This is a genomic window from Psychrobacillus sp. PGGUH221 (assembly GCF_042055255.1).
In the GTDB taxonomy this organism is placed as follows: Bacteria; Bacillota; Bacilli; order Bacillales_A; family Planococcaceae; genus Psychrobacillus.
In genome coordinates, this window is sequence record NZ_JAQMHQ010000001.1 from 749,727 (window position 1) to 807,397 (window position 57,671).

Sequence of the window (57,671 nt, forward strand, 5' to 3'; positions counted from 1 at the left end):
TTATTAAACGTACTGCCTGCAAATTCTCTTGGATTTTACTAGTCACACGGTCTACACTTCTTTGCACTTTTCCAAAAAGCTTTAATCCCCTTCTACTCATCCAATATAAGAACACGACTAGAAAAGGAGCACCAATTACTAAATATAGCGCTAAATAAGGATGAACTACAAAGGACATAATAATACTTCCAATAACAAGTAAGGGAGCTCTTAACATGATGCGAAGTCCCATAAAGATTAAGTTTTGCGTAATGGTCACATCTGTTGTTAATCGTGTAATTAAACTGGAAGTAGGAAATTTTAAAAAGGTTGCCATCGTAAACGATTGAATCTTTTTAAATAGCGCTTGCCGGATGTCATATCCATAGCTTTGCACTGCATGAGAAGCGATGTATGTATTAATAATCCCTGCCAAAAATGCAATGAAAGACAGAGCAAGCATAATGCTTCCCCAAAAAATGATTGTTTGTTGATCTCTTGCTAATATTCCATCATCAATAATAGTTGCTATTAATAATGGTTGAATTAGCTCTACGGATAGTTCAGTCAGCATAAAGAACAAAGCAGTAGCTACAAGCCACTTATATGGAGATAAATAAGATAAAACTGTCTTCATGTTTCATACACCCCTAGATTCTTCGTTACACGAATTAATTATCGGTATGACCTATTATGCCATAATCAATCAAGAACAGATAGAAAAAGATGACTTAAAATTCAAGTCATCTCAGATTATTCTCATTATTTTAATAATTGACCGGTAGGTTAGTAGAAATGTTTAACTTTCAATCCCTTCCGTTACTTTCTTTTTCCACTTAATTTCTCCTGCAACCGAGAGCCATGTAACAAAAACAAGCATCACTACTACTCCAAAGTATTGCCACGCTCCTAGTATTTGTCCAAACCATATGACAGAAATAATCATGGCCGTCAAAGGCTCTAAGCTAGAAAGAATACTTGTTTCTACTGCAGTTATGTATTTCATACTGGATAGAAATAGAACAAATGCAACTGTACCGATTAAGATAATAAAAACAATCATCCAATTGAATGGAGATTCCGCTAGAAAAACCCATTCATCTGAACGCCATAATTGAGTGATTGTCCCTAGCAATACACCCCCGATTAACATTCCCCATCCGACAACAATCAGTACTCCCCATTCCTTCATGAGTCTTGCTGGATACACCGTATAAAACGCAAAAGTAAGACCTACACTTAACCCCCAAAGTAAAGCTTCGGTACTTATTAATAAATTGTTCACTTCAGCATTGGTCAACAAATAGAAAAGTCCAATGAGTGTGCCGATTATACCGACTACCTGATATTTTGGTGGGAACATTTTACTTTTCCAAGAAACAAATAGAATAATATAAATAGGTCCTAAAAATTGCAGTAATGTTGCTATAGATGCATTACTAGCATCAATTGCTGCTACGAACGTGTACTGGACACCTAGCATTCCAAAAATACCGAATATAATTAATTGCCTCCACCAGCTAGGCTCTTTCCAAATGGCAAAAATTTGTTTACCACTCAATCGCATAAATAATAGAAGAAAAAAACCTGCTACAGTTAATCTTATAGTTAGGAAAAAAGGAACAGACAACCTGCTATTGTTGAATACCCACTCCATCATCGGACCTGTTGCGCCCCAAAGCATAGAACCACTAACTATTAATAGTATACCTTTCCAGCGATTCACTTTCTTCTCACCTCATTTTTAACGTTGTTGTTTTATGTACCAAATATTTCGAAAGGACTATTTAACTAGTATTTTTTACAATATGATTATTTTGTTCTAGAGTAATGACTAATTTACCTATATTCTATATAATTATAAATAAACAAAATAGATTACTATGAAAGGGGTTGAAAAGATGTATTCGATTGAAGCAACATTAGATTCAAGCAGCTCTATTTTCAATAATATACCTTACCCAGCCTTTCTTACAGATAAAGAAGGTAACATAATTTGGTGGAGCAGAGAAGCTGAAAGACATTTTGGTTTTAGTCATGATGATGTAAAGGTAGAAAACCCACCTTTACTTGACAGTAGTGTAAAAGAATCTTTTTCTGATATGTATCATACTTATTCACACAATGAAGATCCTGTTCGCTTTGATTCTATTCTGCTATATCATGAAAACGGTGAAAATTCTATTGCTTCTATTGTGGCAAAATCCTTTACTATAGACCATCATTCGTTTGTTATATTTTTAATAGATCTTGATCATTTACCTAAATCCGAAGAAGCTTCTTTTTTAGAATTACAAGCAATTAAAAAAAGCTTATCCGATTCCTATATGGTTGTTTACTTAGACAAAGAAGGTTTAATTACTAATGCAAATTCTCAATTTTTAAAGAAAAGTAATTGGACGCCAAAACGTATTTTAGGAAAATCATTTTGGCAAATGTTTCCTGACACTTCCGAACATCAATTGGTTGCCACTAACATTATGAAATTACTCCGAAAAGGAGAGAGTTTCCAAGGCACCATCGAAAAAATAACAAAAGATGGAATTAATTATTGGGTTGAATTGCTTGCTATCCCAGTAAGAGATACCCAAAATAATACCCTCTACTATTTATTATTGGAAGAGGAAATTACTGAAAAAAAATTATTCCAGTCTCGTTTAGAGAAAATTGCATATGTAGATACAGAAACTGGACTTATGAGTAGACACCGCTTAGAGGATATTGTAACAGAATATATAGAAGAGAAGAGACATTTTTCATTTGTTTTTATTACAATTGATCAATTTTATACATTAAGAGAAATTTTCAATGATCAAACCGAATCCAAACTATTAATTGAGTTTGCGAAAAGATTAAAAGTATATTTTGAAGACACTACGATCGCTCGTGTCGGAAGAGATGAATTTGCACTGATTACTCCTTTAAGTGATTGGTATATCCAAGGATTTACGAATTATCTTAGACAAAACCCTATTTATTTAAATAATAAAGTCATTCCTATTACAATAAGTGGGGCAATTACAAAATACCCAGAAGCCCAGCATTCTTACTTACATTTAATAAAAGCTTCCAATACAACAATCCAAAAAGTTAAGCAAGAAGGCGGTGGAATGATAGCCAGTCTTTCTCAATCTGAACATAATAAACTAAGTCGAACAATACAAATTGAGAAACGTCTTCTAGAAGCATTAAATCATCGAGATTTGCATGTAATGTACCTCCCACAAAAAGATTTGGAGTCAGGAAAAATAACCGCTGTCGAAGCTCTTGTTCGATGGGAAGATGAAGTACTTGGAGTAATTTCGCCTGAGGAACTTATTCCAATTGCTGAAGAAACTGGTCTAATAAATGAAATTGGTACCTTTATGCTTGAAAAATGTTGCGAACAAGCAGCGATTTGGCACAATAAAGGATTTCCAATAAAGGTTAGCTTCAATTCTTCTATAAGAGAATTCCGAGACAAAAATATGGTGAAAACCATCCGAAAAGTGTTGGAGAAGTATGATTGCCCACCTGAAGCATTACAAATAGAATTTACTGAGAAATTTGCATTAGAAGCAGAAGCAGAAAAATCTATTATCCAACAAATGCAAACGCTCCAGCAAGATGGTGTGACATTCGTACTGGATGATTTCGGAACTGGCTATGCATCGCTGCGATACTTGCAACTTCTGCCAATCAGCCAACTGAAAATCGATAAATCATTTATCGGTTCACTTTTACAACAAGAAAAGCTCCAACAGCTTGTGCAAGGACTAATTCAATTTGGACACTCCTTGAGTCTACGAGTAGTCGCAGAAGGAGTAGAATCAGCAGAACAATATAGCCAATTAGAACAAATAGGCTGTGATGCTTTACAAGGGTATTATATAAGTCGTCCGATTTCTACTAAAGAAGTGGAAAATTTGTTAAACAAAGAAGCAAAAACCGTGAAAAACATATAAGTTTTTCACGGTTTTAATTTTGGTTGTTTTTTCGTTTTTAATAGCAGCTTTGTAATTATCTCTGCAAATACTAAACCTACTGCAATCGCTCCTGAAATCATTAAAGCATGTGATGCATACTCAATAGCAACAGCGTAATCCTGCTCCACAATATGTCGCATTGCGTTATACGCAACTCCCCCTGGAACCAATGGGATGATTCCTGCAACACTAAAAATAATCATTGGCATTTTAAAGTGTTTGGCCATTAGATGTGCGACAAAAGCTATTGTAAATGCACCAGCAAATGAGGATTTGACTGGATCATTACTTAATTCATTTATATACGAGTAAATTAGCCATCCTGTCATTCCAACTAAGCCACAATAAAAAAGTGAATTTTTGGGAGCATTAAAAACTATTCCAAATGCTGTTGCTGCAATAAAGCTTAGTATTCCCTGCAATAAATAAGACATGGCCTTCCTCCTTAGAATGACAATACAATTGCAACTCCTGCCCCTATTGCAAATGCAGTAAGAAATGCTTCCGCTCCTTTTGATAATCCAGACATAAAATGTCCTGCCATTAAATCACGAATAGCATTTGTAATGAGCAGTCCAGGAACAAGCGGCATTACAGAACCTATAATAATTTTATCTATATCCCTTCCAAGACCATATTCAACTGAAGCAATAGCTATTATGCTAATTATTAATGCAGCTAATAATTCTGCAAAAAACTTAACCTTTGTTTTTACCTGTAGCGTTTCAGATACGGTGTATCCTATTCCTCCTGCTAACATGGCTAACGGTATATCAGTAGGATTTGCACCGAAGAGTAAGAGAAAAGCCCCCGATGCTATGGACGCCGCGATTATTTGTATCCAAAAGGGATACTTTTTATGTTCTTCTTCTATTTTTTTTAATTCTAAATACGCTTCATCCAAAGTAATTACTTTATTGGCTAAATTTCTGGAGACAGCATTAACGAGTGCAATTTTTTCTAAATCTGTTGTTCTATTACTAATTCTTGCTAATCGAGTTGGAATAGCTCTGTTTCCGCTGAAAAGAATGCCTGTTGGCGTCACAAAGCTTTGCGATTCGGTTAATTGTTGCGACTGAGCCATGCGATCCATGGTATCCTCTGCACGGTAAGTTTCCGCTCCACTTTCCATCATTAATCGACCTGCAAGAATACAACACTCTACTGCTAAATCATAATCAGGTCTCAATCGAAACACCGTCCTTCCTCTATTTACGATAATCTTATCGAACGATGAACATAAAAACAATCCAGTTTATTACTTTATCATATATTCATCGATAAATTCTAATATAATATTTATGCAATAATAATCCTTCATATAATACTTCAAGCTTCCTCAAAATAAGCCGTTCATATACCCTCGTTTATCGCTTTGCGGGTATTTCGACCGATTCCCCGAATTATATTTTTATCCGTAGTAGGAAGCTTTTCCTTAAGTGCTGTTGCAGACATTTGTTCGTACTAAAAGGATAGCGGAAATTCATTTATTCTCAAAATCTTTAGGGCTTTGTACAATGTCGTGAACAGACCGAAAAAAAGGATGAAGTCAACCTTAGCGGTTGCCTTCATCCTTTATGCTAGTATTTCAATTTTCCTATTTTCTCAAATTTATTTAAGTTATAGCTTGTGATTTCCCTTACTGCTATCGTGTACAAAGAATTCTCAGCATACAACATTCGTTGAATACTACTTTCCCAATTTTCATAGAGCTGAGAAGGATTGTGGGGATTTAATAAATTTCCTTTCATTACAATCCCTTTTTCTGGAGTTATTTCATAAATTAAAGCTCCGTCTTGCTTAAACTGAGCATACTCTTGACCAACGCCTTGCTCATAAATAGTAATTGGAAAACCATATAGATTTTTTTCACGATGTTGGAACAAAGCATGATGATCGTATTGAATAGGTGAGAAAGTTCCTTGCCCTCCAATAACTTCGGTATCCACTTCTTTAGGATTTGATAAATTACTTACATCAAACAAAGACACTTTCATGCCCTCTGTCATAATAAGAGGTTCTTTAGAGCCCTGTTGTGGGACAATCTTTGTTTCATATCCAAATCCTATTAGGTGATTTTCGTCTAATGGATGCAAATAATTACTAAAGCCAGGAATTTTTAATTCTCCTAAAACTTTCGGTGCAGTTGGTGTTGCAACATCGATGACAAATAGCGGATCTGTTTGCTTGAAAGTCACCATATATGCTTTATCACCCATGAACCTTGCAGAATAAATACGCTCATCTTTTGCTAGACCCGTTAAGGACCCAACTATTTTCATCCCTTTATCTAAAATGAAAAGATTGTTTTCGGAAGGTTCATTTTCATCCCAGCTACTCCCTTTCGTTGTTACAGCTCTGAAATATCCATCATGTTCATCCATGGAAAACTGATTCAATATCGTACCCGTCAAACGACTTGATGCAATAAATTGAGCGGATGTTTCGTGAAGAGCAAATTTAAATACTTCCGTATCCATTTTACCTGGATTCCATATAAATTTTTTAGAATTGGAATTTGTTGATTCAAAAATTGTTGAAGTTAAATATAAATTTTCCTTGGACATATATAACTGTTCACTTCCTCCAAGGTACCCCTTTGTCATAACGGTATTATCTTGTAAGTTTTCTACATTGATTGCTGATATAATACTATAATTTGCTTGCATGGAACTAGGAAGAATCGCAATGTCATCATAGTTCATAGGTTTCGGTTCTTTATCTGTCTTGGAATCATATACGCTTGGACGTAGCTCTATATCCTCATTCTCTTCCATCATCCAAAACTTTGGATAGACAGTTGTTACATAATACAGGGTATTATTTGTTAAACGTGCGCCATTCATATATCCTTCTGTGGCAATCTCCCTAGACAGTTTAGGTGATGCAGGGTTTGTAATATCATAGAAATACACACTCGTCATGGAATCCATTGGCATTCCAATTCTATCAATATTTTGTTTACTGTCTGATTCTAGTGTGCGAAACACATTCTTTTGCCCAATGATTATTAACGTATCATTAGACAATAATAGTTGAGAAGGATAAAAATCATTCGTAAAGCGGATTTTCGTTTCTTCTCTCATTTTCTTGGGATCTTTTACATTTACTATGATTACATTATTTTCACTAATCGAAAAAACATGGGAACCATTTGTTTTTACCATATCAGCTTCATCTACACCATCTACCTGGTTATTTGTAGTAGAATAATCTCCTCCTTGAGCACTGGAAGATTCTTTCGATTCTGTCTCCATAGTGTCTTCCATAATTGTGACTTCTTCATACCCTTGAGTTTTTTTCGCTAGCTCAAAATAAGCTTTTAGTTCTTCCTTTGATTTTACGGATTGAAGTTCTTTGTACACCGTGAAAGGAAATTTCGTTTTCATAAACTTATTTTTTACATATAAGCTATAGGTACCTTCTTTTAAGCCGGTTATTACAACTACCTTCCCATTATTAGATACACTATGCTTTGCATTTACTTTTTTCCCTTGTTGGTCAGTTACATACATTTCCCCTTTTTTGAATGCATCCTCACTAACTGCCGAAGACAAAGTAACGATAAATGGCTGGTTGGATAATACAACATCCTGAGCACTCACGGACGTTCTAGCTGAAAAAAATACTATGACCAATCCAACAATTAATGCCGTACCAATTATCGACATAATCCACTTCTTCATATGATCTCCCTCTCTTTTCCTTTGTTAAACCATTAGACTTCCTTTTATGTAATTCGTTTCACTTTTTCCGTTATATTTTTTGAATGTAGAGAATTTACTGTTATTAGTCTATTATTATATTTGCAACATAATATTTTACAAAGGAGGGAATGTTGTGAAAACACTTACTAGGTTTTCAAATGCATTAATGGAGAGGTATTTACCCGATCCATACATTTTTGTAGCAATATTAACTTTATTAGTATTTTTATTGGGGATAACTTTAACAGATACTACCCCATTAGAGATGGTATCTTATTGGGGTGATGGTTTTTGGGGATTACTATCTTTTACTATGCAAATGGTTGTCGTTTTATTAGCTGGACATGTTCTAGCTAGTAGTCCAGTGTTCAAAAAGTTACTAAGTACCATGGCGAGCAGCGCTAAAACACCTGGTTCCGCAATAATTCTAGTATCTGTAGTTTCCTTAATAGGTTGTTGGATTAATTGGGGTTTTGGATTAGTTATTGGGGCTTTATTCGCAAAAGAGATTGCACGTAAAGTAAAAAATGTGGACTATCGTTTACTTATCGCGAGTGCTTACTCTGGATTTATCATTTGGCATGGTGGGTTAGCAGGATCAATCCCTCTGTCTATAGCAACAGAAGGTCATCCGTTTGCAGAGAAAATGGGTGTTATTCCTACAACTGAAACTTTATTTACAACCTATAACTTAGTTATTGTAGTAGTACTGTTAATTTCAGTTCCATTATTAAATAGATGGATGATGCCTAGCAAAGAAGAGACCTTTTCAATTGATCCAACTCTTCTCGAGGAGGAAGTAATAGAGAATAAAGAGCCATTAACAAAAACTCCTGCTTCCCGATTAGAAAGTAGTTATATTATATCGATTTTAATTGGCTTACTTGGGCTTGTATATTTAGTACAACATTTCATTACTAAAGGCTTTGATTTAAACTTAAACATCGTCAACCTAATATTCGTAACACTAGGTATTATTTGTCACGGTACACCTAAGCGGTTTTTAATTGCCGTGAAAAACGCGGCTAAGACAGTTGGAGATATCGTCATTCAATTCCCTTTTTATGCAGGGATTATGGGTATGATGGTAGCCTCCGGGTTAGCAGGGGTTGTATCCAATGCTTTTATCAATATTTCAAATGAACATACTTTCTATCTTTTTACTTTTTACGCCGCTGGTATTGTTAACTTTTTTATCCCTTCAGGTGGTGGTCAATGGGCTGTTCAAGCACCTATTATGTTAGATGCTGCCTCAGCATTGGATTTAAGCTACGCTAAAACAGCTATGGCAATTGCTTGGGGTGATGCTTGGACTAATATGATCCAACCATTCTGGGCATTACCTGCATTAGCAATTGCTGGATTAAAAGCGAAGGATATAATGGGCTATTGTGTCTTTGTCCTGTTATTAAGCGGAATAGTTATTAGTGTTGGACTTTACTTTTTTTAAAGACCATTTTTAGCAATAACGACCCCTATCAAAGTTCAGAAAGGGGTCTTTTTGTTTTATTCTTCTATTTTATTTCCTCTAGTCAATTTTTCGAATTCTTCCATATCTCTGTCCCTTTTTGGGAGGTAATTAAAAGGATTTCTTTCCTGTGCAAATTCCTCTCTTGCATTAACTTGGATACCGATTTTCGTTCCAGCAGTTGCTGTCGGATCATTATATATATTTTCCTTTTCTCCATCGAAATGTGGAGTTGCTTCGACATGTTTGTTATCACTTTTTCGAGTCATCAAATCATCTCTCCTTTAAAGATAATATGATGTTGATGAAGTTGAACTATTCCTTTTACTTTTAAGACTATAATAAAAATGCTGATTGATCCTTTTTATTTAATAAGATGCAAAAGGATATAGCACTAACCAGCTAAGAGAAATGAAGAACATTTTATTTATTCATAATGAATAATTATTGAAACACTTAATAGAGCAACTTAGAGAGTAGAACACAGATGTTCGCTTGCCGCATGCTACGCATGAGCCTACGTAGGATGAGTCGCTCCTTTGTCGCTCGCACATCCTGGTACATCCGCAATACAGCCTCATTTATAAAAAAAGGTTTTCTTGATCAAGTCAAGAAAACCTTTTTTTATAGTATCTAGTTTTACAGTAGTTTCCATCTCACTCTTCGAAGGCACTGAAAAGTCCTCAATGAGATTTCATAACAGTATGTGAACGACAAGTTTATAGAAAATCGTTGAAAAAGGCGACACTCCTACGGGACTAGCGTTAGCCGAAGACCCCGCAGCGCAGCGAGGAGGCTAAGGCAACGCCCGAGGAAAGGGAGCCGTTTCAACGATTTTCTTATTTATCGGGCAACTTTATTTAGTAAAGTCAAATTCTATAGACTTTTTCAGTGTCCTATCACTCTTCTTCGAATGGCCATTTTGGTAGCATATGAGAGAGTGTTTTATCTTCTCGGTAGCCAAGTACATATTCCGCTTGCATAATGGTATGGATTTCACGTGTTCCTTCATAAATTACAGGTGCTTTGGAATTACGTAAATATCTCGCTACTGGATATTCATCTGAATACCCATAAGCACCATGAATTTGGACAGCATCATCTGCAGCTTTATTTGCAAAGTCGCATGCTTGCCATTTTGCAAGTGACGTTTCACGTGTATTACGAACACCTTTGTTTTTTAACTCTCCTACACGGTAAACGAGTAATCGGCTCATTTGAAGTCCTGCTTCCATCTTCGCCACCATTTGTTGCACGAGCTGATGTCTTCCAATTTCCTTACCAAAAGTTTCTCTTTCATGACAGTACTTAACACTTGCTTCTAAACAAGCTAAAGAAAGTCCTACTGCTCCTGCTGCTACCGTAAACCTTCCATTATCGAGAGCAGACATAGCAATTTTAAACCCTTCTCCTTCTTTTCCTAAAAGATTCTCTTTCGGCACTCGCATATTTTCAAAAAACAGTTCACCGGTATTTCCGGATTTAATACCGTATTTCCCCTTAATTGCTTTGGAGGAGAAGCCTTCCATTGTTCGTTCTACGATGAAAGCACTTATACCGTGGTGCTTTTTAGATTTATCCGTATAGGCAAAGACGATAAAATGATCAGCCGCATCACATAATGATATCCATGTTTTTTGCCCATTAATGACATAGTGATCCCCATCGAGCACTGCAACAGTCGACATGGCCGCTACATCTGAACCTGCACCTGGTTCTGTTAATCCAAAAGCTCCTATTTTTTCTCCCTTTGCTTGGGGAACTAAATATTTTTGTTTTTGGTTTTCCGTTGCCCACTGCATAAGCGTCATAGAATTTAGTCCTATATGCACCGACACGGCAGTTCGAAAAGCCGTGTCACCACGTTCTAGTTCTTCGCAAACAATCGCAAGTGAATTATAATCCATTCCACTTCCGCCGTATTTCTCCGGAACACAAACTCCCATTAAACCAAGATCCGCTAGACGTTTCCAGATTCCTTTATCAAATGCACCTTCTATTTCCCATTTGGCTATATGAGGAATGATTTCACTATCTACAAATTGACGAACTGTTTTTCGTAAAAGGACTTGTTCCTCCGTTAATTCGAAATTCATTATTCTTCACCTCTCACAACGGTCTCTACAATATCAACCCCACGAGTTGCCATTTCTCTAATATATAATTCTCCTGGGACGATCAATTCAGGTGGGTATACGCCTCGTTTAGAAATAACATTATTCCCAATCATTTGTGCTACTACAGAAATTGTATTGGCAGTTGCTCTTGCCATTGCAGTTGTCCCAGAAAGTTTATCTTTTTTCGTAGACAATTCATATGAAAAAGTTGTGTTTTCCCCTTCTTTTATACCTTTAACGATTACACGTAATAAAACAGCATCTTCTTTATCACCAAGTAATAATTGTGGTGTTAATACTTCTTTTAAGACATCGCGAGCCTTCACCATATTTCCGTTTACATTCACAATGGTTTTTTTATTTGTTAATCCTAAATCTACAAGCAATTTAAACTTATCTGCATGCCCTTTGTAACGTATCGTTTTATATTCCAATGTGTCGATGTTCGGAAATGATTTAGGTAATGTTGAAGTTCCACCTGCAGTATGGAATGCCTCTAACTCACCATACTCATCAAAGAATATCGGCTCTATCTCTGATAGAGATTCCACTTCTTGCAGTTTACCATCCCGGATTACATGGGAAGGGTCAGTATAATGGTCAAATACACCTTCTAATGAAAAGACGATATTATACTCGAAAATCCCTTCTGGTTTTACTGGTATTCCACCCACGTATAAATGGATTCCTGAAACTTCATCTAGTTTACTAGCTCCATACCCAGCAAGAATATTAATCATACCCGGTGCTACACCTAAATCTGGGATTAGTGTGATCCCTTTCTGCTTTGCCTTTTCATGAAGTGATAGAACTGTATCTGTTGCTCCTCCAATATGGCCACCTAGATCGATTGAATGAACACCAGCATCTACTGCTAGTCTAGCTACTTTTTCATTGAACGAATAAAACAATGCATTAATGACTACATCTACCTTTTCCATGATCTGCAGTATATTCGCATCATCATTTGCATCTAATCTTAAAACATCTATTTTCGAGTTTTGTAGTCTTTCTTTAAACATCGTTGCTTGTCCCACATCTAAATCACATAATAGTACCTTTTCCACATTAGGGCTCTTCACTAAATCCCGAGCTGCTTCTTTTCCCATTAATCCTGCTCCCAATACAGCAACCTTCATGTAATCATCCCCCTATTATTCTGTATCTATTTGTGCTCTTTGCAATTTCCCACTAAAGTCTACATAAATGCTCTTCCATTCCGTATATACATCTAATGCCGCCACACCTGAGTCTCGGTGTCCATTTCCGGTACCTTTTGTCCCACCAAACGGCAAATGAATCTCAGCTCCTGTAGTTCCAGCATTAACATAAACAATTCCCGTATCTAAGTCCCGCTGAGCACGGAAGACTTTATTTACATCTCTAGAAAAGATAGAACTTGAGAGCCCAAATTTCACTCCGTTATTTACTTCTATTGCTTCTTCCAAAGAACCTACTTCAATAAGTGAAACAACTGGACCAAAAATTTCTTCTTGCGCTATTCTCATATTCGGTTTAACGTCCGTGAAAAGGGTTGGAGCATAATAATTTCCGTTTGCTAAGTCCCCTTCTTCTAATACATTTCCACCGACTAGAAGATTAGCCCCTTCCTCTTGTCCAATTTTGATGTAGGAATGAATTTTATCTAACGCTTTCTTGTTAATAACTGGCCCAATTTTGACTGATTCATCTAAGCCGTCTCCAATTGTCAACTTTTCCATTTGCTCTAGTAATTTAACTTCTAATTCTTTCTTTACATCTTTATGCACGATTACTCGACTACATGCAGTGCAACGTTGACCTGCTGTTCCGAATGCACTCCATAAAATCCCTTCTACAGCAAGAGACAAGTCTGCATCTTCCATCACAATAACAGCATTTTTTCCACCCATTTCAAGAGACACTTTCTTTAAATGCCTTCCTCCAAGCTCTGCTACTTTACTACCTGTTTCAGTAGAACCTGTAAAGGAAATCACTTTTACATCCGGGTGCTCAATCATTGCGGTTCCAACTTCCGAACCAGAACCAAAAACTATATTTGCTACCCCATCAGGTAAACCAGCCTCTTCAAATATTTTTGCCATTTCATAAGCCATCATTGGTGTTTCAGTTGCAGGCTTCCAAATGAAAGTATTTCCTGCTACTATCGCTGGAAATGACTTCCACGTAGCTATGGCTACAGGAAAATTCCAAGGTGTAATCAGTCCAACTACTCCAATTGGTGCGCGCACGCTCATCGCAAATTTATCTGCTAGCTCAGATGGTGTCGTTTCTCCAAATAACCGGCGACCTTCCCCTGCCATATAAAACGCCATGTCTATTCCTTCTTGTACTTCCCCACGGCCTTCTTCAATTACTTTTCCCATCTCTTTCGTTAGAACCTGTGCCAGATGTTCTTTCTTTTCTTTCATTAGCCTACCAATTTCATATAAATAATCTGCACGTTTTGGCGCTGGTACAAGTGCCCATTTTTTTTGTGCTTTCGTAGCAGCCGCAATAGCTAAATCTACATCCTCTTTTGTTGACATCCTTACTTCCGCCAACTGTTCTCCACTCGCTGGGTTTAAAACAGCTGTATATTTTTCCTCGCCAATATCTTGCCATTTCCCATCAAAAAAGTTTGTGAGCTTCATAATCCTATTACCTCTTTTCCTTTTTTATGAAAACGCTAACATAAAGAATACATTCTCTATTACTTGTAGAATCCCTTTAATTTTTTCTAAAAATAAGAATTTTCAGAGTGAAACTTTTCATAACATGATTCGTATTAATAAATATTGAATATGAGGAGGAAATAAACATGAACAATCACGAAATAGATTACAAATTATACGGAGACGATATGCAATTTGTAGAAATTGAACTAGACCCTCAAGAAACAGTAGTTGCAGAAGCCGGCAGTTTAATGATGATGGAAGACGGCGTTTCTATGGAGACGATCTTTGGTGACGGCTCCAGCTCTGGTGGCGGCGGTGGTCTAATGGGCAAATTAATGGGTGCAGGTAAACGTATGCTTACAGGTGAAAGTTTATTCATGACAACCTTTACGAATACAGGCAGCGGAAAGAAACATGTTTACTTTGCTTCTCCATACCCAGGTAAGATCATTCCAATGGATTTAAGCGAACATAGAGGAAAAATAATTTGTCAAAAAGATGCTTTTCTTGCAGCAGCAAAAGGTGTTTCTGTAGGGATTGAGTTTCAACGAAAATTAGGAACTGGATTCTTCGGTGGTGAAGGTTTCATCATGCAAAAGCTTGAAGGTGATGGGCTTGCATTCATTCATGCTGGCGGAACAATCCATAAAAAAGTTTTACAGCCAGGAGAGGTTTTACGAGTAGATACTGGATGCCTAGTAGCTATGACTGCTGAAGTGGATTACAATATCGAAATGGTTAAAGGTGTAAAAACAGCTCTATTTGGTGGCGAAGGGCTATTTTTTGCAACACTTCGTGGACCAGGTACAGTGTGGATTCAATCCTTACCATTTAGCCGTTTAGCAAGCCGAGTGTTTGCAGCTGCTCCTCAAACTCCAGGTGGAGGCTCACCAGGTGAAGGAAGTATTGCTGGAGGACTGTTCGATCTTTTAGGCGGAAAATAATAAATAGTGGCCTTTCTAGTAACGGGTTCGGTTGATGGGTAGAAAAATACAGGTAATTTTCATACTAATGGAATATAAATATTTAAAGGTTTAATGGAGCTACAGGGGAAAAAATAAAAAGAAGTTTAGACTCAGATGTTATTCTGAGTCTTTTTGATTTACTTCCCACAAATAAATTATTATCTAATAGGAGTTTACAAATATCTAAAGGAATTGCAAAAAAGGAGGTATAGGTAAATCTAATTTAACTAACCTTTGGTTGGTTTAGTTAAAGAAATTTATTATCTATTATTTTAGAGTGTCCTCGTCACTTCTGTATTCTAAAAGATCTCCCGGCTGACAGTCTAAAGCCTTACAAATTGCTTCTAACGTGGATAGTCGAATCGCTTTTGCCTTTCCATTTTTCAATATAGAAAGGTTAGCCATTGTTATTCCAACCCTCTCCGAAAGTTCTGTTACGCTCATTTTCCTTTTAGCCAGCATCACATCAATATTGATTATTATTGTCATGTTATTCACCTCAGACTATTAAGTCGTTCTCTGATTTTATATCGATGGCTTCTTGTAAAAGTATTTGAAGAACGGCCGCAAAAACAGCAATCACCATTGGAGCAAAAATCATCACCATTCCGATTAGTACGAGACCTGGTGCGTCATCTATCTCCGCTAGGATAAAGACGAATGGTAGGGCTACCGCATACAAGCCACTGATTGTGATAGCACAGTTTTTGATTTTCTTTAGAGCTCTTACAGATAATTTCGAGAAAGCTTTGTTCTTGTCAATATAGCTTAAAAGGTTAAAAGATTGATATAAAGCAATGTAAAACGGGATCGCCGAAACATACATAACCATTAAAATGCCATATACTACATAAGCTAAATCTGAACCTCGTTCTGCTGCTTCATTTGCTTCATTCGCTATCTGAGGCAACAAAAATAGACACAAAGCAAGAACCGGAATGCCAATAAAAATAACAGCTACCTTTAAAAAGAGTGTTGAACTTCGTTTCATAAAACGCACCTCATTTATTTATTGTTAAATTGAATTTAACACATTATTTATTGTTTTACAACAAAAAAATATTAATTATAATTACATTATTATTGTTTATAAAAATTATCAGTTTGTTTTAAACGAAATAAAAAGCACTTCTCATTACAGCTAAATGCTCTATAATTCATTTTAAAACCATGGTGCCATAGAGCCTATCCTTTAGTCTAACTCCAACGACCACGATTATAAATCCTGCCATTGTTAAAACGCCATCAATTTATATTCGTATTGATGTGCTAATTAATTTGTAAAATCTACTAAAGCATTGATATAACCACAAAAAGGAAGACACCAACTCATATGTATTGCTTCCCTTATTAGGTTGTTATTAATATTTTCTCCCCAATAACCGAACCGTTACCATTCTAGGATCCTCTTTTTCGTGTAATAAATAATGCCTGTCCGTCTACATTTTTCGGCAAATTGTTTATTTTTTATCGAACACCCCTTCATATACTATGAGTAAGATCAATAATGTGGATATTACGTTTCTATTAATTTATTGATCTTTAGTATAAAAAAGGAGGTGTTCGACATGAAAGCTTCTTTTGGTATGTGGATTGGCTGGGTGGCTATTATTCTTGCTGTAATAGGGTTCTTTTACTCACCTATTTGGTTCGGTGGAGCTGCAATAATTTTAGGCCTAATCAGCTTAGCTTCCCCTCAAAAGTTCCTAGCTTGGAGTGCAATTGTACTCGGAGCAATTGCGTTCTTTCTTCCGATGCTCTTTTAGATAAATGGTAATTATGTATTTACGGCATGTCCGGGTCAAGTTACCGCACATGCCTTTTTATATAAGAGAAGCACTAATCACGAACTTCTTTTTATATGACCGGATAAAAATAAATGTGTCCAGATACCGGATAATAATTTATCTGTCCACATAAAAAGATTTTTGACTGTATGGCATCTTTTCAATTATTTAAAAAAGCTCAGTAAGTGTTTTACCACTTACCGAGCTTTTCTCTACCTATTTGCTTGCTTTATATGCATCTAAGAATTCTTTTGCTTTTGCTGGATCTGCTACTAGCTCATTTCCAGTATCAACAAGTGGACTTACAGTGGAAACTGCTTTCTTTTTGTTTCCTTGGTAGTAATTTAAAATTTCATCTTGGTTAATTGAATAAAGAATAGCTTTTCGTAGGTCTTCGCTATCGGATACTTCACGATTTTTTGTATTAAATAACAAATAAGATACGGCATTACTATCACTTTTTTGAAGGGTTAATTTACTATCTCCTTCTACTAAATCATACTTTGTTTCTGGAACACCATTGAAAATATGAATTTCTCCATTACGTAATGCGGAAAGTGCGCTGTCAGGATCTTGAATGAAACAACAGTTACATTTGAAATTTTAGCTTCATTTTCAGTACCTGCCATATAAGCTGGGTTTTTCAAGAATATTGCCTCGTAGTCATTTTTATGAGATAAGATGTACGGACCGCTTGCATATAACGTATTGTTATATTTGTCGCCTTCTGTAACTGTGTTTTGATCTCCGTAAGGAATATCTTTATTTACATCAAATGATGCCACATCATAAGTATTAATGCTTTCTACTTGTTTTTTAGAAACAATTCCTGCAGATTGGTGAGCTAAATAATTTAGTACTTGTGGGAATGGATTTACTGTTGTAATTTTCACCACTTGATATTTGCCTGCCGCATTATCTGCATTAGTTTTGTCTTCTACCAATTCGGTAATTTTAGCGTCTAAGCCTTCTTCAAGCGCTTCTCTTACAGTAACATCGCTTCCAGATTGTTTAACATCAAGCTCTGATAAGTCAGTTACTACTTGAATGTCTTTCATACTTTCATGCAAGCTATATGTGCGGTGATCTGGAACTGAGTTTTTATCCTTTGCACGGTTTAAAGAGAATACAACATCATCTGCTCCTACGCGTTCCCCAGTGTCAACTGCTTTTTTATCTGTAACGGCAGCAAAGTTTATATCATCACGAAGAAGGAAGTAATATGATTCATTACCTTCAGCGATTGCGTGATTAAGTGATAAAGAACCATCTGAAACCACTTTATCGTCATCAGTTAAATTAACAAGTCTTACATACATATTTGTATTTAGTGTATTGATAGATCCATCATTACCTTTAATCGGATCTAAAGAAGTTAAAGTTCCGATTGCTTGTTGCATAATTAATGGTTGTGTTGCTCTTTTTGAAGTGTCTGTAAAATCAATCGTTTCCCATGCAATTGCACGTGAAGTTGCAAGTCTTACTGTATCTGCATTTAAGATTTCTTTATTTACACCTTGAGCTTTGAAAGAATTATAAAGCGGTGCAATATATGCTTTATCCAAAACAAGACGTTGCTCTAATTGTTTATATGTTTCGGTAAATTCCTCTTCTGTTTCTGTACTTGCTTGATCAATTAATTTATCCACTTCTTCATCAGACATAATACTGTTATCTCCATCTGATTTGAACAGCGAACGAACTGCGTAGTCAGGGTTTCCTGTAACCGTTGTCCAGCTAGATAAAGCTAAGTCATAGTTTCCTGCATCTTTTTGTGCAGTAAAGCTACCGTAATCAGGTTGAATATTTAACTTCACATCAAAACCATTTTTAATCAGTTGGTCACGGACGATGTTCATATCCGCTTCACCTGTACTCATGCCTAAAAGTTCAATTTCTACCTTACTTTGATCCGTGTTAGCGTCTTTATTATCATTTGCTTTATCGGCAACATCCGATTTCGTATTTACACATCCTGCTAAAACCAAAACAAAAGCAATCAGGATAGCTAATATACTTTTCTTCATACTATTTCCTCCTAAAATATAATTCTTTTTAATCCATTCTTGGATCAAAAGCATCTCGTAATCCATCACCTAAAAAGTTGAAGGATAATACTAGGCCAATAATAGCAAGCCCTGGTATTACAGCAAGATACGAATGTGATTCAAGATAGGTACTTCCTATTTTTAAAATATTTCCCCACTCTGGAATATGTGGTTCCACTCCAAGACCTAGGAAACTCAAGCTACTAGTAGCGATGACGGCTCCTCCAATTGTCAAGGTTGCCTTGACAATCATTGGGGCTAGCGAGTTCGGCACGATTTGCTTAAAAATAATAGACAAATCAGACGAACCAAGTGCACGCGCAGAATCGACAAATTCATAGTTTGAAACCATTAGTACGTTAGCTCTCATCGTTCGAGCATAGGTCGGAATTGATCCGACACTTAATGCCAAAATTAGATTCATAGTGTTTGCCCCAAATGCAGCAATAATAGCTATGGCAAGTAAAATTCCAGGAACAGCGTACAAAATATCTAGAAGACGCATAATCACATTATCTGCACGTTTCGTATAATATCCTGCTAAAGCTCCTAAAAATCCACCAATAATCGTTGGAATTATCGTGGAAGCAAATCCAACAATAAGTGAAATTCTCGCTCCAAAGACAATTCTTGAAAACAAATCTCGTCCAAAATTATCTGTACCAAATGGATGTTCCAGACTAGGATTTTGAAGTAATTCTCCGTAATTATTCTCAACAGCCATATCATAATCAAACGTGAATTTACTGCAAACCGACAATGAAAACATTAGAATGATAAAAAACATTCCTAATATTGCCGTTGAGTTGCGAGTAATTTTGCTCCACATGGTATTCCACTTCAGAATTCTAGATTGATCATGACTACGTACTTTTACAATTAAACTAATACCTAATAATAAGTTAAATATATTTCCCGTTAGGGAAGTAATTATTAACAGAATGGCAATAGCCATCATCCATGACGGTGCTAAGTTATCTTCCACATGTTTGGACACGAGAACTAGCGTTATGACTTGGAATATTAATATTCCTATCAAAATGCCCATTGCCGGTAAAAAGGTATCTGTCACATATGGTTTAAACAAATTGAGGGCCGAAATAGCTAGGATAAATATTTGTGTTAACAACATATACACAGCAAATGTGTACTCTGGTGTTTTTTTCTTTTTTATTATGTTAAATGCAAATGAAGCTATAAATATATTTGCACTCAATATGCTAAGAAGTTGAATATAGCCGAGTTTTCTCGTTTTGCTTTGTATCTCACCTGTACTCAAAAGGTCCCTCTTCATTTTCCATGTAAGGAAAAGTTGAAAAACTGTAAATACAAAATAAACAAGAAATACAGTAAAAACAGCACCCTTCAACGTCCCCTCTTTAAAGTTGAAACTGTTTACTAATAAAAGAAGGGTCACGATAAGAGAAAGAATCCATGCAAAGTTTGCTTGTGTATAATCTCGGGATAACTTCAACGCATGTTTTTGATTTGAAATCACCTTTACACCTACTTCTCTTTACAGTTGCTTCATCTTAGAACGAATGCGAGGATCAAAAAACGCATACAAAATATCGATAAGCACGTTTACTAAAGAAATTGTTATGGCAATATAAATTACCCCACCCATAATCGCTGGTATGTCTGGAACGAATTGTTTATCAACAATATAACTCCCTATACCACTAATATTGAAGACTTTCTCGGTTACTGCTGCTCCTCCGAGCATATCTCCAAACAGTAAACCAATTACTGTAATAATAGGAATCATCGCATTTCCAACTGCATGTTTCCAAAGTACCTGTTTTTCATTTAACCCCTTGGCTTTTGCTGTAATAATATAATCCTCATTAATGATTTCTAACATGGAGGATCGTGTCATCCTTGCAACAGATGCCGTCAGTCCAGTTCCAAGAACAATGACCGGCATTATGATCGACAACAAATTTTGAGGATTATAAGTTGCAGGTAACCACTGCAGTTTAATCGAGAAATTTAAAATAAATACTAAACCTTGCCAAAAGTTAGGAATAGATAATCCAATTAAAGCAACAAACATAAAAGAATAATCTAAAAACGTATTTTGCCTAGTAGCTGAAATTATTCCAACTGGTATTGCAATGACAATCGCCATTAACAATGAAAAAATTGCAATAGTTAAAGTAATTGGGAATTTATTCGCAATACTTGTGGCTACTTCTTCATTTCCAGTAAAAGAAGCTCCTAAATCAAACATAGCTATTCCTTTTATTGCATCCCATAATTGAGCCAAGTAAGACTGATCCAAACCATGCATCTGATTGAAAGCTGCAATTTGCTCTTTCGTCGCTGCTTCTCCCAAGATATTGGCTGCAGGATCAAAAGGAGATAAATATAGAATAGTAAATACTAGAATGGATACACCTGCTATAACAAATATACTCATAATTAGTCGTTCAAAAATAAACTTAACAAAAGCATTACTATACAAAATAAGTAATAGATACATAAGTATTCCGGGAATACATGAAACAACTAAAAATGCCTTTTTATTAAGTAAACTTTGAAAAAAGGAAACATAGGTTAGCTTTTTTAATCCATTTTGCTCATATTGTTCCTCTATCTTTTCAGAGAGCACTTTTGTGTATCTTTCCTCTGCAAGCTTTTCTACTTCTCTCTCCATTTCCTGTTCACTTACTTTTTCACGAAAGAAAGCATGCTTGCGCACATATTGGTTTGCAAATTCTCTCTTCAGCTCTTCTTTAAGACCCAAATTTTTCAAGGAAGCATTCATTTTTTCATAAATAATAGAATATGTATCGTTCTTCTTTTTCAATTGATAATAGAAAAAAGTGATAAAATGCAACGGAAATCCTAAAATTATCAACAAGAATTTAAACGGCGCTCTCTGCATCAATTTCCCGAAAATGAATGCAAGATGATGGGATATATCAAAATTGACAGATGGCTCTTTATTTAACCCCAACGACTATTTACCTCCTTTCCTATATTGTATAAATCCAAGTGGTATAGTATAGTATAGATTCGAACTTTTATTAAGTCAATGGATTTTAATTAATTACATATAGAATTAGGAAGGTGTTTATGTTGGAGACGGTTTTAAAAGTAAAAGATCTACATATCTCGTTTCTAACCAGCGACAAAGAATTTGAAGCTGTACGAGGTGTCAGTTTTGACGTGAAGAAAGGAGAAACTTTAGGTATTGTTGGAGAATCTGGTAGCGGAAAAAGTGTTACTGCCCGTTCCATTATGAGACTTCTTCCCTCACCTCCCTCCTTGTTGAAAAACGGAGAAATTGAGTTCCTCGGTGAAAATCTGGTAAATAAATCAGAAAAAGAAATGGAAAGTATTCGTGGAAGAGATATTAGTATGATTTTCCAAGATCCTATGACCTCTCTAAACCCTACTATCCGAATTGGAAAGCAAATCGCTGAAAGCTTAATTAAACATCAAAAGTTATCTAAAAAGGAAGCATACAAGCAAGCAGTTGAACTACTTAAACTTGTAGGCATTAAAAATAGTGAAGAACGTTTTAATCAATATCCACATGAATTTTCTGGGGGAATGCGTCAACGTGTCATGATTGCAATTGCACTTGCATGTCGACCTACTTTACTAATTGCAGATGAACCGACTACAGCACTAGATGTAACGATTCAAGCACAAATATTAAATCTGATGAAAGATATGCAGACACGTTTTGGAACATCCATTATTTTGATCACCCATGATTTAGGAGTTGTCGCAGGTATGTGTGACAGGGTTGCAGTGATGAAGGATGGGGAAATTGTTGAAACTGGAACAACAGAAGAGATCTTTGAAAACCCTCAACATGCTTATACCAAAAGATTGCTCAATGCCCTTCCTCGTCTGGATCAAAAGAAAAAACCTAAACGTCCCCCTCTTCGCTCTATTGGAATAGAAGAAGGAAAACCATTACTCGATGTTAGGTCTCTAAAACAACATTTCCATACCGGAAAAGGCAATGTATTAAAAGCAGTCGATGATATCAGCTTTTTCATAAAACCGGGAGAAACGTTAGGTTTAGTTGGAGAATCTGGATCAGGAAAGTCTACAACCGGTAGAGCTGTTTTACGACTTCACGAGCCGACAGATGGAGACATATTATATCAAGGTATAGCCATTAACAGATTAAACAAAAATGAATTGAAAACAATGCGACGTCATATGCAAATGATCTTTCAAGATCCCTATTCGTCTTTAAACCCACGCTTTAAAGTCCTTGATATTATAGGGCAAGCATTAGATATTCATCAGTTGAGTAAAAACAATGAGGAAAGAAAAAATAGAGTAGAAGAATTGCTTGTAATGGTTGGATTAAAACCAGAGCATGCAATGCGGTATCCACATGAGTTTTCAGGTGGGCAGCGACAAAGAATAGGAATTGCTCGAGCACTTGCAGTAGAACCTGACTTTATTGTTTGTGATGAACCATTGTCCGCATTAGATGTTTCTATCCAAGCACAAATAGTTGAATTACTTGAGGACCTTCAACATCGGTTGGGACTTACCTATCTCTTTATCGCCCACGATTTATCGATGGTCAAGCATATTAGTGATAGAGTGGCAGTTATGTATGCTGGAAAAATTGTCGAGCTTGCAGAAAGTGAAGAATTGTACTCTAACCCATTGCACCCATACACAAAATCATTATTAGCAGCAATTCCAATTCCAGATCCTAAAATTGAAGCAAAGAAAAAACGATCACTAATGGAAGAAAATCGGGAAAAAGATCGATATCAATTATCACAATCAGAATTAGTAGAAGTCTCCAAAGGACATTGGGTTGCTATACCGAAAAATTAAGCACCTCCTATTGTACTATTTAGAAATACACATAAAAAAAGACCTTGTATAAAAATTCATCCCGTGATAAACTTACCTAAATTAATTTTTTGAAAATTTTATATTTTATTTCTTATCAAGAGAGACGGAGGGATTGGCCCGAAGATGTCTCAGCAACCAGCCGAATAAAGGTGTGGTGCTAATTCCAATAGACGTTCTACGTCTTGAAGATAAGAAGACTAACTTCAGTATTTTATTGAGGATTCTCTTCTTATTAGAGAATCCTCTTTTTTTATTTTTGGCAGACTCCAGCGCACTGCCCCTCGAGGTTATATGTGAAATAGCTGCTCCAGCGCAAAGCTCGTCACAAACACAGACGACAATAACTTTTGCGGTGGCTGAAAAGCTGCCTCCTAGGTCTTCTGGGCTCGGAGATGAGGGTCATGCATCCTTTACTACAGGATGAGGTGAACTTAAGATGCATTCTTTTCACATTTGCTTGTTGGGGCAAACATAGGCGCTTGCGCATTTATAATTTAATAGTAAAGGATGAATAATGATGTCTAAAAAGAGTATAGAAACTCAGCTAGTACAATTAGGGAACCATAGTGATTCGAAGACAGGAGCTGTAAATCCACCAATCTATTTATCTACCGCTTACAAGCATGCCGGACTTGGTCAATCAACTGGTTATGACTATACACGTACAAAAAACCCGACAAGAGCTATATTAGAAGAAGGCATCGCGAAGCTAGAAGCTGGAGAAGCGGGATTTGCCTGTAGTTCCGGTATGGCTGCAATTCAATTGGTATTATCTCTATTTAAATCAGGAGATGAACTGATTGCCCCAGAGGATCTTTATGGCGGGACTTATCGCTTATTTAATCAGTACGCAGATTCCTACAATATACGCACATCCTATTCAAAGTTTGAAACTGTTCAAGAAGTAGAAGCCCTCATTACTAAAAACACAAAAGCAATCTTTATAGAAACGCCTACTAACCCGTTAATGCAAGAAATCGACATAGAGCAATATGCGACATTAGCTAAAAAGCATCATTTATTATTAATCGTGGATAATACATTCTTAACCCCTTACTTACAGCGCCCAATTGAACTTGGTGCCGATATTGTTATTCACAGCGGCACAAAATACATTGGCGGCCATAACGATGTTCTTGCTGGTCTCGTTGTTTCTAAAGGCACCGATATAGGTGAAAAATTACTAATAAATCATAATGCAGCAGGTGCAGTGCTTTCTCCATTTGATTCATGGTTATTAATAAGGGGGTTAAAAACACTTCACTTACGTATGAAACAGCATGATGCAAATGCAAAAAAGATTGCTGAATTCTTACAAAATGAATCAGCAGTAAAGGATGTTTTATATTCTGGAAAAGGCGGAATGCTTTCTTTCCGCTTACAAAAAAGTGAATGGATTAATCCCTTTCTTGAAAACCTCCAATTAATCGTTTTTGCAGAAAGCCTTGGAGGAGTGGAAAGTTTTATCACCTATCCCGCAACTCAAACACACGCGGAAATTCCAGAAGAAGAACGTATAGCACGTGGTGTAGATAACAGCCTATTACGCTTCTCTGTTGGTGTTGAAGAGGCAGAGGACTTAATACACGACTTGAAACAAGTTTTTGCATTATTGGAAAGTGAGGTGTCCGTAAAATGAGTGGATATAAAGAGTCATTAGAAACGAGTATTGTCGTGGCATCAACTCGTGGGCATGGAGAGAGAAAAACTGGTGCTGTCAATGTCCCGATTTATCTGTCCTCTACCTTCCATCAAGAAAGCTTTGATGAATTTGGTCCATATGATTATAGCCGTTCTGGAAATCCAACGAGAGATGCTTTAGAAAAAACGATTGCAGAACTAGAAGGTGGTACTCGAGGTTTAGCATTCGCCTCCGGACTTGCTGCAATCTCTTCCGCATTCATGCTCCTATCCGCAGGTGATCATATTGTTATTACAGAAGATGTCTATGGAGGTACATTTCGTTTTGTAACCGAGGTATTGCCTCGTATTGGAATTAAGCATACTTTCGTTGATTTTACGGATTTAGAATCCGTTGCTTCAGCGATTCGCTCCAATACAAAATTGATTTATATTGAAACACCATCCAATCCATGTCTAGGTATAACGGATATTAATCGAATCGTGGAGCTCGCTAAAGCAAACAATTGCCTAACCTTTTTAGATAATACATTTATGACACCACTTTACCAACGTCCACTCGACCTTGGAGTAGATGTAGTTTTACATAGCGCTACTAAATTTTTATCAGGACACAGTGACATAATTGCAGGTCTAGCTGTTACAAAAGATGAGGAACTTGGAAAACGATTAGCATTCCTTCAAAATTCATTCGGTGCGATTTTAGGTGCCCAAGATTCATTTTCACTTATTCAAGGAATTAAAACGTTGAGCGTTCGATTTGAAAAATCAGCAGATTCAGCCCAACAGATTGCTGCCTATTTAAACAATCATACTTTAGTCGAAGAAGTTTATTATCCAGGGTTAACATCCCATCCAGGATATGAAATTCATGCACAGCAAGCAACAAACCCTGGGGCAGTCCTCTCCTTCCGTTTACCTACGCAAGCAATAGCAAAAGCATTTGTTGAAAGTGTTCAGATTCCTGTTTTCGCTGTAAGTCTTGGCGGAGTGGAATCTATTCTTTCCCACCCTGCCCAGATGTCCCATGCCGCTATGCCAAAATCGGAACGGGAAAAACGAGGAATCACTGATGGATTACTTCGATTCTCAGTTGGTTTAGAAAATGTAGATGATTTAATAGCAGACTTCGATCAAGCACTTCTAGTAGCTGCAAAACTAATAGAGAAAGTTGGAATTTAACATGACAAATCAATTAGTACTTAAAGCGCCTTTTAAAGCAGATCACGTTGGAAGTTTTTTACGTCCAGAACGTTTAAAACAAGCTCGTTTACAATATGAAAATAAAGAAATTACTGCAGATCAATTAAAACAGATCGAAAACGAAGAGATTATAAAACTAGTAGAAAAACAAAAAAAGACAGGGTTAGTATCCGTTACAGATGGGGAATTTCGTCGTAAATGGTGGCACTTTGACTTTCTAGGAGGCCTTGATGGAGTAGAGTTCTATGAAACAGATAAAGGACTCTCCTTTAAAGGAGTACAAACTAGAGCACACGGTATTAAAGTAACAGGTAAGCTCGGTTTTAGCACTCATTATATGATTGATCACTTCAAGTTTCTAAAAAGTATCGCTGGAGACTCCGTTGTTAAGTTTACTATCCCGAGCCCAAATATGCTTTACTATAGAGCAACAATTGAAGAAGGCGTATATAGCAGTGACGAAGATTTATTTAATGATTTAATCGCTGCATATCAAGACGTAATTCAGGCATTATATGATGAGGGCTGTCGATATCTACAAATCGATGATACATCTTGGGCAACCTCTTTTTCTGAGGAAGGCATTGCTTCTTTAAAAGAACGCGGTTTAGATTTGGAGCATGCTCTTCAACTTTCTGCACGCGCCATCAACGAATCCATCGCAAAAAGACCTGATGATATGCTCGTAACTATGCATATTTGTCGTGGTAATTTCCGTTCTACATATATTACGAGCGGAAGCTATGAGTTGGTTTCGGAAACGATTTTTGGTGGACTAAATGTAGACGGTCTTTTCTTAGAATTTGACGATGAGCGCTCTGGAAGCTTTGAACCACTTCGTCATGTGAACCGTTCTGATTTATATATCGTACTTGGTTTAATAACTTCCAAACATGGTGCTTTAGAAGACGCGGACCAAATAAAAGCAAGAATTGCAGAAGCAACAAAATATGTGCCTCTAGAACAGTTATGCTTAAGTCCACAATGCGGCTTCTCTTCTACGGAGGAAGGAAACATTCTTACAGAAGAAGAACAATGGGAAAAAATCCGCCATGTCGTTCAAATCGCAGAAGACGTTTGGAAATAAAATATGTTGGTAAAGTGTGGATCAGAGCAACCAAATAAGATATAAAGCGACTAGTTTATTCAATAGACCGACCATTTCCCCCCAAAAAAGAGTTAACTTCATAAATTAACATAAAAAGTGTGTGATTTTATTTTGATCACACACTTTTCTCTTGCTCCAAGTTGTGGAGAACTTGTTGATATCTTTAATCGTACTGTATGATTTTGTTTTCCTAATGTTTTATTAATTACTTCATGGGTAAATAAATTATACGTTATTAATTGAAGGAGGAATATTCTATGACCAATCATCTATATGAACACTCAACAGACGACATCGTAAAAGAAACAGGAGAATACACTTGCGAAGCTGGTATTACGAAAACATTATATAAGGGCGATAAATTTCCTTCTTGCCCAGAATCGGAAATTTCGACCTATTGGAAGCATTCGGAAAGTCATTATCATAATTCTGGAGATAAGGTAACGGAATCCGGTAAATATGTAGATGAAGACGGAGATGAATTAGAATTAGAAGCAGGAGCAGGAGCAACATTCCCAAATTGCCCTAAATCTGGAACACCTACTAAATGGAAACACGCAGGAAATTTATAAAATTGTGGCTGGCTCTTTGCCAGCCTTTCTAATTAGAGCAATCCTTTGACAAAATCAATCGTAAAGTCTTGTACAAATAAAAACAAAAGCCATCCACAAATCCCTAATCCGATAGACACGAATAAATGGAGAGAATTTTGTAAGGAGATATAAACAATTAACAACATCACTGCGGTAGCAGGAAATCCCCAAAGAACTCCTAATGCAAACTTACTTAACACAGTAGTTTGTTCACCTTGTACATATAACCATATAATACTTAAAAGGCTAACTAAAGGAAGCGCAGCAATTATTCCGCCATAGGTCGGAAACCTTCTCGAAACTTCTGTTACAATCCCTATTAAAATAGCAGAAATCATTATTTTCACAATTACATACATTTATTCGCACCCTTACTTAATATTTCTAATGCTTTCTCAATCATCATTCTTTCTTGGTTCGATAGCTGCTCTAGTACTATTTTTAATTTTTCCTCATCCAAATTCGTATTTCGATGTAACACGCTTTTGCCTAGCTCAGTTAAAGTTAAACTTACTTTCCTTTGATCCTCGGCGCTCTTTTCTTTTTTAATATATTTTTTCTCCAATAATCTCTTTACATGTTCTGATGCTGTATTAGGCGAAATTTGTAAAAAAATAGCTACATCATTCACGCCAACAAATTGTTTTTTTCTATAAGCTGAAGTATACGTACTGCCTGATGGGAGATTTTATCCTCATGTGGATAATGTAAATAAAAATAAATATCTGTCCAATATTGATTTAGCCTCGTTATTTGCTCGGTCACCTTTGTATCCTCCCTTAAATAATACTTATTTATATCGTAACATACGATATAAATAAAGAGCAAAAAAACCTCCGAATACCGACATTCGGTCTTCGAAGGTAATCTTATCTATCTTATTTTGGTCTTTCTATCGAAAATACTTCACCAATTTTAGCGTAGTTAGAACCTGCTAAACGGCTAACCGCTCCAAGTGTTTGATGATTGATTCTCCCGTCTTCGTAAATAGATTCATCTATATGAAAATGAACTATTTTTCCTATAATGAGATCCGTTCCAATAGAATGACCATCACCCAACTCAATAATTTGCTCTAAAGTGCATTCAAACCTAACTTTCGCTTCTTTGATTCCTGGAGTACCGATTATTTCACTTGATGCCAAGGTTAACCCAGCTTTTTTGATTTCACTTTCATTCGGAGGCAGCGAGACAGCAGTTATATTAATCTTTTCTACATTTTCTTCATCCACAATGTGGACAACAAACTCATTTCTTTCTAAAATGTTTCGTGCGGTATCTTTTCGTTCTCCATTTTTCCGCTGAATCGCAAGGGAAATCATTGGCGGATTAGACGAAACAATATTGAAAAAACTAAAGGGTGCACCGTTTATCGTTCCATCTTTCGCCAAACTGGTTACAAATGCAATCGGTCTAGGAATTATACTACCGATTACCAATTTATAATTTTCTCTTTCTGTACTTTTTTTCGGATCAAAGGAAAGCAAAGGGATTCCTCCTCAAATTAGTCAAAGTTTCTTATTTTGATTGGAATTAACTCATTGTTCAATCGTTCTCGATACTTTTCATATTGATAAGGTAGCATTAAATTCTCGCCCATAGTTTCAAGCGATTCATCATGAGCAAATCCTGGAGGATCCGTTGCAATTTCAAATAAAATCTCTCCATGCTTTCTGAGTAGATTGCATTAAAGTAGTTTCTATCTTTTACTTCGGTTACTCCATATCCATGATTGCCTACATATTGCTGCCAATCTAGTTGATCTTTATCATCTTCAGCTCTCCAAGCAATATGATGAACTGTGCCTACACCCATTTGCCCACGGCCTCTAGATGTCGTTTTTAAATCGATCACATTCCCGATTTCACCAATTGATTTGAAACGAATTAAATCACCTTCTTCTGCAATTTTCTTAAGGCCCATCACTTCTTCTAGTGTTTTTGCAGTTTTTTCTGGTTGTGTTGAAAACAATATTGCTCCACCAAAACCTTTAATTGCTACTTCAGCGGTGATATCACCAAAAGTCCAATTGTTAGCTTCACCATCTTCTCTTTCCACTAGTTCTAACCGGAGGCCATGTGGGTCCTCCAACGTAATATAAGTTTCTCCAAAGCGTGATTCCTTATTAAAAAGAACACCTAATTTTTCCAATCTATTTTCCCAAAAAGGCATTGCCCCAACTGGTATCACATAAGATGTCACACCAACTTGTCCATCCCCAATTTTCCCTTGATAAGCGCCAACCCATGGAAAAAATGTAATAATAGTCCCTGGTTTTCCTCCACCATTCCCGAAGTATAAATGATATGTTCCTGGGTCATCGAAATTAATTGTTTTCTTCACTAACCGTAGTCCTAAAATCCCTCCATAAAAATCGACATTTTCCTGTGGATGTCCTACAATTGCCGTAATATGGTGTATTCCTGCTGTTTTTTTCATTTTATAATTTCCTCTCTTATTATTTAATGACTGTTATTATTCTTTCCAACTTTTTTTAATAAATCGATCAATACAACCTTTTCTTCTTTCGTTATTCCTGAAAAGATTTCTTCAATTACGGATACATGCTTTGGAAAGATCTCATCCATAAATTGTTTACCAACTTCCGTAATTTGAATATAGACAACACGTCGGTCTTCTTTACAATTTAATCGCTCTAAAAAACCCTTTGTTTCTAATTTATCGATTACGTAAGTGATGGAACCCGAATTAATAAGCACTGAATCTGAAATTTGTCGTACCGTTTGTTTTCCTTTATTATATAGGGCTTCTAACACCGTGAATTCAGATGTATGCATTTCATAGCTACTAATGTCTTTTTTCGTCCGATCTTGCACAGATTTAGATGCTTTCATCAAAACAACAAACGATTTTAACGATAAATTCTCACCCATATCTTTTCCACTCCTTCCACTTTACTTTGAATTCGTTTATCTTGAATTAAAGATATTATATGCCTTTTTTATTTTGTTGTCAAACAATAAGGAACCTCATTCCCCTGTCCTTTAGACAATGAAATGAGGTCTAATTTTTATAACCCTAAATTTTTTGCAATGATTACCTTCATAATTTCGTTAGTACCTGCGTAAATAGAGGCGACAGGTATATCACGATATCTTCTTGCTATTTTGTATTCTTCCATATAGCCATAGCCTCCATGTAATTGCATGCACTCTACGGAAATTTCACGAGCCGTTTCAGTCAACCAATACTTAGCCATTGACACCTTTGTCACGACGTCTTTTCCAGCAAGATGGTCCTCAATTAGTGACTCTAGGAATGATTTCCCTAGCTCTATTTTTGTCGCCATCTCCGCTAGTTTAAATTGTGTATTTTGAAAGGATGACACAGCCTTACCAAATGCTTTACGAGATTTCACATATTCCATAGTTATTTCAAACATATCCTCGGAAGCAATTTGTGCTGCAATAGCGACTACTAGCCTTTCTTGTTGTAGTTTTTCCATCAAATAACTAAAGCCATGCCCTTCTTCTCCAATTAAATTACCAATTGGTACTCGACAATCCTCGAAATATAATTCGGCAGTGTCTTGTGCGTGAAGTCCTACTTTATCGAGTTTTCGACCTTTTGTAAAACCGGGAGTTCCTTCTTCTACCATGAGCAGACTTATACCTTTATGTTTTGGTTCTGCTTTTGGATTTGTTTTAACAACAACCAAAAATAAACTTCCGTTAATACCATTTGTGATAAACGTTTTTTGACCATTCAACACATAGTGCTCATCATCCAAAATAGCAGTCGTTTGAACATTAGCAAGGTCAGATCCGGTTCCTGGCTCGGTCATTGCGATGGCTGTAATCGAATCACCTGATATACAATTGGGGAGCCAACGCTGCTTTTGTTCCTTTGATCCAAAAGACTCAATATATGGAACGACGATATCATTATGTAGACCGACTCCTACTAAACTAGTCCCTACTCTCTCTAACTCCTCAGAAATAATTACACTATAACTAAAATCTAGCCCTAGTCCTCCAAATTCCTCTTCCACTTGGGGGCAGAGAAATCCCATCTCTCCTAGCCTCTTCCAAAAAGAAATAGGAATCGCTTTTTCTTTCTCCCAAGTGTCGTAAAAGGGGACAGCCTCTTTTTGAAGGAATTTCCGAAGCGATTGACGAAATATTTCATGGTCTTCCGTTTCAAAACGATATCTTGCCAATTTCAATCCCCCTTATTCTATCCGTTCAATAATAGTTGCATTGGCCATTCCCATGCCTTCACAAATGGCTAGAAGCCCATAACGACCACCAGTACGTTCTAATCTATGCAAAATGGTTACTAAAAGCTTCGCTCCTGTTGCTCCCAATGGATGTCCGAGTGCGATTGCTCCTCCATCTGGATTTAATTTTTTTGGATCCGCCCCTGTCTCTTTCAACCAAACAAGTGGAACTTGGGCAAATGCCTCATTTACCTCATATGTGTCTATGTCGCCAATCGTCAGTCCAGCCTTTAACAAAGCTTTTTTAGTAGCTTCAATTGGACCCGTTAGCATTAGCGTAGGATCTGATCCTGTTACACTTCTAGCAACAATGCGTGCTTTTGGTCTTAGGCTGAGTTGGTTTGCCCTTTCTTGAGACATAAGTAAAACAGCAGAAGCACCATCACTCATTTGACTCGCATTCCCTGCAGTAATTACGCCTTCCTCATCAAATACCGTTTTTAATTGATTTAGTACTTCTGGCGTTGAACCATCCCTTGGCCCTTCATCAATATCAACTATTTTGACGCTACCATCTTCTTGAAGTATTTCAATCGGCACGATTTCTTTTTTAAAGTGACCATTCTTAATTGCTTCTAATGCTTTTTTATGACTATCAGAAGAATATTGATCCAGCTCATTCCGTGTTAAATTCCACTTCTTTACCATTCTTTCTGAAGATAATCCTTGATTGATAATTTCATATTTTTCGGTTAGTTTAGAACTCGGTTTAGTATCTCCAATATTTGAAAACATAGGCTCCCGCGTCATACTTTCTACGCCTCCAGCAATCACAATGTCCATATCACCAGATGCGATTGCTTGTGAAGCAAAATGAACCGCTTGCTGACTAGAGCCGCATTGTCTATCGATTGTTACACCCGGCACGTGAATTGGAAATCCTGCAATCAACGCTGCAGTTCTTGCAATATTACCACCTTGTTCTCCTGATTGGGTGACACATCCTAAGATTACATCCTCCACTTCCGCCTTATCTAAACCTATACGTGTTACAAGCTCATCTAGAACAACTGCTGCAAGTTCGTCCGATCTATAATTAGCATAAACCCCTTTTCTACGCCCTACCGCTGTTCGGATCCCATCTACTATCACGACTTCCCTCATTATTCTGTCCACCCCTCTTTGTAAGTAACCTTCCAAACTAGTACTTATCTCGGTGACATTCTAATCCCACCATCAAGACGAATCACCTCACCATTAATATACTCATTTTCGATGATGAACTTCACTAGTGATGCATACTCATCTGGTCGTCCTAACCGTTTTGGAAACTCGACCATCGACTCTAATTTTTCGACTACTTTATCTGGTAAAGACGCTGCCATTGGTGTGCGGAATAATCCTGGAGCAATCGTGTTTATTCTTATTCCATAAGAAGACAAATCACGTGCAATAGGTAATGTCATTCCAGCTACTCCTGCCTTACTTGCACCATAAGCCGCTTGCCCCATTTGACCATCAAAAGCTGCAACAGATGCAGTATTAATAATGATTCCACGTTCTCCCCCATCAGTTAGAGGCTCGTTTTTAGTCATTTCTGCTGCAGCTAGCCTTAAAACATTAAAAGTACCTATTAAGTTAATATCAATTACTTGCTTAAAATTTTCTAGAGGCATTGCACCTGACCGCCCAATTGTTTTTTGTGGCGTTCCAACCCCCGCACAATTAATACAAATGTGAATAGATCCGTGTCGTTCGATTGTTTGTTGAATGGCTGACTGCACTGATTCTGGATCGGACACATTTACAATGAAATAAAATACGTTTTGGCCCAGCTCATCACATACTTTTTTTGCATTGATTTCATTTATATCAAATATTACAACCTTTGCTCCTTGCTCTACTAAACTTGTAACTGTTCCTAGCCCTAAACCAGATGCACCACCAGTTACGACCGCTATTTTCCCTTTAATATTCATATTCATCACCCCAGAAAATTTTTTATAAGACGGATATTCCTAATTAAAAGCTTGTAAGTAAACTATAACTCTTTTTATGTTATATTTCTAATTATTCTAATAATTATAGAGAGATTAATCTATGAAATGGCACTGAAATTTATTACGGATGATTTTTCACTTTGTAAGATGCAACTTAGAGCGTACCAAGCGGCTGGAAGGACGTGAATACCAGTGTATTTTCTTGATAAAGAATAAAGTAGAATTCTATTAATATATTGTCAATCTATTATTTTGAATGCAGATGTAGAATTCCTTCTTTGATAAAATTGTTTCTACGGCCTGAGGAGGCTCAGAGTGAGGCAAGCGCCTCCGCTCCACTATCACCAGAACAATAAAATACAAAAAATGCCAAGTTGAATAGTAAACTCAACTTGGCATTTTTTAGGTATTTTATTTAAATTAGCGAATTGTTTTTAAAGCGCCGCCCCATGCAAGAACTTCATCAAGCATTTGGTTTGCATTTGCTGCATGGTATTCAGCTGGTTTGAAAACGCTCATGTTTTCAAAATCAGACATAAGTGAGAATGTCACTGCAGTACGAACGTCCGCTACAGAAAGTTCTCCTAAGATTAAACGAAGATTTTCATGTGCACGTGTACCACCTAAGCTACCGTAACCTACCATACCAGCTACTTTATTTGCAACTTCAGGTTTAAGGTAATCAAGTGCATTTTTAAGAGCTCCACCAATTGCATGATTATACTCAGGTGCTACAAAAATGAAACCATCAAATGAAGCCATTTTGTCAGACCAAGATTTAATTGCTGTATTAGCAGCATCTTGTCTATCTGCAGGAAGTTCTTCCCCTAAGAATGGTAATTTGTAATCTACAAGATCTACTAACTCATAATCTGCATCGTTGCGTTTTGTAGCAAAGTCATACATCCATTTAGAAACTGCTTCCGCATTACGTCCTTGACGTACACTACCAACTACGATACCAATTCTTAATTTTTCTGCTGTCATTACTATTTCCTCCTCTTTGGTTCTACCAAATAATTTGTCTATAAAACCCATAACCTAATCACTACCTCTACTTTGAATTAATATATCTCATTATGACATATTTTGAATTCAAAATAACTATAAATTATAATATTGAAAGTGTCAATTCTTCTGCCTACTCTACAAATTTTTCTCTCAAGACACTTTTTAAACGTCTTACTCTGAGTATGTACCTCCAGAAATAGCGAGGAATATCAGGAAATATCTAAGTTTAAAGGTATAAATCATTATGGAATAGTTGCCAATAAAAAAACCTCACTAATAGTGAGGTTTTTATGTGGTCTGCGCTAGCTTTGTTAAATAATAGGTCTCTTCTCTCGCCATATGATCAGCCATGAGCGGCGTAAAAGTTCCAAGCGCTTCTTTTTTTATTCTCATTTCTTCTAATTCCTTTAGAAACATCTTAAATATTTTCATTTCTAATCCTACATCATCGTGGAATTTATCTAAGGCTGGAAACTTTTCAATATTGGTACGTAAATAACCAGCAAATTCAACTGCTTTCAAATAGAAGTCTTCCCATTCCTTCATAAATTGTTGACCTTTTTCTTTTAGCTTTTTCTCTACACTGTCCAAGTTTGCATCAATTGCACCTGCATGACCGGCAGCATCTAATAGCCATAGTAAATCATGGTGCAGTGGATGTAAAATAGGAACGTTCTCACCCTTTTCTAAGTAGGAAAACACACGTATCGCTTCTTCTACTTCATTGACCATATGATTGATGAAAGTTGGTGGCAAAGCGATTTTAATATTACCAACTAAGTGTTCTTTTAATAAATATAATTTAAATGCACGTATTTTTTCACTTGATGTTTTCGCCTTAGCCGCCAAAGATATTAATTCCTGTTTCGATAAGGATTGTTTGGAAGTAGTAAGTAACTGGCTAAATCTTTTAATAAATGAACTTGCAGCATCAATTTTTTCCTTCTCACTTGGAGCCAATGAATCATGAATAAATCTTCCGTGGTCCTCCAACACTTTCAACCAGAAATGAAGCTCATACAGCGCTGACTCTTCGAATGTTTTTCCCAGCAAAAACCCTCCCCCTATTTTACACTCTTACTATATATGCTGATGCCCAGTATAAATTACTAGAAGTTATTGCCATTGCCTAATATATAAATGTAATATATTTGTAGAGGTGAGTTTTTTGGAATTAATATTAATTATTTTACCGGTATTTTTAATATTTTTTATTGGCTATATGGGACAAAGATTAATTGGCTTTGACATTAAATCTATATCCAGTGCCGCACTTTATTTGATGTCCCCATTCTTAGCTTTTCGGACATTTTATACGAATGAATTGACGATAGACTATTTTTATATTGTACTAGCTTGTTTATTGCTTACTTTTACACTATTGCTTGTTTCCTGGATAACTGCTCGCATAATGAAGACTACTCGTCCTCAATATGCAGCAATCATACTCGGAGCAGTGTTTCCAAACAGCGGTAATTACGGGGCACCAGTTGTACTTTTTGCTTTAGGTGCCGTGGGGTTTGATTATGCCGTTGTTATTATGGTTTTACATGGCCTAATCATAAATACGTTTGGAATCTTTTTTGCTTCTCTTGGAGGAGAAGAAAAAGCTACTTGGAAGCAGTCTGTTCATAAAGTAATACGTATGCCAGTTATTTACACAGCTGTTGCAGGTATTGTTTTACAATTAACGTCCATTACGATACCTCAAGTAATAATGGAAGGAATCAGCCTTGTAGCAGATGCTTCTATCCCAACTGTTATGCTTGTTCTTGGAATGCAGCTGGCAGTTATTTCTCGTAAAAAAGTAGCTTATCGTTTTGTTTCAGCTGTAACAGTTATACGAATGGTTGTATCACCTCTACTTGCAGTTGTAATTGTTTATTTCATGCCACTTAATGATCTGATTAAAACAGTGTTTATCATACAAGCGGCAATGCCAACTGCAGCGAATACAACACTTCTTGCGCTCCAATTTGGCACTGAACCAGATCTCGTTTCTTTCACTACCTTTGTTACGACATTAATAAGTATAATCAGCATCCCACTCGTTCTATTTTTTTTAGGGGTATAAATTACATTTTGAGAAAAGGGTTTTGTTCATGAATAGTGTTCCACCTATTACATTACTAATAATCGCTACTCTACTATGGGGAGGGAATTTCGCATATGGACGAGCTGTTGCGGATGAATTACCTCCCTTTACATTTGCTTTTATAAGATGGTGCTTAGCATTTATTATCTTTTTACCAATTGTTTGGAAACCTCTGAAAAAGGAATGGAGGCTAATAAAGAGATATTGGCTAATTGTATTAGCAATGTCTTTAACGGGAATTGTTGGTTTTACTGCACTTGTTTACTTAGCTTTGCACTATACAACGTCTATTAATGCATCCCTAGTAAATACATCAACGCCCATCCTTATCTATATCATATCTTTTGTTTTTTTTAAGGAGAGACTAAATAAAAATCAATTACTGGGTACCTTTATTTCTTTGGTAGGACTGTTATGTATCATCTCCAAAGGTTCTTTTCAGAGTTTCCTTGAGTTGTCCTTTAATAGAGGAGACTTGTTAGTAGTTACCGCGGTTATTTGCTGGAGTATTTACTCCACTTTAGTAAAACAATATGCACAAAAGCTTCCTGTTCACTCTACATTTCTAGTAACTATTTTAGTGGGAATCATTATTCTTTTTCCTTTTTTCCTATATGAAACATGGAATCCAGCCATTAATGTAATCTGGTCTATTAAATCTATTTCTGCTATTTTCTATACAGGGATTTTTGCCTCCATCGTCGCCTTCCTCTCATGGAACACAGGAGTAGTGAAAATAGGAGCGAATAAAGCCGGCATTTATTTGAATTTAATACCTGTTTTTGCTACAGTATTCGCCGTTTTATTCATTGAGGAATCTATTCAATTGTTTCATATAGTTGGAGGATTTTTCACCATATTGGGTGTTTACCTAACTAGTAAGAAGGGATAATTCCCTTCTTTTTTTTTGATGTTGTCCATTACGAATCAGACGAGCCTTTCCATACATAGGATGAACGGAAGGAGTGATGTCATTTGGACCGTTCAATGTTCCGAGGTAGTTATAAGCCTTATGTATCGCCAAGAGATCCCTGTCCACCTATGTTAGTAAAGAAATTTGTTTTACCTCCACAAGTTTATACAAACTTTCAACAACCTGGTCTCCCTCAATTTTCTCCTGAGGAAGCGCTCATGCATGGGTCCCTCTGGCCTGCATTTGTCGATGGATTTTTTCGGGAGGAGGGAATTTCATGAATGTGTATGACGATGAGTGGAACTTGTTGAAAAAAGTGCAGCAACTGGATTTTGTCGTAGTGGAACTAACCTTGTATACCGATACACATCCAGATGATGAGGACGCACGAAATCAGTGGAGAGACGCAATAAAGGAAGCAGCTAGAGTTCGTAGACACTATGAGAGTAGATACGGACCACTTTCATTAACATCGGTCCCTTCCAAACAAGCAATAGAAGTCGGTTGGCAATGGAATTCACCTCCATGGCCATGGCAACGATGAGAAAGGGGAAACGCCATGTGGGTTTATGAAAAAAAACTGCTTTATCCAGTGGAAGTAACTACATGTAATCCTATGCTTGCTAGGTATTTAATGGAGCAATATGGTGGTGCTGATGGAGAACTCGCTGCCGCTCTACGATATATGAATCAACGGTACACGGTTCCAGATAAAGTAATTGGCCTTCTTACGGATATTTCAACAGAAGAATTTTCTCACCTGGAAATGCTAGCAACGATGATTTATAAATTAACGAAAGACGCGACACCAGAGCAACTAGAAAAAGCTGGTCTTGGCGCCCACTTTGTTAATCATGGCCATGCACTATTTTATGAAAATGCGGGAGGAGTGCCATTTAGAACGGAATATATCCAGGCAAAAGGAGATCCAATTGCAGATTTATATGAAGACATTGCAGCGGAGGAAAAAGCACGCGCAACCTATCAATGGTTAATCGATATCTCCGATGACCCTGGCGTTAGTGATGCTTTAAGATTCTTAAGAGAAAGAGAAAATATTCACTCTCTCCGCTTCCGGGAAGCAGTAGAGATGATAAAAGACGAAAGAGACCGCAAAAAAGTATTCTAAATTGCTACAGGAGTATTGCAGGTGCCTGGCACCCGTAATACTCCTGTAATACCCCTAACTATATGAATAGATATTGTTTTCCTCATAAGATTCTACGCAATTTCTTCCTTTGTTTTTGGCAGTGTATAAAGCCATATCTGCCTGCCGAATTAGGTCTGAAAGAGAATAACGATCCTCCCCCTCTTCAACAATAGCATTAGAGACTCCAAAGCTTGAAGTTACCATAATTTTTTCACCATTAAAAATCGTATAGCTTTCCTCTACTGCCGCTCGAATGCTTTTAGCACGAGCACTAGCTTCTGTTAAAGAAGTTTTTGGCATACATATGATAAATTCTTCTCCACCATAACGGCCCATAAATTCTGTATTATGTAATTCTTCTTGGACAGTCTTGGTAACTTGCGTTAATACTAAATCCCCCGCTTCATGTCCAAATGTATCATTAATTTTTTTAAAGTAATCGATATCAAACATGATTACCGAGATACTACCACCATTCAGTATTAGATGGTCCATAATCATTTCCGATTTTCTCATAAAAAAAGTTCGATTCAATACTTGAGTCAAGCCATCCAAACTAGCTAGCTTCTTTAGTTTGTCCTGCATATTCACTCTCTCTGTCACATCAATAAAGGTAATAATTTTCCCAACATGTAATCCATTTTTATTCAGAATCGGAGAAAAGTTTACGCGGTAATGTAAAACTATCTCGTCTGAATACATCGTATAGTCGCTCTCCTGCTCTACCTTTATTTTTTCTGAAAGGCTTGATTTATTTCCTAAAATCTCATTAATTGTTTTACCTATTTGCTGCTCGCTCAATGCAGGAATAATAGTTAGCGCCGCTTGATTGAAGTCAACAATTACTTGGTTTTGATTAATAACAATAACTCCTTCCTTCATACTTTCAAATACACTATCTCTGGCAATTGGGGCTACATTGAACATTTTCAAGGAAATAAGAGCCACACCATGAAAGAGAAAGGTGATACTTAAAGAGACAGGTCCTAAATCGATACCTTTGCTCCACCCATTTAAATAAAAATAGTTCGCTATGATAGGAGTAAGTAGTCCCGCAACCATCAATAAAATCTGCATTCGGAACATATATAAGGCTTTTCTAAATTGTCTAAGTAATAAAACGATAGATATGATTAAGCACAAGAAAACAAAGATAGAGTGAACATAAAACCATGGACCCCAATCAAGTTTTAGTATAGGAGAGGTAATAGTATTCTCTAAATTTAGGGATGTGTAGTATAGATGATGTAGATTATTTGTCTGCATCATGAATATAGTCGTGAAAGGAATAAGAAACAGAACATAGTATACCCAGTGCTTAAGCTTATGCCCTACATACTCCACACACATCAATAGGACAAACACAGGGATAAAAGGCATAGCAAGATACTCGACACTAAGCCAAAACTTCATTTGTTGTAAAGTGGAGCTTGCTAATTCAAAAGCGTAGGCGAAAGTGAAAACTGATGACAAAAAAGTAACTATAACATATGACTTGGCACCCGGAGCATCCTTAATTTTTATTTGCACGTATAAGCTTAAAAACAAACTGAGCGTGCCAGCCATTATAACGATGAATATGTATGTCAAAATGATAGCTCCATTTCCATTTAATTCATTTTGTTGAATTTATTATATAGCAGAAAATCACCTCCTGCCTAGAAAATTTTATCAACACAAAAGTGTTACTGGTGCCAGGCACCCGTAACACTTTTGAAACATCCATAAAAAATCACTTGGTAGTTTGAGGTTGCTGCTACCAAGTGCTTTGTGTTTTATTTTTTATCTTTTTCAAACAATACGATTAATGCCGGCAGTAGTATTCCTCGAATTAAGAAAGTATCGAGTATGATTCCAACTGCTACGATAAAGCCAAATACAAATAGTAATTGTATAGGTTGTGTCATTAACACGGCGAAAGTTGCTGCGAGGAGGATACCCGCGGAAGAAATAACTCCTCCAGTATGAGAAACTGCTATTTGTACCGCTTTTTTAACCGAGTGTTTTTCCCTTTCTTCCATAAATCTAGAAATTAGAATGATATTATAATCAATTCCTAATGCTACAAGGAATACAAACGAATAAAGAGGAACTCGGTTACTAATTGTATCAATGTCAAAGAAAAGGTTTGTCAAGAACATACCTAGACCAAGTGCTGCCAAAAATGATAATAAGATAGTTCCCATCATGTAAATAGGCATTTTAATGGATTTTGTTAACAAGATCAATAAAACAAAAATCAAAAGTGTTTCTAACAATACGATGACGATTAAATCTCGATTGTTGATTGAGCGGTCATCCACTTGGGATGCTGTTTCACCTGCAAAATAAATATCACCTTGAACGTTGCTATCGCTAACAATGCTCTCTGCGTACCCTATCATCTGTTCCAATGCATCCATTGATTCCGAAGAATATGGATTTTCTTTAAAAGTTAATTGAAATTGCGCTGCAAGCCCATCTTCGGAAATTCCTGATGCACGTACACTACTTACTAAGTTCTGCTTTGAAAGCTGTTTTATTAAATTTGCCTGCATTTCCCCTGTTATTTCATTTTCAGATTCAAATAGTACTGTCGTTGGTGCGAGATCTCCTTTTTCAAATTGTTCTTCAATAATTTCATACCCTTCACGTGAAGCCATATCACTTGGGAAAGACTTCATCGTATCAAACTCATATTTTAAATTAAACAAGTTCAATGAAGAAATTACTAAAATAGCAAGAATGGAAAGAGCTGCTACAACTGGCTTATTTACAACAAATGAACCGATTTTATTCCATAAAGAGTTTGCTTTTACTTCTTCCTCCCCAAACTTTGGAATCTTCGGCCAGAAAGATTTTCTTCCGAAAAGCGTGAAAAGTGCTGGAATCAATGTAACAGATGCAATCATAATGACGAACATCGTAGTCCCAAATATCGGTGCAAAGTTTTTGTAATCCCCAAATTCAGCAAAGAACAAAACAAGCATTGCTGCAAGAACAGTTCCCCCAGCGAAGGATACTGGAATACCAGTTTCACGCATCGCCCATTTCATCGCATCGAACTTACTTTCATAGTTTTTTAATTCTTCGCGGTATCTTGAGAACACGAATAATGAGTAATCGATTGTCGCAGCAAACAATAAAATAGACATAATAGAAGTTGATTGGCTAGCAAGATCTAACCCTGCTTTTCCAAACAAACCAAGGATTTGATTTACTACTTCGTACACAAATGCTGCGGCTAGTAATGGAATTAAAGCAAGCAATGGCGAACGATAAATAATAATTAGTAGAACCAGTATTATTCCTACAGTAGCCAGTAGTAAAACAATATCTGCACGTTCAAATAGCTTTGTTGTATCTACTGCAATTCCAGCGGGTCCTGTCATATAAACAGTAGAGCCTGTTTCTTTTGCTACTATTGTTTTCACTTCTTCTAAACTTTTTTCAAGATCTGAGATTTGCAAAGAAGTAATAAAACTAAGCGGAATGACTGCTGTTTCTTTATCCTCTGAGAAAAATCCTGCAAGTGCTTGAGGAGGTAAGCTACTAAATGGAATGACTTCCTTTAGCCCGTTAATATCAGAAGCACTTACCTTATCTAAAGCTACTCCTATTGCATCTATATTTAATTCAGCCTCTTCCGATTGCAAAACGAGAATAGCTGGAAGACTTTCTGCATCTTTAAAATGCTCATCCATATTTTTTTGCGCAATGACAGATTTAGCATCCTCCGGTAATGATGCGACACTGGAGACTTTGTACTCGCTTGCACTCGGAGCCAATACTGCAAGCAATACAGTTATAACTAGCCAACTTCCGAGGGTAATCCACATTCCTTTTTTACTAGATACAAAATCTGTTATGTGTCGTAAAACGGTCTTCATTTAATCACTCTCCAGTATTTTTTTAGTGACACTAGTGTCACTTTTGATAAAAAAATATCTGTCTCTTACAATACTTCATAAGTGACAGATATGTCAATTACTCTTTACTGAACATTCCATGACTTAATATTTCTTTTATGGATGCAATCCATTCATCTTGTGGGATGGCAAAATGGTTCGGAATTGCAATTGTTTGAAAGATCATTCCCAACATAACCGCTGTAGGAATATGACTTTTTATCTTATTTTCTTTTCGTCCTAACTCGATAAACCCTTGGAATTGCTTATACATATCCACATGATATTCACTTAATTTGGATTTGTTATCTTCTACTCTTTTTGTTGTGTTAGAAGGTATTTGATGAATTATTTCCAACACTTGATGGATATTATTATGTTCAAATATGAAATCAATTAATAAATTAAATTGACTTTGGAAATCTCCTGTTTTGTCTAGCGCATTAAACTCAAGTAGGAAACGATTCATTTCGTACATAAGAAATTCCGATATTAGTTCGTCTTTATTTTCGTAATACTTATATATACTACCTCTTGAAACATTTAAGACCGCCGCTAATCGACTAAATGTAAATGCTTCGTATCCATCGTGGATAATCATAGATTTTGTAGCATTAAATAATTCTTCATCTGTAAACTTCCGATCTCTTCCCAACGCACTCACCTCGTTCATAACTCAAGTATAGTATACCAAGACTAAACCGAAAACTAATCCATCCAAATAAAAAAATTACAGTAGTGTTACTGGTGCCAGGCACCAGTAACACTACTGTAACATTATCTCGTGATTTTAATCGTTATTATTTGAAGTTTGTGATGGCTGTTGCGAATTGGTCGATGACAGGTATTGTGCTCGTCTTTGTGTCTTCGGTTAGTATTGTAAAGATCAACGTTTCACCATTTTGGGTCTTTGCATAGCCGGCAAGTGATTTAATATTTTCGAGGCTTCCTGTTTTTGCCATTATATTCCCTTTTGCAGGGAATCCTTTCAATCGATTTCGAAGTGTTCCCCCAATAAATCGATCTGATGATCCCGCTATTGGAAGGCTCTTTATATATGTGTTATACCAAGGTTCAGAACGTACAACATAAAGTAATTGAGATAATTGTTCGGAAGTAATTTTATTGGAATAAGACATGCCTGACGCATCCTCGAATTTCCACTGTCTACCATCGAGACCGATAGAACTTGCGTAATCACGCATAACTTTTAGACCTGCATCCCAACTACCTACCCCGTATTTTACTTTCCCCATCTCTTTGGCTAACATTTCCGCATGTGTATTATTACTTAACTTCATAAATGGAATGATTAATTCTTTTAATGGCATCGATTTTCTTGATACGAGCGCTTTAGCATTTTTTGGCGCCTTTCCTTGGGCTACTTTGGAGGTAGATACAAATGTAATACCTTTTGCTTTTAATGAACTTTTAAAAACATCCAATGTATATAAGGCTGGATTTGTCACTGAAATCCATTCTTTTTTCCCAGAAGTGCCTACTGGTGAATTCCCTGTAATAATTACCTTATTAGAACCGACTTGACGAGTAATTTTCAGTGTATTTTTATACCCCTTCGGAACTGTTTTTGATCTATTGACTACTTGTAGCACACTTGTTACAGGAGATAATGTTACTTTCGTAGCTTTACCATTCACTCCCGGCTTCGCTTCCACTATGACTGATCCTGCATCAAAATCTCCATTTGGTGAAAGCGTTAAAGCCGAAATCGGAGCTGCATAATAATAGGGCTCGTCCTCTGCTAAAATTCCTGCAGATAATCGAACAGAATCAAACCAAGTATCATCACCAATTAAATTACCCGAAACTTTTTTAATCCCTTGTTTCGCTAATCCATCTGCAAATTTATCAAGATGTGTTTTTAATAAAGTCGGATCTCCTTGACCTCGTAAATACAAGTTGCCATTTAACGTTCCCTTTTTTACGGTACCATCAGTTAAAACTGCTGTAGAAAAACGATAATTTTCACCTAGCGTATCTAGTGCAGCTGCACCAGTTAACAATTTCAACGAGGAGGCTGGTGTTATTCCTTTGTCCGGATTATGATGATAAATCACTTCTCCAGTGGAAGCTTCTCTTACTGTCACACTGGTATTTGCGTTTTTCATCCTACTATCTAACATAATATTATTAAGTGTACTTGTTAATTTTGAATAAGTAGTAGCAGCTTCAACGCTAGAATTATCTGTTACTGGAATAATTACTGATCCAGCTATCATAAAAACAGCAACGACACTAACTAAGAATTTTCGCCAAATATTCACCTTATACCTCCCAAATTTTAATATGAAATGCGCTTTAGCGTGTAACTTTGAAAGAGTTTGTTCAACCCAATTAACTATTCAGCTGTGCTTCTTGCACCCACTGAATAAGGCTCAAAATGATATAACTATTCTAACACCAAATTATCAGATAATACCTTATTTTTTTCAAAATAGACAAAATACGGCATATTTTCCTAGTAGACAATTACTCCACGCTTGTATATACTCTAATTAACTACTTTGCAAAACAAGGTAGTTAATTTTTAACTAGCTATTATGTTTTACAAGATAGCTTTATGGAGGCTCACCTATGTCAATTAGAAGTCAACTCTTGAAAGGAATTCTAGATGGATGCGTACTTGCTGTAATAGAGAAGGAAGCTGTTTATGGATATGAACTATCCCGAAAACTGCAAGAAATCGGTTTATCGGATGTTAGTGAAGGTACAATTTACCCTGTTTTATTAAGACTTCAAAAAAACAAACTTATTATAGGTGAGATGAGACCTTCCGATTTTGGTCCAAATCGAAAGTATTACTCTTTAACAGCAGCAGGCAAAGAAGCTCTTGAAATCATTTCAGAGGAATGGAATCAATTATCAGTACCGATTAACACCCTATTGTCAAAAGGAGGAAATACGAATGAAAGCAAGTGAATTAATAGAGCAAAACAATCAAAAAAGAGAATTGCTGACAGAAGATAACGAAAAATATTATTCCGGAATGCTTCTTTATATACGCACTAAACTAAGTCTATCTGAACAACAATCGGAAGAAGTACTAATGGAGATGTTAGATCATTTAATAGAAGGTCAACAAGATGGCAAAACAGCGAGAGAAATATTTGGCGATGACCCGAGAGGTTATGCAGACGAAATAATTAACCATTTACCAAAGGAAGAAAGAAAAAGCACGTCTAAATTTCTTAGCCGAATAGGAGTGAATTTGCTTGGATGGTTTTTAGTCATCCGAAGCGTTGCAACTCTATTAGTAGGGCAAGAGAGTGTTTCTAGAGTTTATATTGTCCCCTCTCTTCTAATTTTCTTATTAATTGCACTATTGATTGCTATTGGAGTAAAAGTAATTTTTGGTTTAATTCATAAAACAGCTTTCGATCAAAATTCAAGTGATAAGAAAATGATGTTGCAAGCAGGTTTATATGGTGCTGGAAGCTTCTTATTTATTTTTATAGCTAGCTATTTTATCAAGGATTTCGGTCCTTCCTTTGTGCTTCCATGGACTGTTTCACTTGGAATTGGTGCAATTTTATTGCTAACTTCATGGTTAATGAAAAAAGCAGGCAATTAAAAATCGCTGCTCAAAATCTTTGAGCAGCCTTAGTCTTATGTTGCTCTCTATCTAAAGGAGAAAGCGCCTTTGTTTTGTCGATGTAAATAAATGCATCATACCGTTCCCCTATTTTGGATGGTACGTAATTGGCATATGCTTCATAATCCGGATTATATTCAACCCCTATTGCTCGATGACCTATCCAATCATTAAATAAAGACCTGTTTTCTTCATTAAAAATCAATATCTTATCAAATGCTCCTGCGTTATGCAATGCATCTTCCCAAGAGTCTTTTCGTGCTGGTGGAACATCCATAATTTTATAAGGAAGTCCCCATTCATCTGCTGCAATAACAGTTCCTCTATGAGTACCAAAACCTACTGCAAAAACGTTTTCCTTTCTATTTTGCAGGCGGAGGAGCTGTCCGACATTGATCATATCGGAATCTTTCATGTCCGTAGCAGATGCATCTCCGATATGGGTATTATGCTCCCAGACGATTATTTTTGCATCTTTCCCATGATAGTCCATTATTTCATTGATTGACTCGACCATATGCTCATCACGAACATTCCATGACAATTCATCACTACGAACCATTGCGCGATAGTATTCCTCCGCATTTTTAGCAACCATTGCATTTATTTTTAAATTTAAGTCAGACTCTACTTCATCCTTATAATTGTCCTCATGAGCACGTATGGAAGAAACTAATTTGGCAACTTCCTCTATACATGCATCCGAAATATTTAAAGATGAAAATGCATAGGTTTCGGGATGGCGATTAAAGGGTTGGAAACATGAGAGTGCTTTTTTGGCAAATGCTAAATCCGTTCCTTCGGGATTCGTTTGACTTAAATACTTCACTACTTCATCTAATGACTCCCACAAACTATATATATCAATTCCATAAAAACCAACCTTATGCTCTTTTTGCTCGTTGTACACCTTTAACCAACTAACAAATTCAGCAGTTTCTTCATTTGCCCACATCCAAGTTGGCCAGCGTTCAAATGCCTGAAGAGCTTCCATTACATTACTCGGTTCCTTCGTATAGCCCTTTATAAACCTATTTATACGCTGAGTGGATGGCCAATTTCCTTCAATTGCAATCAAAGAGAACCCTTTCTCTTCTAATAATCGTTTAGTCAATTCAGCCCGGACGGTATAAAATTCTGATGTACCGTGACTAGCTTCCCCTAGAAGGACTATTTTCGCATCACCAATGGCATCAATTATTGGTGTTAAATCGTTTTTTGTTTCATAACGCAATGCATATTTTTTTATAGATTCTTCAAGAGAAACCAACGAATTCACTCCCTTCTATTAAAGCTTGAGTCATTTCACCTATTTTCATTCATAACTATCCGTACCGTATTCTTATTGACTTGCATATGCTGATTTTAGTGTTTGAATCCAATCTTGCCGTAGGAGGTACAATGATAAAGCGACTTCTTTTTGTAATTTTAGCTTTTATTCCTATATTTGTTCTAAGTGCGTGTGGTGACCCTGTTCAAGATGATCTACTTCACTATATAAACAATGAAATAAAGGCATTAGAAGAACTAGAGACTGAAGCTATCTCAGAATATGAAAGTGTCATTGGTGAAAATTTTGTGAATGATGAAACAACATACGTCCATATACAAGATGTTGTCATACCGAAATACAGAAAGCTTATTGAAGAATTAGAAGAAATTAGACCAGAGACTAAAGAAGTGAGAGAGATACATGAACTTTATATAGACGCAAGCAACACACAATTTAATGGTATAGTAACCGTTTTAGCCGCAATTGAAGCCCAAGATTACGATAAAATCAACGAAGCCAACCAAATGCTTAATGAAGGAAGAGCATTAATGCGCCAAGCTTTAAATGAAATAGAAGATTTGGCAAAAGAACATAATGTAACTTTGACTGAATAAAATTTAACTAGGGGAAAGATTATTCTAATCCATCCCCTTTCCTTATTTCAAACAAGAAAAAGCCAACACAACAGGAATTCTTAATCTTCTTTTAAATTCCTCTTCGTTGCTAAAATGTTCAATCTTTGGTTCACCTTCTCGTAAGTCGACTATTTGAAAGCCAGCTCTAACTAACGCTTGAAAGTATTGCTCAATTGTTCGGTGAAATTTGATAACCACTTCATCCATCCATGGTTCTTTTCGTTCCCCCACGATAAAATAGTCATCCACAATCCAGTTCTCCCGTCTATCTCCTACCTTTTTACTTTCAAAGGATGACGTGGTAAGTGGATGTTGAACGCTAAACACAAACTTTCCATTCTCTTTCAATGCATGATGCACGTTATTAAACAGTTTTTGAATATTATCTACATAATGTATGGCAAATCTTGAAGTTACTAGATCATATTCATTTAGTGGATAATGAAAAGACTCCATTGATTCCAAATGGATTTCCCCATTCATGCCTGAAATTTGTTGAATAGCAGTTGCCGCCATTTGTTTGGAACCTTCTAAGCCAGTGTATTGCTTTGCTCCATTTTCCAATAGTTCTTTTCCAAACCTAGCATCTCCACAACCTAGGTCAAGTACCGTTCTATTAGTAAAATCTCCAATTAGATCATATATAATTGGTCCTTCAATCGCGTTATTGGGACTGTCCTTTCTACCTCTTCTTTTCAAATAGTTTGAGAAGAATTCCGATTGATCGTAAGCACTAGAGCCTCGATAGTTCATTATATTCCCTCATTTCTTCTATATAAATCCTTTGACTTATAACCTTCCCCAAGGATTTTCTCCATTTCAAGCAGTCTTTTTTCTTGTGTTTCTTTACGCTTTGCACTATAAACATAACGAGCCCAATCCTTTTGATAACCAGGTTTTAATTGATTATAAAAATCGAGTAATTTCTCATTCCTCTCTAAATACTTTATAATATATTTAACATTCTGAATATAATCGTCTACACATTGACTGTTTGGGGTTGTAGTACTTTTTTTCTTTTTCTTTGGCACTGATTTTAAACCTACAACAGTAAATGTTTCGTTCATACTGACCATTCTTGAAAATTTCAAATCACTACCTGTAACGTATCCATCCTCATCTGGTGAAATCGAATTGATCATATCGTCACGATCAATATATTCCCTATACGTCGGATTATTCTTTTTGGGATAAGCAAAGAATAAGTAGCCATTATTCTCAATTAACTTCTTTTCTACCATTACATTTAAATAGTTCGTATAATCCTCTAAGTTATAAACAAATACAAATACAAAATCATATTTACTTTCTTTTATAGAGGTATCAAAGTCAATTTCATCAAAATCCTTCATACCTGTTGGCAAATGGAGGATTAATTTATTTAAGTATTTTCTTACGTTCAATTTTTCTACAATTGATTTAGTCGGCATATAACTACTCCTATTACGAAAAAAGTCTTGCACTCTTTTAAGAATAACAATGCCCAAAATTTTTTACAAAGACTAAAGCATGGTAGGATAAAATTAACGACCTTTATCGAAAGAACAGGTGACCTATGAAGACAATTATAAACAAACTCCTAAAAAAACAATGGATCATATGGATCGGGCTACTTCTATTAATCCTGTTTTTTATATTAAATAAAGATTTAATCTCATTGCTCTTAGATGGAGATGTCGAAGGTATTCGCAGCTTCTTAAATAAAAATTTAGGATTTGCCCTATTCTTCCTATTCATCGTTATGCTCATACAAAACTCTTTTACAGTATTCCCCTTAGTCCTTGTCATTACAATAAATATTACTTTATTTGGATTTATGAAGGGTTTTTTATGGAGCTGGTTTACAAGTGTCGTTGCCTCAGTAATTGTCTATTGCTCTGTTCGCTATATTTTCCAAGATATAATTATGAAAAAATTTAATCCGAAGTTAATTGAAAAAGTTGACGCAAATGGTTTTACATATGTATTCCAAGCAAGAATTTTCCCCTTCGTTCCAACAAGTATCATAAATATTTTAGCAGGGCTGAGTACTATACGGTTATTCCCATATTTATTAGCAACCTCCATTGGAAATTTTCTTTACTTCTTCGTTTTAGCTTTAATACCTGCGGGGATATTGTCTGCAGAATGGGATGAATATGTCATTTGGATCGTTATTTTAGCTGCGATTGCGCTATATTATTTCATTAAAATAGTTCGAAATAAAAGAAAAGCAGTTTCTTTAGAAAAGGATAATATCGATTAACTTCATCCATATTACAATTGTATGTTTTCATAGCAAAACAGATATTTTGAATTCGAGACATCGAAGCGTTATACTAAATTTGTACAGAAAATATCAAAATTTCATTTGAGGAGGAACATTAAATGGCAACAGAAAGTAAAGTAATTATTGTTACAGGTGGCGGTAGTGGAATTGGACGAGAATCAGCGTACAAATTGTCAGAAGCAGGTAACACAATTGTAATTGCTGATTTTAATGAAGCTGGTGCAAAAGAAACAGTGGCTCAAATTGAAAAAAGTGGTGGTAAAGCTACATCCTACAAACTAGATGTTTCGAAAGCCGAAGAAGTAGAAGCGCTAATCAATTTCACAGTAGAGACATACGGTACATTAAATGGAATATTTAACAACGCAGGTATTGGTTTAGTAAAACCATTTTTAGAAATGGACCCTGCATCTTATCATAAAGTAATAGATGTCGATCAACATAGCGTATATTATGGTATGTACTATGCAGCGAAAAAAATGGTAGAAATCGGTGCAAAAGGAGTATTTGTTAACACTGCTTCTATTTATGGTACAATGGCTGCTAAAGGTAGTTTCAACTATAATGCTGCAAAAGCGGCAGTAGTGATGATGTCTAAATCAGCAGCTTTAGAACTAGCTGAATATGGTATCCGTGTAAACGGAGTTGCACCTGGATTTATCGACACTCCTATTCTTGGCGAAGATAAAGAAATGAAAGACTATTTAGCTGCGCAACATATGCACAATCGATTAATTAAACCACAACAAGTAGCAGAAGTTGTTGCCTTCTTGTTTTCTGATGCAGCAAGCGCGATTAACGGTCAAACAGTTCCTGTGGACGATGGATTCTTAAGCTTTAAATAAAATTAGTAGGTTGAAGATACTTGTATTAGACGAGCACGCAATGAAGAACGAAAGCACTTGTCAATAGTCTGAGGTTGTCCTATAAAAGGACAACCTTTTTTATACATATAGATATAAAAAAGGAGCAAATACATTTGAAGCTTGCAATCATAACAGATGTTCATGGCAATGAAATGGCATTAAAGGAAGTTCTAAAAGAAATTGACCTAAATGGAGATATAGAAGAAATTTGGTGTCTTGGAGATATGATTGCAATGGGGCCAGAAACAAACGAAGTATTAGATTTACTGTTTGCTCGTAACGATGTTCGTATGATTACTGGAAACCATGATGAAGCTATTTTGTCCCTATTGGCTGGTGAAGGTCATCCAGAAAGTTATAAACATACACGTGAACATCACGAGTGGATTGCAAACCAATTATCTTCTTACCATATCGAAAAGCTAAACCAACTTCCCCGAATAATAGAAAAAGAAATTAATGGCATCAAGGTCATTGGTATTCATTATCATATTGAATTTAATAAGCAACACGCACGTATTAAAGATGACCCTTTTTACAGTATATTAGAGCCAAACTTAGAGAATATGGAGAAGATGTACGAAAATTATCCAGCTGATATTATTTGTTTTGGCCACCATCATCCAGAACATTTTTTTCAAAATGAACGCCAAATCTATTTAAATCCTGGGGCACTTGGGGTTTCAAAAGGAAATACTGCTCCTTATGCAATAATTGATTTCACTGACAGTAAACCTACTGTTCGAATTCATAAAGCAACTTATGATAAAGAAGCGTTTATTACAAAGTTTAAAACACTAAAAGTTCCTCAAAGAGAGATACTGTTTAAGCTTTTTTACTTAGAAAACTAGATTATGATTTCTCTCTTTGTCCTCGAATTTTTCTCGAGTCTTCAACGAGTTCAAAGATGAAACAACATGTGCCTATAAAACACCCAATTGAAAAACAAAAACGAAGTAGTTCCCAACCCCTCCTTTTATCTCTACATATGCTATTTTGAAGAATAAAAAGGAGGAAAATTGAATGTTTGGGAAGTTTCGAAGAGGACGAATGCAACAAGGCTATCCTTGGATGCAAGGCCAGTATGGTCAGCAAGGGTATCCATGGATGCAGGGTCAGTATGACCAGCAAGGTTACCCTTGGGGGCAAGGCCAGTATGATCAGCAAGGTTATCCTATGGGGCATGGCCAGTATGGTCAGCAAGGTTATCCTATGGGGCATGGCCAGTATGATCAGCAAGGGTATCCTATGGGGCAAGGCCAGTATGATCAGCAAGGTTATCCTATGGGGCATGGCCAGTATGATCAGCAAGGTTATCCTATGGGGCAAGGCCAGTATGATCAGCAAGGTTATCCTATGGGGCGAGGCCAGTATGATCAGCAAGGTTATCCTATGGGGCAAGGTCAACAAGATCAGCAAGGGTATCCTTGGGGGCAAGGTCAACAAGATCAGCAGGGTTACCCTTGGGAGCAAAGTCCTCAGAATCAGCAAGTTCAGACTGATTGGCCATACGGGTATAGGATGCCGGACTGATCCTCCACTTGTTTATCAGAGAGACATTTTATTCATATAAGTACAGATAGATAACATCTTTTTGAAATCCTTTTTACAATTAGGTACAGTTCTATCACTATTATGAGGAGTTCATTTTTTAGTTCTTCTAATCGTCTTGAACATCGGTCTTTTCGATGCATTCTCACGCAAACTCGGTGACTATAAATTAAACATGAAAAAAGGATATCTCTTTAGATATCCTTTTTCTTATTTATAAAACTCTTTTGGAATAGCTCCAATAGTTCTTCGATGATATAGTAGCGGTTCTTTATTATAATTTTGAATATCAATTACTTCTCCAATCATAATTGTATGATCGCCAGCCTCCACTTGCTTAAATACCTTACATTGCAATACTGCTAGCACATCGGTGAGTATAGGTAATTTAAAGTCAGACTCCTGCCAGTCACATTGACCAAATCGGTCCTCTACTTTACTTGAAAATAAATTACATAAATCACTTTGATTCTCAGCTAAAATATTTACACTAAATTTATCTACTTTGAGAAAATCGTTATACGAGTTTACTCTCTTATCTATAGACCATAAAATTAGCAAGGGTTCTAAAGAAACCGATGCAAAGGAATTAACCGTCAATCCCATTGGTTTACCTTCTGGATTAAATGCAGTCACAACCGTAACACCTGTCGGGTAATTTCCCATAGCAGCTTTAAAACTAGCTATTTGTTCCAATTTATTTTCCATTAAGCAACTTCCATTCTCTTTTCTTTTTAGAATATCAAAATCAACCTTTTCTTTCACACATTTAGATTTCTACCCGACTCTTTGTTTAAACAACCCTAATGAAGGGTAAAGATAGATATAGCAAATAATACAACAATGGAGGAATTTAATATGACAATTAAAGTTTCTGTAGAAAATGCCGTTCAAGCCAAACAAGAAATTGAAAAATTTGAAACACAAGGATATTCACGAGATAATATTCATATTTTCGCTCATTTTAAAGAAAGAGCAGACAATATTAACGACGCTTTAGATACAAGTGATGTCGGAATAAAAGAACAAGGCATTTTAGAGTCGATGAAGAACCTATTTACTTCTCGTGGCGATGAGTTACGAAATAAAATGGAAGCAACTGGCTTATCAAAAGAAGAAGCTGCGGCTGCTGAAAAAGAGCTCGATGAAGGTAAATTAGTAATAGTTGCTCATAATTGATTCATGTATATGTAAATCCCATTCCCCTTCATTGGGCGAATGGGATTTTTATTTGTATTTTTTAAAAATTTGATGCACAATTATAAGAACGAGTGTTTTATTTTTTTACAACTGTGAGGTGTACTTGTTTGAAACCAGTTATTCTAGCTGAAAAACCTAGTCAGGCAAAAGCATATGCTGATGCTTTTTCAGTCAAAAAACATGAGGGCTTCTTAGAAATCAACCCATGCCCTATTTTCCCCGAAGGAGCCTATATAACCTGGGGAGTAGGTCATCTTGTTGAACTAAAGGAACCGAAAGCATACGATCCAAAATGGGATAAATGGTCTTTGAATAGTCTTCCCATATTACTAGATCATTATGAATTCCAAGTGGCAAAGGGGAAATACAAGCAGTTCACCATCGTGAAAAAACTTATGAAAACAACGGATACAATCATAAACGCATGTGATGTTGACCGTGAAGGATCAAATATATTCTATAGTATTTACAATCATACTGGAGCAAAAGGAAAGACGATTAAACGATTATGGATTAATTCATTAGAAACTGAAGAAGTTCGTAAAGGTTTTGCTAACTTACAGGATAACCGAAAAGATTTACTTTTATATGATGAAGCAAAGGCACGCCAAATTAGTGATTGGCTTGTTGGAATGAATGGATCTAGGCTGTATTCTCTTTTATTACAATCACAAGGTATTCGAGAAGTCTTTCCTATCGGCCGTGTTCAATCACCAACTATTTACTTAATTTATCAACGTCAATTGGAAATTGAAAACTTTGTATCTGAACCATTTTTTGAAGTAGAAGCAATATTCACTGCAACAAACGGGAACTATAAGGGAAAAGCAAAAGGAAAGGAGCCAAAACGAGAAATCATTCAGGAGCTTCTTGCTAAACATGCTATTCAACGGAATTCACCTGGAGAAATAACTTCTGTAGAAAAGCAGGAAAAACGTATTCCTCCACCCCAACTCCATTCATTGTCGACGCTACAAGCTACAGCGAATCGATTATGGAAAATGAGTCCTGCTAATGCTTTAAAGACAATGCAGGGATTGTATGAGAAAAAACTTGTTACCTATCCTCGTACGGATTCGCGTTATATTACACCAAGTGAATTCTCTTATTTATCATCTAAAGTATCAGAATATCAACAGCTAATTGGACATTCCTTCCCTGTTACTTCACTCGCTCCTAAAAAGCGATATGTGGACAGTTCAAAAGTACAGGAGCACTACGCAATTATACCGACCAAAAAAATACCTTCGCAGGCTGTACTTGCCGGCATGTCAGGTATGGAAAGAAATCTTTATGAGGAAATTGTCCGTTCAACCCTTGCGATGTTTCATAGTGATTATTTGTATACAGAAACTAAAGTGACGACAGATGTTAATGGGCTTTCCTTTTTCACAACTGGAAAAACGGAAAGAGACAAAGGCTGGAAAGCGTTATTTATTCGTTCTGATAAAGAAAGTGAAAAAGAAGAACCAACACTCCCTCCTTTATATATGCAAGAAAAAGTAGACAGCGATATTACTATAAAGGAAGGAAAAACAATGCCTCCCAAACCATATACAGAAGGTCAACTCATTGCAATGATGAAAACCTGTGGAAAATTGGTAGAAGACAAAGGGGAAACTGAAATATTAAAAGAAGTAGAAGGACTGGGAACAGAAGCAACCCGAAGTGGAATCATTGAAACAATTAAGAAACACGGATATATTGATGTTACAAAAAATATCGTTTCTATCACAAATAAAGGACGAGTTCTATGCCAAGCAATTGAAGGAAATCTTCTAGCAAGCCCATCCATGACTGCAAAGTGGGAAACCTATTTGCGGAAGATTGGTAATGGAGAAGGTTCTCAGGAACGTTTCCTAAATAGCATTGGAAAGTTCATAAATAGTTTATTACAAGAAGTCCCTAATCAACTAAAATCTAAAAATATTGATATCAAACTCATTCCGTCTAAAACATCAAGTTCTAAATATACTAAATATAAACAAGAACCGATTGCTCCATGCCCAAAATGTAAAGAAGGTTCTATCGTTGCACGAAAAGGTTTTTACGGCTGTACCAATTATAAAAAAGGTTGCACCCAAACCTTTAATGGATTCTTTTTAAAAAAGAAGATTACGCCAAGTCAGATTAAACTGCTCTGTACAAAAGGAAAAACAAATATTATCAAAGGATTTGTTGCAGAAAACGGGCAAACCTTTAATGCTAGCCTTATGCTAGTCGAAGGCAAGTTAAAACTAGACTTCAAGGAATAAATGGTTAAGAGTGGCCATTTTTTTATATAATACAATTTTCAAAACGCTTGGACAAATATCCAAGCCCAGATTGTCGACAAAAGTTATCAAGAGGTCGTCCTCTCGATACCTTTTGTCATTATAATATTTTACCGGGGGAAATCTTAACTTATATCATATATGTAATTATTCAATATATTAATCGGAGCGGAGGAGGCAACTCCAACGGCAAAAGCGGGACTGTCGAGACCCTGGATTGAGCTTTGGAGGGCACTGAAAAGTCCATAGAATTTGACTTTACTAAATAATGTCGTCCGATAAATAAGGAAATCGTTGAAACGGCTCCCTTTCCGCGGGCGTTGCCTTACCTCCTAGGCCAACACGATGTTGGTCATGCAATCGTTGCCGCAGGATGCGGCGAACTTAGATTGCCTTCCCCTCAACTGCGGGGTCTTCGGCTACCGCTATTCCCACAGGAGTGTCGCCTTTTTCAACGATTTTCTATAAATACTAATTGAAAAAATGTAAGTGATAAAAACTTGCTCTATTAATGGCATGATGATTTCCTAATTGAAAAGCGGATAATAGTTAATTGGAGTGGAAGGCGGCGACTCCAGCCGGAAGAGCATGAGCTGAAGACCCTGGACTGAGCATAGCGAGGGAAGCGGCTGAAGCCATGCCGGCGGAACGCGTCCGCCTAGAACGTAAATT

52 protein-coding genes, 3 pseudogenes and 1 riboswitch (1 of these 56 only partly in view) are annotated in these 57,671 nt (G+C 36.4%); of the genes and pseudogenes, 23 read left to right on the forward strand and 32 right to left on the reverse strand.

Features of this window, described 5'->3' with window-relative positions; genetic code table 11:
* Together PGC35_RS03490 and PGC35_RS03495 are read right to left on the reverse strand one after the other, a co-directional pair.
* On the reverse strand, positions 1-616 hold the 5' portion of the coding sequence (locus tag PGC35_RS03490) for an ABC transporter ATP-binding protein (RefSeq protein WP_375218198.1). 1,121 nt of this gene lie to the left of the window's left edge; the window shows 616 of its 1,737 coding nt (coding positions 1-616); it begins with the start codon at positions 614-616; the stop codon falls past the left edge of the window.
* A gap of 162 nt (positions 617-778) precedes the next feature.
* Positions 779-1,705 carry a DMT family transporter gene (locus tag PGC35_RS03495; RefSeq protein WP_053590633.1) on the reverse strand — a complete coding sequence of 309 codons (927 nt, stop codon included), beginning with the start codon at positions 1,703-1,705 and terminating at the stop codon, positions 779-781.
* A gap of 175 nt (positions 1,706-1,880) precedes the next feature.
* On the opposite strand from PGC35_RS03495, the gene PGC35_RS03500 reads away from it, so the two are divergent.
* Positions 1,881-3,923 (forward strand): EAL domain-containing protein, encoded by a 2,043-nt coding sequence (locus PGC35_RS03500; RefSeq protein WP_375218199.1) that lies wholly within the window; start codon positions 1,881-1,883, stop codon positions 3,921-3,923.
* A 5-nt stretch (positions 3,924-3,928) separates the two neighbouring features.
* Here PGC35_RS03500 and PGC35_RS03505 read toward each other — a convergent pair whose 3' ends face one another.
* The 3 genes from PGC35_RS03505 to PGC35_RS03515 form a co-directional block, all read right to left on the reverse strand.
* Positions 3,929-4,378 (reverse strand): threonine/serine exporter family protein, encoded by a 450-nt coding sequence (locus tag PGC35_RS03505; protein ID WP_056828214.1) that lies wholly within the window; start codon positions 4,376-4,378, stop codon positions 3,929-3,931.
* Between the two features lie 11 nt (positions 4,379-4,389).
* Entirely contained in the window at positions 4,390-5,142 is a 753-nt protein-coding gene (locus PGC35_RS03510) for a threonine/serine exporter family protein (protein ID WP_375218200.1), read from the reverse strand.
* Between the two features lie 382 nt (positions 5,143-5,524).
* Positions 5,525-7,630, reverse strand: coding sequence for a beta-propeller domain-containing protein (locus PGC35_RS03515; protein ID WP_375218201.1), 2,106 nt, complete (start codon positions 7,628-7,630; stop codon positions 5,525-5,527).
* Positions 7,631-7,784: 154 nt separating this feature from the next.
* Here PGC35_RS03515 and PGC35_RS03520 point away from each other — a divergent pair, with 154 nt between their 5' ends.
* Positions 7,785-9,101, forward strand: coding sequence for a short-chain fatty acid transporter (locus tag PGC35_RS03520; protein ID WP_375218202.1), 1,317 nt, complete (start codon positions 7,785-7,787; stop codon positions 9,099-9,101).
* Between the two features lie 56 nt (positions 9,102-9,157).
* Here PGC35_RS03520 and PGC35_RS03525 read toward each other — a convergent pair whose 3' ends face one another.
* From PGC35_RS03525 to PGC35_RS03540, 4 genes are all read right to left on the reverse strand, one after another.
* The gene (locus PGC35_RS03525) at positions 9,158-9,388 is read right to left on the reverse strand and encodes a hypothetical protein (RefSeq protein WP_056828221.1); all 231 of its coding nucleotides are present in this window, start codon (positions 9,386-9,388) and stop codon (positions 9,158-9,160) included.
* Positions 9,389-10,018: 630 nt separating this feature from the next.
* A complete protein-coding gene (locus tag PGC35_RS03530) occupies positions 10,019-11,215 on the reverse strand; it encodes an acyl-CoA dehydrogenase family protein (RefSeq protein ID WP_375218203.1) in 1,197 nt (398 codons plus the stop codon).
* Positions 11,215-12,375 (reverse strand): saccharopine dehydrogenase family protein, encoded by a 1,161-nt coding sequence (locus PGC35_RS03535; protein ID WP_375218204.1) that lies wholly within the window; start codon positions 12,373-12,375, stop codon positions 11,215-11,217. The genes PGC35_RS03530 and PGC35_RS03535 overlap by 1 nt, the downstream gene beginning before the upstream one ends.
* Positions 12,376-12,390: 15 nt before the next feature.
* Positions 12,391-13,869 (reverse strand): aldehyde dehydrogenase family protein, encoded by a 1,479-nt coding sequence (locus tag PGC35_RS03540; protein WP_375218205.1) that lies wholly within the window; start codon positions 13,867-13,869, stop codon positions 12,391-12,393.
* 167 nt (positions 13,870-14,036) lie between these two features.
* Between PGC35_RS03540 and PGC35_RS03545 the strand changes: the two genes are divergently transcribed.
* Complete coding sequence (locus PGC35_RS03545; protein ID WP_056828228.1) at positions 14,037-14,837, forward strand: TIGR00266 family protein; 801 nt, start codon at positions 14,037-14,039, stop codon at positions 14,835-14,837.
* A 288-nt stretch (positions 14,838-15,125) separates the two neighbouring features.
* On the opposite strand, the gene PGC35_RS03550 is transcribed toward PGC35_RS03545, so the two are convergent.
* Positions 15,126-15,347, reverse strand: a complete 222-nt coding sequence (locus PGC35_RS03550; protein WP_053590641.1) for a helix-turn-helix domain-containing protein — start codon at positions 15,345-15,347, stop codon at positions 15,126-15,128.
* A 10-nt stretch (positions 15,348-15,357) separates the two neighbouring features.
* Positions 15,358-15,849, reverse strand: coding sequence for a DUF2975 domain-containing protein (locus PGC35_RS03555; protein ID WP_375218206.1), 492 nt, complete (start codon positions 15,847-15,849; stop codon positions 15,358-15,360).
* 577 nt (positions 15,850-16,426) lie between these two features.
* On the opposite strand from PGC35_RS03555, the gene PGC35_RS03560 reads away from it, so the two are divergent.
* Positions 16,427-16,624, forward strand: a complete 198-nt coding sequence (locus PGC35_RS03560) for a hypothetical protein (protein ID WP_053590643.1) — start codon at positions 16,427-16,429, stop codon at positions 16,622-16,624.
* Positions 16,625-16,861: 237 nt separating this feature from the next.
* On the opposite strand, the pseudogene PGC35_RS03565 reads toward PGC35_RS03560, so the two are convergent.
* The 3 genes and pseudogenes from PGC35_RS03565 to PGC35_RS03575 all read right to left on the reverse strand — a co-directional run bounded on the left by PGC35_RS03565 (position 16,862) and on the right by PGC35_RS03575 (position 21,583).
* A pseudogene (locus PGC35_RS03565) lies at positions 16,862-18,672 on the reverse strand (ABC transporter substrate-binding protein).
* 28 nt (positions 18,673-18,700) lie between these two features.
* Positions 18,701-20,191, reverse strand: a complete 1,491-nt coding sequence (locus PGC35_RS03570) for an ABC transporter permease (RefSeq protein ID WP_375218207.1) — start codon at positions 20,189-20,191, stop codon at positions 18,701-18,703.
* An 18-nt stretch (positions 20,192-20,209) separates the two neighbouring features.
* A complete protein-coding gene (locus PGC35_RS03575; protein WP_375218274.1) occupies positions 20,210-21,583 on the reverse strand; it encodes an ABC transporter permease in 1,374 nt (457 codons plus the stop codon).
* Between the two features lie 191 nt (positions 21,584-21,774).
* Between PGC35_RS03575 and PGC35_RS03580 the strand changes: the two genes are divergently transcribed.
* The 5 genes from PGC35_RS03580 (at position 21,775) to PGC35_RS03600 (ending at position 28,062) form a co-directional block, all read left to right on the forward strand.
* The gene (locus tag PGC35_RS03580; protein ID WP_375218208.1) at positions 21,775-23,517 is read left to right on the forward strand and encodes an ABC transporter ATP-binding protein; all 1,743 of its coding nucleotides are present in this window, start codon (positions 21,775-21,777) and stop codon (positions 23,515-23,517) included.
* A gap of 109 nt (positions 23,518-23,626) precedes the next feature.
* A riboswitch (SAM riboswitch) is annotated at positions 23,627-23,733 on the forward strand.
* A 322-nt stretch (positions 23,734-24,055) separates the two neighbouring features.
* The gene (locus PGC35_RS03585; RefSeq protein WP_375218209.1) at positions 24,056-25,177 is read left to right on the forward strand and encodes a methionine biosynthesis PLP-dependent protein; all 1,122 of its coding nucleotides are present in this window, start codon (positions 24,056-24,058) and stop codon (positions 25,175-25,177) included.
* A complete protein-coding gene (metC, locus tag PGC35_RS03590) occupies positions 25,174-26,361 on the forward strand; it encodes a cystathionine beta-lyase (protein ID WP_375218210.1) in 1,188 nt (395 codons plus the stop codon). Before PGC35_RS03585 ends, metC begins: the two co-directional genes overlap by 4 nt.
* A 1-nt stretch (position 26,362) precedes the next feature.
* On the forward strand, positions 26,363-27,469 hold the full coding sequence (locus PGC35_RS03595) for a 5-methyltetrahydropteroyltriglutamate--homocysteine S-methyltransferase (protein ID WP_375218211.1): 1,107 nt from the start codon (positions 26,363-26,365) through the stop codon (positions 27,467-27,469).
* 278 nt (positions 27,470-27,747) lie between these two features.
* Positions 27,748-28,062, forward strand: coding sequence for a hypothetical protein (locus PGC35_RS03600; RefSeq protein ID WP_375218212.1), 315 nt, complete (start codon positions 27,748-27,750; stop codon positions 28,060-28,062).
* A gap of 32 nt (positions 28,063-28,094) precedes the next feature.
* Here PGC35_RS03600 and PGC35_RS03605 read toward each other — a convergent pair whose 3' ends face one another.
* The 10 genes and pseudogenes from PGC35_RS03605 to PGC35_RS03650 all read right to left on the reverse strand — a co-directional run bounded on the left by PGC35_RS03605 (position 28,095) and on the right by PGC35_RS03650 (position 36,324).
* Positions 28,095-28,442, reverse strand: a complete 348-nt coding sequence (locus PGC35_RS03605) for a DUF3147 family protein (RefSeq protein ID WP_375218213.1) — start codon at positions 28,440-28,442, stop codon at positions 28,095-28,097.
* Positions 28,433-28,848 (reverse strand): annotated as a pseudogene (locus tag PGC35_RS03610) (MarR family winged helix-turn-helix transcriptional regulator). Before PGC35_RS03610 ends, PGC35_RS03605 begins: the two are co-directional and overlap by 10 nt.
* A gap of 113 nt (positions 28,849-28,961) precedes the next feature.
* Positions 28,962-29,570 (reverse strand): flavin reductase family protein, encoded by a 609-nt coding sequence (locus PGC35_RS03615; protein WP_056828249.1) that lies wholly within the window; start codon positions 29,568-29,570, stop codon positions 28,962-28,964.
* Positions 29,571-29,587: 17 nt separating this feature from the next.
* A pseudogene (locus tag PGC35_RS03620) lies at positions 29,588-30,522 on the reverse strand (ring-cleaving dioxygenase).
* A gap of 23 nt (positions 30,523-30,545) precedes the next feature.
* Complete coding sequence (locus PGC35_RS03625) at positions 30,546-30,977, reverse strand: MarR family winged helix-turn-helix transcriptional regulator (protein WP_375218214.1); 432 nt, start codon at positions 30,975-30,977, stop codon at positions 30,546-30,548.
* 137 nt (positions 30,978-31,114) lie between these two features.
* Complete coding sequence (locus PGC35_RS03630) at positions 31,115-32,263, reverse strand: acyl-CoA dehydrogenase family protein (RefSeq protein WP_375218215.1); 1,149 nt, start codon at positions 32,261-32,263, stop codon at positions 31,115-31,117.
* Positions 32,264-32,275: 12 nt separating this feature from the next.
* Positions 32,276-33,427, reverse strand: coding sequence for a thiolase family protein (locus PGC35_RS03635; RefSeq protein ID WP_375218216.1), 1,152 nt, complete (start codon positions 33,425-33,427; stop codon positions 32,276-32,278).
* A 44-nt stretch (positions 33,428-33,471) separates the two neighbouring features.
* Entirely contained in the window at positions 33,472-34,242 is a 771-nt protein-coding gene (locus tag PGC35_RS03640) for a 3-hydroxyacyl-CoA dehydrogenase (protein WP_056828263.1), read from the reverse strand.
* 441 nt (positions 34,243-34,683) lie between these two features.
* Entirely contained in the window at positions 34,684-35,250 is a 567-nt protein-coding gene (locus PGC35_RS03645) for an NADPH-dependent FMN reductase (RefSeq protein WP_056828265.1), read from the reverse strand.
* A gap of 312 nt (positions 35,251-35,562) precedes the next feature.
* On the reverse strand, positions 35,563-36,324 hold the full coding sequence (locus PGC35_RS03650) for a DUF2935 domain-containing protein (RefSeq protein ID WP_375218275.1): 762 nt from the start codon (positions 36,322-36,324) through the stop codon (positions 35,563-35,565).
* A gap of 109 nt (positions 36,325-36,433) precedes the next feature.
* On the opposite strand from PGC35_RS03650, the gene PGC35_RS03655 reads away from it, so the two are divergent.
* From PGC35_RS03655 to PGC35_RS03675, 5 genes are all read left to right on the forward strand, one after another.
* Complete coding sequence (locus tag PGC35_RS03655; protein ID WP_331457245.1) at positions 36,434-37,348, forward strand: AEC family transporter; 915 nt, start codon at positions 36,434-36,436, stop codon at positions 37,346-37,348.
* A 28-nt stretch (positions 37,349-37,376) separates the two neighbouring features.
* Positions 37,377-38,261, forward strand: a complete 885-nt coding sequence (locus PGC35_RS03660; protein ID WP_275790466.1) for a DMT family transporter — start codon at positions 37,377-37,379, stop codon at positions 38,259-38,261.
* Positions 38,262-38,356: 95 nt separating this feature from the next.
* Positions 38,357-38,563: a spore coat associated protein CotJA gene (locus tag PGC35_RS03665; RefSeq protein WP_053592203.1), complete on the forward strand. Its 207-nt coding sequence runs from the start codon at positions 38,357-38,359 to the stop codon at positions 38,561-38,563.
* Positions 38,560-38,826, forward strand: coding sequence for a spore coat protein CotJB (locus tag PGC35_RS03670; RefSeq protein ID WP_375218217.1), 267 nt, complete (start codon positions 38,560-38,562; stop codon positions 38,824-38,826). Before PGC35_RS03665 ends, PGC35_RS03670 begins: the two co-directional genes overlap by 4 nt.
* A gap of 15 nt (positions 38,827-38,841) precedes the next feature.
* Positions 38,842-39,411 carry a manganese catalase family protein gene (locus PGC35_RS03675; RefSeq protein WP_053590660.1) on the forward strand — a complete coding sequence of 190 codons (570 nt, stop codon included), beginning with the start codon at positions 38,842-38,844 and terminating at the stop codon, positions 39,409-39,411.
* Between the two features lie 54 nt (positions 39,412-39,465).
* Here PGC35_RS03675 and PGC35_RS03680 read toward each other — a convergent pair whose 3' ends face one another.
* The 4 genes from PGC35_RS03680 to dacB all read right to left on the reverse strand — a co-directional run bounded on the left by PGC35_RS03680 (position 39,466) and on the right by dacB (position 45,604).
* A complete protein-coding gene (locus tag PGC35_RS03680) occupies positions 39,466-41,022 on the reverse strand; it encodes a histidine kinase N-terminal 7TM domain-containing diguanylate cyclase (RefSeq protein WP_375218218.1) in 1,557 nt (518 codons plus the stop codon).
* Between the two features lie 185 nt (positions 41,023-41,207).
* Positions 41,208-43,301: an MMPL family transporter gene (locus tag PGC35_RS03685; protein WP_375218219.1), complete on the reverse strand. Its 2,094-nt coding sequence runs from the start codon at positions 43,299-43,301 to the stop codon at positions 41,208-41,210.
* A 97-nt stretch (positions 43,302-43,398) separates the two neighbouring features.
* A complete protein-coding gene (locus PGC35_RS03690; protein ID WP_053590662.1) occupies positions 43,399-43,974 on the reverse strand; it encodes a TetR/AcrR family transcriptional regulator in 576 nt (191 codons plus the stop codon).
* Positions 43,975-44,119: 145 nt separating this feature from the next.
* Complete coding sequence (gene dacB / locus PGC35_RS03695; RefSeq protein WP_375218220.1) at positions 44,120-45,604, reverse strand: D-alanyl-D-alanine carboxypeptidase/D-alanyl-D-alanine endopeptidase; 1,485 nt, start codon at positions 45,602-45,604, stop codon at positions 44,120-44,122.
* 310 nt (positions 45,605-45,914) lie between these two features.
* On the opposite strand from dacB, the gene PGC35_RS03700 reads away from it, so the two are divergent.
* Together PGC35_RS03700 and PGC35_RS03705 are read left to right on the forward strand one after the other, a co-directional pair.
* On the forward strand, positions 45,915-46,259 hold the full coding sequence (locus tag PGC35_RS03700) for a PadR family transcriptional regulator (protein ID WP_275788295.1): 345 nt from the start codon (positions 45,915-45,917) through the stop codon (positions 46,257-46,259).
* Positions 46,246-46,911, forward strand: coding sequence for a DUF1129 family protein (locus PGC35_RS03705; protein WP_375218221.1), 666 nt, complete (start codon positions 46,246-46,248; stop codon positions 46,909-46,911). Before PGC35_RS03700 ends, PGC35_RS03705 begins: the two co-directional genes overlap by 14 nt.
* A gap of 10 nt (positions 46,912-46,921) precedes the next feature.
* Here the strand turns inward: PGC35_RS03705 and PGC35_RS03710 are convergent, their stop codons facing one another.
* A complete protein-coding gene (locus PGC35_RS03710) occupies positions 46,922-48,202 on the reverse strand; it encodes an erythromycin esterase family protein (RefSeq protein WP_375218222.1) in 1,281 nt (426 codons plus the stop codon).
* A 131-nt stretch (positions 48,203-48,333) separates the two neighbouring features.
* Here PGC35_RS03710 and PGC35_RS03715 point away from each other — a divergent pair, with 131 nt between their 5' ends.
* Positions 48,334-48,819, forward strand: a complete 486-nt coding sequence (locus PGC35_RS03715) for a hypothetical protein (protein ID WP_375218223.1) — start codon at positions 48,334-48,336, stop codon at positions 48,817-48,819.
* Between the two features lie 42 nt (positions 48,820-48,861).
* On the opposite strand, the gene PGC35_RS03720 is transcribed toward PGC35_RS03715, so the two are convergent.
* The gene (locus PGC35_RS03720; protein WP_375218224.1) at positions 48,862-49,593 is read right to left on the reverse strand and encodes a class I SAM-dependent methyltransferase; all 732 of its coding nucleotides are present in this window, start codon (positions 49,591-49,593) and stop codon (positions 48,862-48,864) included.
* Positions 49,593-50,270: a YdeI/OmpD-associated family protein gene (locus PGC35_RS03725; RefSeq protein WP_375218225.1), complete on the reverse strand. Its 678-nt coding sequence runs from the start codon at positions 50,268-50,270 to the stop codon at positions 49,593-49,595. Before PGC35_RS03725 ends, PGC35_RS03720 begins: the two co-directional genes overlap by 1 nt.
* 125 nt (positions 50,271-50,395) lie before the next feature.
* Between PGC35_RS03725 and PGC35_RS03730 the strand changes: the two genes are divergently transcribed.
* The 4 genes from PGC35_RS03730 (at position 50,396) to PGC35_RS03745 (ending at position 53,508) form a co-directional block, all read left to right on the forward strand.
* Positions 50,396-51,085, forward strand: coding sequence for a TVP38/TMEM64 family protein (locus PGC35_RS03730; protein ID WP_375218226.1), 690 nt, complete (start codon positions 50,396-50,398; stop codon positions 51,083-51,085).
* Between the two features lie 122 nt (positions 51,086-51,207).
* The gene (locus PGC35_RS03735) at positions 51,208-51,954 is read left to right on the forward strand and encodes an SDR family NAD(P)-dependent oxidoreductase (RefSeq protein ID WP_056828435.1); all 747 of its coding nucleotides are present in this window, start codon (positions 51,208-51,210) and stop codon (positions 51,952-51,954) included.
* A gap of 134 nt (positions 51,955-52,088) precedes the next feature.
* Entirely contained in the window at positions 52,089-52,826 is a 738-nt protein-coding gene (locus PGC35_RS03740) for a metallophosphoesterase family protein (protein WP_375218227.1), read from the forward strand.
* A gap of 325 nt (positions 52,827-53,151) precedes the next feature.
* Positions 53,152-53,508 carry a hypothetical protein gene (locus PGC35_RS03745; RefSeq protein WP_375218228.1) on the forward strand — a complete coding sequence of 119 codons (357 nt, stop codon included), beginning with the start codon at positions 53,152-53,154 and terminating at the stop codon, positions 53,506-53,508.
* Between the two features lie 228 nt (positions 53,509-53,736).
* Here PGC35_RS03745 and PGC35_RS03750 read toward each other — a convergent pair whose 3' ends face one another.
* Positions 53,737-54,234 (reverse strand): flavin reductase family protein, encoded by a 498-nt coding sequence (locus PGC35_RS03750; RefSeq protein ID WP_375218229.1) that lies wholly within the window; start codon positions 54,232-54,234, stop codon positions 53,737-53,739.
* Between the two features lie 150 nt (positions 54,235-54,384).
* On the opposite strand from PGC35_RS03750, the gene PGC35_RS03755 reads away from it, so the two are divergent.
* Together PGC35_RS03755 and PGC35_RS03760 are read left to right on the forward strand one after the other, a co-directional pair.
* A complete protein-coding gene (locus tag PGC35_RS03755) occupies positions 54,385-54,705 on the forward strand; it encodes a YflT domain-containing protein (protein ID WP_056828441.1) in 321 nt (106 codons plus the stop codon).
* 128 nt (positions 54,706-54,833) lie between these two features.
* The gene (locus PGC35_RS03760; RefSeq protein ID WP_375218230.1) at positions 54,834-56,981 is read left to right on the forward strand and encodes a type IA DNA topoisomerase; all 2,148 of its coding nucleotides are present in this window, start codon (positions 54,834-54,836) and stop codon (positions 56,979-56,981) included.
* Positions 56,982-57,671: the final 690 nt, after the last annotated feature.

Coding starts and splice junctions, on each gene's coding strand:
- PGC35_RS03505 (WP_056828214.1), bottom strand. CDS start 4,378: ATGTCTTATTTATTGCAGGGAATACTAAGCTTTATTGCAGCAACAGCA.
- PGC35_RS03645 (WP_056828265.1), bottom strand. CDS start 35,250: ATGACAGCAGAAAAATTAAGAATTGGTATCGTAGTTGGTAGTGTACGT.
- PGC35_RS03750 (WP_375218229.1), bottom strand. CDS start 54,234: ATGGAAAATAAATTGGAACAAATAGCTAGTTTTAAAGCTGCTATGGGA.
- PGC35_RS03585 (WP_375218209.1), top strand. CDS start 24,056: ATGTCTAAAAAGAGTATAGAAACTCAGCTAGTACAATTAGGGAACCAT.
- PGC35_RS03605 (WP_375218213.1), bottom strand. CDS start 28,442: ATGTATGTAATTGTGAAAATAATGATTTCTGCTATTTTAATAGGGATT.
- PGC35_RS03555 (WP_375218206.1), bottom strand. CDS start 15,849: ATGAAACGAAGTTCAACACTCTTTTTAAAGGTAGCTGTTATTTTTATT.
- PGC35_RS03500 (WP_375218199.1), top strand. CDS start 1,881: ATGTATTCGATTGAAGCAACATTAGATTCAAGCAGCTCTATTTTCAAT.
- PGC35_RS03675 (WP_053590660.1), top strand. CDS start 38,842: ATGTGGGTTTATGAAAAAAAACTGCTTTATCCAGTGGAAGTAACTACA.
- PGC35_RS03735 (WP_056828435.1), top strand. CDS start 51,208: ATGGCAACAGAAAGTAAAGTAATTATTGTTACAGGTGGCGGTAGTGGA.
- PGC35_RS03545 (WP_056828228.1), top strand. CDS start 14,037: ATGAACAATCACGAAATAGATTACAAATTATACGGAGACGATATGCAA.
- PGC35_RS03660 (WP_275790466.1), top strand. CDS start 37,377: ATGAATAGTGTTCCACCTATTACATTACTAATAATCGCTACTCTACTA.
- PGC35_RS03525 (WP_056828221.1), bottom strand. CDS start 9,388: ATGACTCGAAAAAGTGATAACAAACATGTCGAAGCAACTCCACATTTC.
- PGC35_RS03635 (WP_375218216.1), bottom strand. CDS start 33,427: ATGAGGGAAGTCGTGATAGTAGATGGGATCCGAACAGCGGTAGGGCGT.
- PGC35_RS03725 (WP_375218225.1), bottom strand. CDS start 50,270: ATGCCGACTAAATCAATTGTAGAAAAATTGAACGTAAGAAAATACTTA.
- PGC35_RS03705 (WP_375218221.1), top strand. CDS start 46,246: ATGAAAGCAAGTGAATTAATAGAGCAAAACAATCAAAAAAGAGAATTG.
- PGC35_RS03595 (WP_375218211.1), top strand. CDS start 26,363: ATGACAAATCAATTAGTACTTAAAGCGCCTTTTAAAGCAGATCACGTT.
- PGC35_RS03670 (WP_375218217.1), top strand. CDS start 38,560: ATGAATGTGTATGACGATGAGTGGAACTTGTTGAAAAAAGTGCAGCAA.
- PGC35_RS03530 (WP_375218203.1), bottom strand. CDS start 11,215: ATGAATTTCGAATTAACGGAGGAACAAGTCCTTTTACGAAAAACAGTT.
- PGC35_RS03700 (WP_275788295.1), top strand. CDS start 45,915: ATGTCAATTAGAAGTCAACTCTTGAAAGGAATTCTAGATGGATGCGTA.
- PGC35_RS03580 (WP_375218208.1), top strand. CDS start 21,775: ATGTTGGAGACGGTTTTAAAAGTAAAAGATCTACATATCTCGTTTCTA.
- PGC35_RS03685 (WP_375218219.1), bottom strand. CDS start 43,301: ATGAAGACCGTTTTACGACACATAACAGATTTTGTATCTAGTAAAAAA.
- PGC35_RS03515 (WP_375218201.1), bottom strand. CDS start 7,630: ATGAAGAAGTGGATTATGTCGATAATTGGTACGGCATTAATTGTTGGA.
- metC (WP_375218210.1), top strand. CDS start 25,174: ATGAGTGGATATAAAGAGTCATTAGAAACGAGTATTGTCGTGGCATCA.
- PGC35_RS03640 (WP_056828263.1), bottom strand. CDS start 34,242: ATGAATATTAAAGGGAAAATAGCGGTCGTAACTGGTGGTGCATCTGGT.
- PGC35_RS03550 (WP_053590641.1), bottom strand. CDS start 15,347: ATGACAATAATAATCAATATTGATGTGATGCTGGCTAAAAGGAAAATG.
- PGC35_RS03540 (WP_375218205.1), bottom strand. CDS start 13,869: ATGAAGCTCACAAACTTTTTTGATGGGAAATGGCAAGATATTGGCGAG.
- PGC35_RS03730 (WP_375218226.1), top strand. CDS start 50,396: ATGAAGACAATTATAAACAAACTCCTAAAAAAACAATGGATCATATGG.
- PGC35_RS03535 (WP_375218204.1), bottom strand. CDS start 12,375: ATGAAGGTTGCTGTATTGGGAGCAGGATTAATGGGAAAAGAAGCAGCT.
- PGC35_RS03575 (WP_375218274.1), bottom strand. CDS start 21,583: ATGCAGAGAGCGCCGTTTAAATTCTTGTTGATAATTTTAGGATTTCCG.
- PGC35_RS03665 (WP_053592203.1), top strand. CDS start 38,357: ATGTTCCGAGGTAGTTATAAGCCTTATGTATCGCCAAGAGATCCCTGT.
- PGC35_RS03755 (WP_056828441.1), top strand. CDS start 54,385: ATGACAATTAAAGTTTCTGTAGAAAATGCCGTTCAAGCCAAACAAGAA.
- PGC35_RS03745 (WP_375218228.1), top strand. CDS start 53,152: ATGGGGCATGGCCAGTATGGTCAGCAAGGTTATCCTATGGGGCATGGC.
- PGC35_RS03720 (WP_375218224.1), bottom strand. CDS start 49,593: ATGAACTATCGAGGCTCTAGTGCTTACGATCAATCGGAATTCTTCTCA.
- PGC35_RS03560 (WP_053590643.1), top strand. CDS start 16,427: ATGAAAGCTTCTTTTGGTATGTGGATTGGCTGGGTGGCTATTATTCTT.
- PGC35_RS03600 (WP_375218212.1), top strand. CDS start 27,748: ATGACCAATCATCTATATGAACACTCAACAGACGACATCGTAAAAGAA.
- PGC35_RS03625 (WP_375218214.1), bottom strand. CDS start 30,977: ATGGGTGAGAATTTATCGTTAAAATCGTTTGTTGTTTTGATGAAAGCA.
- PGC35_RS03715 (WP_375218223.1), top strand. CDS start 48,334: ATGATAAAGCGACTTCTTTTTGTAATTTTAGCTTTTATTCCTATATTT.